General features: G+C 67.2%; 46 protein-coding genes and 1 tRNA gene (2 of these 47 cut by a window edge). 27 read left to right on the top strand and 20 right to left on the bottom strand.

What is annotated here, in order from left to right:
- Together IFT71_RS03640 and IFT71_RS03635 are read left to right on the top strand one after the other, a co-directional pair.
- On the top strand, positions 1-290 hold the end of the coding sequence (locus tag IFT71_RS03640) for a polysaccharide deacetylase family protein (RefSeq protein WP_192139132.1). 697 nt of this gene lie to the left of the window's left edge; 290 of the gene's 987 nt are visible here — the last part of the coding sequence; its start codon lies beyond the left edge, outside the window; its stop codon occupies positions 288-290.
- Positions 287-853, top strand: a complete 567-nt coding sequence (locus IFT71_RS03635; RefSeq protein ID WP_342212583.1) for a DNA-3-methyladenine glycosylase I — start codon at positions 287-289, stop codon at positions 851-853. The genes IFT71_RS03640 and IFT71_RS03635 overlap by 4 nt, the downstream gene beginning before the upstream one ends.
- Positions 854-873: 20 nt before the next feature.
- On the opposite strand, the gene IFT71_RS03630 is transcribed toward IFT71_RS03635, so the two are convergent.
- Positions 874-1,143 carry a hypothetical protein gene (locus tag IFT71_RS03630; protein WP_031439915.1) on the bottom strand — a complete coding sequence of 90 codons (270 nt, stop codon included), beginning with the start codon at positions 1,141-1,143 and terminating at the stop codon, positions 874-876.
- 131 nt (positions 1,144-1,274) lie between these two features.
- Here IFT71_RS03630 and IFT71_RS03625 point away from each other — a divergent pair, with 131 nt between their 5' ends.
- From IFT71_RS03625 to IFT71_RS03600, 6 genes are all read left to right on the top strand, one after another.
- Positions 1,275-3,491: a ribonuclease R family protein gene (locus IFT71_RS03625; RefSeq protein WP_192139131.1), complete on the top strand. Its 2,217-nt coding sequence runs from the start codon at positions 1,275-1,277 to the stop codon at positions 3,489-3,491.
- A 71-nt stretch (positions 3,492-3,562) separates the two neighbouring features.
- Complete coding sequence (gene lepA / locus IFT71_RS03620) at positions 3,563-5,386, top strand: translation elongation factor 4 (RefSeq protein WP_031439917.1); 1,824 nt, start codon at positions 3,563-3,565, stop codon at positions 5,384-5,386.
- A 109-nt stretch (positions 5,387-5,495) separates the two neighbouring features.
- Positions 5,496-8,894: a polysaccharide deacetylase family protein gene (locus IFT71_RS03615; protein WP_192139130.1), complete on the top strand. Its 3,399-nt coding sequence runs from the start codon at positions 5,496-5,498 to the stop codon at positions 8,892-8,894.
- A gap of 75 nt (positions 8,895-8,969) precedes the next feature.
- Entirely contained in the window at positions 8,970-9,731 is a 762-nt protein-coding gene (gene modA, locus IFT71_RS03610; protein ID WP_107934202.1) for a molybdate ABC transporter substrate-binding protein, read from the top strand.
- A complete protein-coding gene (gene modB, locus IFT71_RS03605) occupies positions 9,732-10,436 on the top strand; it encodes a molybdate ABC transporter permease subunit (protein WP_342212582.1) in 705 nt (234 codons plus the stop codon).
- Complete coding sequence (locus tag IFT71_RS03600; RefSeq protein ID WP_192139129.1) at positions 10,426-11,025, top strand: ATP-binding cassette domain-containing protein; 600 nt, start codon at positions 10,426-10,428, stop codon at positions 11,023-11,025. The genes modB and IFT71_RS03600 overlap by 11 nt, the downstream gene beginning before the upstream one ends.
- Positions 11,026-11,090: 65 nt before the next feature.
- Here IFT71_RS03600 and rpsI read toward each other — a convergent pair whose 3' ends face one another.
- The 3 genes from rpsI to IFT71_RS03585 form a co-directional block, all read right to left on the bottom strand.
- Complete coding sequence (rpsI, locus tag IFT71_RS03595) at positions 11,091-11,648, bottom strand: 30S ribosomal protein S9 (protein ID WP_043157976.1); 558 nt, start codon at positions 11,646-11,648, stop codon at positions 11,091-11,093.
- Positions 11,649-12,128 carry a 50S ribosomal protein L13 gene (gene rplM, locus IFT71_RS03590; protein ID WP_037530138.1) on the bottom strand — a complete coding sequence of 160 codons (480 nt, stop codon included), beginning with the start codon at positions 12,126-12,128 and terminating at the stop codon, positions 11,649-11,651. It abuts the gene before it with no gap.
- 115 nt (positions 12,129-12,243) lie between these two features.
- Positions 12,244-13,287, bottom strand: coding sequence for a COX15/CtaA family protein (locus IFT71_RS03585; protein WP_192139128.1), 1,044 nt, complete (start codon positions 13,285-13,287; stop codon positions 12,244-12,246).
- A 231-nt stretch (positions 13,288-13,518) separates the two neighbouring features.
- Between IFT71_RS03585 and IFT71_RS03580 the strand changes: the two genes are divergently transcribed.
- The 4 genes from IFT71_RS03580 to IFT71_RS03565 all read left to right on the top strand — a co-directional run bounded on the left by IFT71_RS03580 (position 13,519) and on the right by IFT71_RS03565 (position 16,681).
- Entirely contained in the window at positions 13,519-13,917 is a 399-nt protein-coding gene (locus tag IFT71_RS03580; protein ID WP_051916566.1) for a MerC domain-containing protein, read from the top strand.
- A gap of 73 nt (positions 13,918-13,990) precedes the next feature.
- Positions 13,991-14,464, top strand: a complete 474-nt coding sequence (locus IFT71_RS03575; protein WP_107933086.1) for a Fur family transcriptional regulator — start codon at positions 13,991-13,993, stop codon at positions 14,462-14,464.
- A 127-nt stretch (positions 14,465-14,591) separates the two neighbouring features.
- Positions 14,592-16,514, top strand: a complete 1,923-nt coding sequence (gene dxs / locus IFT71_RS03570; RefSeq protein ID WP_031439323.1) for a 1-deoxy-D-xylulose-5-phosphate synthase — start codon at positions 14,592-14,594, stop codon at positions 16,512-16,514.
- Positions 16,511-16,681 (top strand): hypothetical protein, encoded by a 171-nt coding sequence (locus IFT71_RS03565; RefSeq protein WP_192070449.1) that lies wholly within the window; start codon positions 16,511-16,513, stop codon positions 16,679-16,681. The genes dxs and IFT71_RS03565 overlap by 4 nt, the downstream gene beginning before the upstream one ends.
- A 30-nt stretch (positions 16,682-16,711) precedes the next feature.
- Here the strand turns inward: IFT71_RS03565 and IFT71_RS03560 are convergent, their stop codons facing one another.
- Complete coding sequence (locus IFT71_RS03560; protein WP_192139127.1) at positions 16,712-17,383, bottom strand: alpha/beta hydrolase; 672 nt, start codon at positions 17,381-17,383, stop codon at positions 16,712-16,714.
- Between the two features lie 187 nt (positions 17,384-17,570).
- Between IFT71_RS03560 and IFT71_RS03555 the strand changes: the two genes are divergently transcribed.
- The 5 genes from IFT71_RS03555 (at position 17,571) to proC (ending at position 20,754) form a co-directional block, all read left to right on the top strand.
- The gene (locus tag IFT71_RS03555) at positions 17,571-18,320 is read left to right on the top strand and encodes a TlyA family RNA methyltransferase (protein WP_192139126.1); all 750 of its coding nucleotides are present in this window, start codon (positions 17,571-17,573) and stop codon (positions 18,318-18,320) included.
- A 171-nt stretch (positions 18,321-18,491) separates the two neighbouring features.
- Positions 18,492-19,010: a TspO/MBR family protein gene (locus tag IFT71_RS03550; RefSeq protein WP_192139125.1), complete on the top strand. Its 519-nt coding sequence runs from the start codon at positions 18,492-18,494 to the stop codon at positions 19,008-19,010.
- Positions 19,011-19,048: 38 nt separating this feature from the next.
- Positions 19,049-19,303 (top strand): accessory factor UbiK family protein, encoded by a 255-nt coding sequence (locus IFT71_RS03545; protein ID WP_192139124.1) that lies wholly within the window; start codon positions 19,049-19,051, stop codon positions 19,301-19,303.
- 97 nt (positions 19,304-19,400) lie between these two features.
- Positions 19,401-19,907, top strand: coding sequence for a YbjN domain-containing protein (locus IFT71_RS03540; protein ID WP_031395656.1), 507 nt, complete (start codon positions 19,401-19,403; stop codon positions 19,905-19,907).
- Positions 19,908-19,938: 31 nt separating this feature from the next.
- On the top strand, positions 19,939-20,754 hold the full coding sequence (gene proC, locus IFT71_RS03535) for a pyrroline-5-carboxylate reductase (protein WP_192139123.1): 816 nt from the start codon (positions 19,939-19,941) through the stop codon (positions 20,752-20,754).
- Here proC and IFT71_RS03530 read toward each other — a convergent pair whose 3' ends face one another.
- Positions 20,755-21,243: a MarR family transcriptional regulator gene (locus tag IFT71_RS03530; RefSeq protein ID WP_031395654.1), complete on the bottom strand. Its 489-nt coding sequence runs from the start codon at positions 21,241-21,243 to the stop codon at positions 20,755-20,757.
- Positions 21,244-21,349: 106 nt separating this feature from the next.
- On the opposite strand from IFT71_RS03530, the gene IFT71_RS03525 reads away from it, so the two are divergent.
- The 3 genes from IFT71_RS03525 (at position 21,350) to IFT71_RS03515 (ending at position 23,051) form a co-directional block, all read left to right on the top strand.
- Positions 21,350-22,429 carry a branched-chain amino acid aminotransferase gene (locus tag IFT71_RS03525; protein ID WP_031395653.1) on the top strand — a complete coding sequence of 360 codons (1,080 nt, stop codon included), beginning with the start codon at positions 21,350-21,352 and terminating at the stop codon, positions 22,427-22,429.
- A 52-nt stretch (positions 22,430-22,481) separates the two neighbouring features.
- Positions 22,482-22,556 (top strand) — tRNA-Gln (locus IFT71_RS03520).
- 66 nt (positions 22,557-22,622) lie between these two features.
- Positions 22,623-23,051 (top strand): DUF1810 domain-containing protein, encoded by a 429-nt coding sequence (locus IFT71_RS03515; protein WP_192139122.1) that lies wholly within the window; start codon positions 22,623-22,625, stop codon positions 23,049-23,051.
- Positions 23,052-23,072: 21 nt separating this feature from the next.
- On the opposite strand, the gene IFT71_RS03510 is transcribed toward IFT71_RS03515, so the two are convergent.
- Entirely contained in the window at positions 23,073-23,735 is a 663-nt protein-coding gene (locus IFT71_RS03510; RefSeq protein ID WP_183935667.1) for a Fe2+-dependent dioxygenase, read from the bottom strand.
- 92 nt (positions 23,736-23,827) lie between these two features.
- Here IFT71_RS03510 and IFT71_RS03505 point away from each other — a divergent pair, with 92 nt between their 5' ends.
- A complete protein-coding gene (locus tag IFT71_RS03505) occupies positions 23,828-24,136 on the top strand; it encodes a hypothetical protein (RefSeq protein WP_146163685.1) in 309 nt (102 codons plus the stop codon).
- 109 nt (positions 24,137-24,245) lie between these two features.
- On the opposite strand, the gene IFT71_RS03500 is transcribed toward IFT71_RS03505, so the two are convergent.
- Together IFT71_RS03500 and IFT71_RS03495 are read right to left on the bottom strand one after the other, a co-directional pair.
- Positions 24,246-26,342 carry an alpha/beta hydrolase family protein gene (locus tag IFT71_RS03500; protein WP_192139121.1) on the bottom strand — a complete coding sequence of 699 codons (2,097 nt, stop codon included), beginning with the start codon at positions 26,340-26,342 and terminating at the stop codon, positions 24,246-24,248.
- 58 nt (positions 26,343-26,400) lie between these two features.
- The gene (locus IFT71_RS03495; protein ID WP_192139120.1) at positions 26,401-27,528 is read right to left on the bottom strand and encodes a lactonase family protein; all 1,128 of its coding nucleotides are present in this window, start codon (positions 27,526-27,528) and stop codon (positions 26,401-26,403) included.
- 117 nt (positions 27,529-27,645) lie between these two features.
- Between IFT71_RS03495 and IFT71_RS03490 the strand changes: the two genes are divergently transcribed.
- The 4 genes from IFT71_RS03490 to IFT71_RS03475 all read left to right on the top strand — a co-directional run bounded on the left by IFT71_RS03490 (position 27,646) and on the right by IFT71_RS03475 (position 32,583).
- The gene (locus tag IFT71_RS03490; protein ID WP_192139270.1) at positions 27,646-29,016 is read left to right on the top strand and encodes an ABC1 kinase family protein; all 1,371 of its coding nucleotides are present in this window, start codon (positions 27,646-27,648) and stop codon (positions 29,014-29,016) included.
- 156 nt (positions 29,017-29,172) lie between these two features.
- Positions 29,173-31,533 carry an FdhF/YdeP family oxidoreductase gene (locus IFT71_RS03485; protein WP_192139119.1) on the top strand — a complete coding sequence of 787 codons (2,361 nt, stop codon included), beginning with the start codon at positions 29,173-29,175 and terminating at the stop codon, positions 31,531-31,533.
- On the top strand, positions 31,530-32,324 hold the full coding sequence (locus IFT71_RS03480) for a formate/nitrite transporter family protein (protein ID WP_192139118.1): 795 nt from the start codon (positions 31,530-31,532) through the stop codon (positions 32,322-32,324). The genes IFT71_RS03485 and IFT71_RS03480 overlap by 4 nt, the downstream gene beginning before the upstream one ends.
- Positions 32,296-32,583: a hypothetical protein gene (locus IFT71_RS03475; RefSeq protein ID WP_192139117.1), complete on the top strand. Its 288-nt coding sequence runs from the start codon at positions 32,296-32,298 to the stop codon at positions 32,581-32,583. The genes IFT71_RS03480 and IFT71_RS03475 overlap by 29 nt, the downstream gene beginning before the upstream one ends.
- Positions 32,584-32,657: 74 nt before the next feature.
- Here IFT71_RS03475 and IFT71_RS03470 read toward each other — a convergent pair whose 3' ends face one another.
- The 8 genes from IFT71_RS03470 to IFT71_RS03435 form a co-directional block, all read right to left on the bottom strand.
- Entirely contained in the window at positions 32,658-34,724 is a 2,067-nt protein-coding gene (locus IFT71_RS03470) for a catalase (RefSeq protein WP_192139116.1), read from the bottom strand.
- A 104-nt stretch (positions 34,725-34,828) separates the two neighbouring features.
- The gene (locus tag IFT71_RS03465) at positions 34,829-35,092 is read right to left on the bottom strand and encodes a hypothetical protein (RefSeq protein ID WP_152555360.1); all 264 of its coding nucleotides are present in this window, start codon (positions 35,090-35,092) and stop codon (positions 34,829-34,831) included.
- 98 nt (positions 35,093-35,190) lie between these two features.
- On the bottom strand, positions 35,191-37,107 hold the full coding sequence (locus tag IFT71_RS03460; RefSeq protein ID WP_192139115.1) for an alpha-L-fucosidase: 1,917 nt from the start codon (positions 37,105-37,107) through the stop codon (positions 35,191-35,193).
- A gap of 18 nt (positions 37,108-37,125) precedes the next feature.
- Positions 37,126-39,423 carry a GH92 family glycosyl hydrolase gene (locus IFT71_RS03455; protein ID WP_192139114.1) on the bottom strand — a complete coding sequence of 766 codons (2,298 nt, stop codon included), beginning with the start codon at positions 39,421-39,423 and terminating at the stop codon, positions 37,126-37,128.
- Positions 39,420-40,841 carry a glycoside hydrolase family 125 protein gene (locus tag IFT71_RS03450; RefSeq protein WP_192139113.1) on the bottom strand — a complete coding sequence of 474 codons (1,422 nt, stop codon included), beginning with the start codon at positions 40,839-40,841 and terminating at the stop codon, positions 39,420-39,422. Before IFT71_RS03450 ends, IFT71_RS03455 begins: the two co-directional genes overlap by 4 nt.
- Positions 40,838-43,375, bottom strand: coding sequence for a glycoside hydrolase family 3 C-terminal domain-containing protein (locus IFT71_RS03445; RefSeq protein WP_192139112.1), 2,538 nt, complete (start codon positions 43,373-43,375; stop codon positions 40,838-40,840). The genes IFT71_RS03450 and IFT71_RS03445 overlap by 4 nt, the downstream gene beginning before the upstream one ends.
- Positions 43,372-45,957, bottom strand: a complete 2,586-nt coding sequence (locus IFT71_RS03440) for a beta-mannosidase (RefSeq protein ID WP_192139111.1) — start codon at positions 45,955-45,957, stop codon at positions 43,372-43,374. The genes IFT71_RS03445 and IFT71_RS03440 overlap by 4 nt, the downstream gene beginning before the upstream one ends.
- The gene (locus IFT71_RS03435; RefSeq protein WP_192139110.1) at positions 45,957-48,272 is read right to left on the bottom strand and encodes a beta-N-acetylhexosaminidase; all 2,316 of its coding nucleotides are present in this window, start codon (positions 48,270-48,272) and stop codon (positions 45,957-45,959) included. Before IFT71_RS03435 ends, IFT71_RS03440 begins: the two co-directional genes overlap by 1 nt.
- 285 nt (positions 48,273-48,557) lie before the next feature.
- Here IFT71_RS03435 and IFT71_RS03430 point away from each other — a divergent pair, with 285 nt between their 5' ends.
- Both IFT71_RS03430 and galA read left to right on the top strand, forming a co-directional pair.
- On the top strand, positions 48,558-49,295 hold the full coding sequence (locus tag IFT71_RS03430) for a GntR family transcriptional regulator (protein WP_031396151.1): 738 nt from the start codon (positions 48,558-48,560) through the stop codon (positions 49,293-49,295).
- 22 nt (positions 49,296-49,317) lie between these two features.
- The gene (gene galA, locus IFT71_RS03425; RefSeq protein WP_192139109.1) at positions 49,318-52,239 is read left to right on the top strand and encodes a beta-galactosidase GalA; all 2,922 of its coding nucleotides are present in this window, start codon (positions 49,318-49,320) and stop codon (positions 52,237-52,239) included.
- A gap of 55 nt (positions 52,240-52,294) precedes the next feature.
- Here galA and nagE read toward each other — a convergent pair whose 3' ends face one another.
- The 3 genes in view from nagE to nagA are tightly spaced (at most 43 nt apart) and all read right to left on the bottom strand, a layout consistent with a single transcriptional unit that may run on beyond the window.
- Entirely contained in the window at positions 52,295-54,028 is a 1,734-nt protein-coding gene (gene nagE, locus IFT71_RS03420) for an N-acetylglucosamine-specific PTS transporter subunit IIBC (RefSeq protein WP_192139108.1), read from the bottom strand.
- The gene (ptsP, locus tag IFT71_RS03415; protein ID WP_192139107.1) at positions 54,025-56,526 is read right to left on the bottom strand and encodes a phosphoenolpyruvate--protein phosphotransferase; all 2,502 of its coding nucleotides are present in this window, start codon (positions 56,524-56,526) and stop codon (positions 54,025-54,027) included. The genes nagE and ptsP overlap by 4 nt, the downstream gene beginning before the upstream one ends.
- A gap of 43 nt (positions 56,527-56,569) precedes the next feature.
- Positions 56,570-57,671 carry the 3' portion of an N-acetylglucosamine-6-phosphate deacetylase gene (gene nagA, locus IFT71_RS03410; protein WP_031439249.1) on the bottom strand. Its footprint extends 41 nt past the window's final position, so the window shows 1,102 of its 1,143 coding nt (coding positions 42-1,143); its start codon lies off the right edge, out of view; its stop codon occupies positions 56,570-56,572.

The raw sequence follows: 57,671 nt of genomic DNA, 5'->3' as shown, positions 1-57,671 counted from the left end.
CGCGCGGTGTCGCGTCGCGGCTGGGGCTGTTGTCGCGGGTTGCGTTGACGCCGGAGGACATGCCGATCGGCGCCGCGCTGGAGGCGGTGACGATCGCGGTGGGCGAGGGGGTCGAACTGCTCAACTTCGCGTTCCATTCGCCGTCGCTCGTCCCCGGCAATACGCCCTATGTCCGCGACGCCGCCGATCTGCGCACGTTCCATGACTGGTGGTCGGCAATGCTGACCCGGCTCGACCGGCTGGGTGTGCGCAATGCGTCGCTTGACGAAATCCTGGAGAATGCCCTGTGACGACGTCCCCTTCGCGCTGTGGCTGGGCGGGGCATGATCCGCTGATGTGCGCCTATCACGACACCGACTGGGGCGTTCCCGAACGCGACGGACGCGCGCTCTGGGAAAAGCTGATGCTCGACGGTTTCCAGGCGGGACTTGCCTGGATAACCGTGTTGCGCAAGCGCGAGGCGTTTCGCGCCGCCTTTGCCGGGTTCGACCCGGAACAGGTTGCGCGCTTCGACGAGGCGGACATCGCCCGGCTTATGGGAAACGCCGGCATCATCCGGTCGCGGGCCAAGATCGAGTCGACGATCGGCGGCGCGCGCGCGGTCCTCGCGATGCGCGAGGCGGGTCTGGATTTCGCGACCTATTGCTGGTCGTTTACCGATGGCGCGGTATTGCTCGGCGACGGTGCCAAGCTGGTGACGCAATCGCCGCTATCAGCCCAAATCGCGGCCGATCTCAAGAGTCGTGGGTTCAAGTTCGTCGGTCCGACGATCGTCTATGCCTGGATGCAGGCGGTCGGGATCGTCAATGATCACGAAAGCACGTGCTTCCGTCGCGCGGAGCTCGGCGGCTAGGACGCGACAGGTCGGCGTGGTCAGAACGCGCGACGGTGCTTTCCGCCATAGCGACGGCCGATATAGTCGCCGATATGCGCGACCTCGATCGCCGCTTCGCGCACCGCGCCGTTCTGGCAAGGCATCGGGTCGCTGGCCGGTTCGGCGGCGCGGCGCTGGACCGTGGCGCAAAGCTCCTCGATGTCGGCGCGCGACAGGATGTTCTTCTCGCGCAACAGGCAGATCAGGCTTTGCAGGATGACGAGGTTCTTGTCCTCAGGATCGGCTTCGAGCCGTAGCGGCGTCGTCACTGTCTCTCTCCTTATGTTTATCCGGAGATGATATGCTCATGAGGTTCAGGCGCAAGGATTGATTTTCGCCGTGTTGCAAAGGCTTGCCGGTAACGGGTGACGCATCGCCCTACGCACCCTATCTGGTGGGGATGTACAAACCGAAAGCCGGTCTTCCGACCCGCCAGCAGATCCTGGACTTCATCGCGTCGTCGGACGTCCCAGCGGGTAAACGCGAAATCGCCAAGGGCTTCGGCCTGAGTGCGCAGGACAAGATTGGACTGAAGGCGTTGCTGAAGGACATGGCGGACGAGGGGCTGATCGACAGCGCCCCCGGCCGTGCGTTCCACAAGATGGGCGGCGTGCCCAAGGTCACCGTGCTGCGGATCGCCGATGTCGACGATGCGGGCAATGTCTGGGCGGTCCCCGAGCGCTGGGAGGCCGAGGGCGTGCCACCGCCGCGGCTGCGCGTACGCGAACGCAAGCGCGGCGCGCTGGGGGTCGGCGAGCGGATCCTCGCGCGGACCGAGGAGGCCGGCAATGGCTGGACCGCGCATCCGATGAAGGTGCTCGCGCCCGCGTCCGAACAGGTGCTCGGCGTGCTGCGCGAGGAGGCGGGGCGGCTGTGGCTGACCGGCGTCGACAAGCGCGAGCGGCGTGAGTTCGCGGTTGCCGATGCCGGCGGCGCCGCGCCGGGCGATCTGGTGCTGGCCGAACTGGCGGGCAAGCCGCCGCGGATCGCCGCGCGGGTCGTCAACAAGCTGGGCGACCCGTTCGCCGCGCGCAGTTTCTCGCTGATCGCGATCCACAAGCACGGCATCCCCGACGTCTTCGCGGTCGAGGCGATCGACGAGGCCAAGCGCGTCGCACAACTCCCGCTCGGCGACGACCGCGAGGATCTGCGCCACCTGCCGATCGTCGCGATCGACCCGGAAGATGCGCGCGATCACGACGACGCGGTCTGGGCGCAGGCGGACGAGGATCCGGCCAATGCCGGCGGCTGGAAGGCGATCGTCGCGATCGCCGATGTCAGCTTCTACGTGCGGCCGAAGTCGGAGATCGACCGCGAGGCGCGACGTCGTGGCAATTCGGTCTATTTCCCCGACCGCGTCGTGCCGATGCTGCCCGAGATCCTGTCGGCGGACGTCTGTTCGCTGAAGGAAGGCGAGGATCGCGCCGCGCTCGCCTGTCACCTGGTGATCGGCAAGGACGGGTCGCTCAAGTCGTGGCGCTTCACCCGCGCGGTGGTGCGGATCGCGGCGAACCTCGCTTATGAGGAGGCGCAGGCGGCGATCGACGGTACGCTGGCGCTCGACATGACGGAGACGGTGCTGAAGCCCCTCTGGGGATGCTGGGCGTCGCTGGCGAAGGCCCGCGATGCGCGCGCGCCGCTCGACCTCGACCTGCCCGAGCGGCGGGTGGTGCTCGACGAGAAGGGGCGGATCATGTCGGTCGCACCGCGCGAGCGGCTCGATGCGCACCGGCTGATCGAGGACTACATGATCGCGGCCAACGTCGCCGCGGCCAAGGCGCTCGAGGGCAAGAAGGCGCCGGTCATGTACCGCGATCACGAGCCGCCTAGCCGCGAGAAGCTGGCAGCGCTGAAGGATTATCTCGGGACGTTCGGGGTGCCGTTCGCGCTGGGGCAGGTCATCCGGCCAGCGACGTTCAACCATGTGCTCGAGCGGATCGGCGACGCCGACTTCCGGCCGCAGGTGATGGAGCAGGTGCTGCGCACGCAGACCCAGGCCTATTACAGCCCCGCCAATCACGGGCATTTCGGGCTGGGGCTTGGCAGTTACGCGCATTTCACCTCGCCGATCCGCCGTTATGCCGATCTGATCGTGCATCGATCGCTGGTTGCGGCGTACGGCGTGGGGGCAGGCGGATTGCCCGCCGAAGATGCGGCCGGGATGGAGGCGATCGGCGAGACGATCAGCCGACTTGAACGCCGCGCGATGGAGGCCGAGCGCGATACGATCGACCGCTATGTCGCCTCGTTCCTCTCCGAACGCGTCGGCCAGATCATGGAAGTGCGGATCACCGGCGTCACCAATTTCGGATTCTTCGCGACCGTCGAGGGAATCGGCGGCGACGGGCTGATGCCGGTGCGCGACCTTGGCGGCGAATATTTCCGTTTCGACGAAGCGGCGCGGACGCTGGTCGGCGAGGACAGCGGCGACGTCTATGCGCAGGGGCAGATGCTCGACCTCAAGCTCGCCGAGGCGAACCCGGTATCGGGCGCGCTGCGCTTCGAAATGCCCGAGGGGAAGGGGGCTGCGGGACCGGCACGCGCGCGCAAGCCGGGCCGCGAGATCAAGCGGCGCGGGCGTCCGGCGAACATCCGGCACCAGGGAAAGCGACGCTGATTGTGATCCCCGTTGCCACGGATGATGCGGAAGCTTTGGCATAAGCCCGGCGAGGTGCTAACGGCGCGCGCATGACGACCGAATTGTCCCGCATCCGCAACTTCTCCATCATCGCGCATATCGACCATGGCAAGTCGACGCTCGCCGATCGACTGATCCAGCAAACCGGCGGCCTGACCGCGCGCGAAATGTCCGAGCAGGTGCTCGACAACATGGACATCGAGAAGGAACGCGGGATCACGATCAAGGCGCAGACCGTGCGCCTGGCTTACCGCGCGAAGGACGGCGAGGATTACGTCCTCAACCTGATGGACACGCCGGGGCATGTCGATTTCGCCTATGAGGTGAGCCGTAGCCTCGCCGCGTGCGAGGGCGCGCTGCTCGTGGTCGACGCGGCGCAGGGCGTCGAGGCGCAGACGCTCGCCAACGTCTATCAGTCGATCGAACATGATCACGAGATCGTGCCGGTCATCAACAAGATCGATCTTCCCGCCGCCGAACCCGAGAAGGTCCGCAAGGAAATCGAGGACGTGATCGGCATCGACGCGTCCGGCGCGGTGCTCGCATCGGCCAAGTCGGGCATCGGCATCGAGGACATCCTCGAGGCGATCGTCACGAAGATCCCGCCGCCCAAGGGCGATCCGGAGGCACCGCTGAAGGCCATGCTGGTCGACAGCTGGTACGATCCGTATCTCGGCGTCGTCATCCTCGTCCGCGTGATCGACGGCATCCTGAAAAAGGGCCAGCAGATCAAGTTCATGCAGACCGGCACGATGCATCTGGTCGACCGGGTCGGCTGTTTCCGCCCCAAGATCGAGCAGCTGACCGAACTCGGCACGGGTGAGATGGGCTTCATCACCGCGCAGATCAAAGAGGTCGCGCAGACGCGCGTCGGTGACACGATCACCGATGCGAAGCGGCCGGCGCTGGAAGCGCTGGCGGGCTTCAAGGAAGTCCAGCCGGTGGTGTTCTGCGGCATGTTCCCGGTCGATGCGGCCGAGTTCGAGAAGCTGCGCGAGTCGATCTCCAAGCTGCGCCTCAACGATGCGAGCTTCTCGTTCGAGATGGAGACGTCAGCGGCCTTGGGCTTCGGCTTCCGTTGCGGGTTCTTGGGCCTGCTCCATCTGGAGATCATCCAGGAGCGCCTGACGCGTGAGTATGACCTCGACCTCATCACCACCGCACCGTCGGTGGTCTACGAGATCGAGCTGACTCACCCCGATCCCGCGGGCACGACGCATATCGAGTTGCACAACCCCGCCGACATGCCCGAGCCCAACAAGATCGCGACGATCAGCGAGCCTTGGATCGAGGCCACGATCTACGTCCCCGACGAATATCTCGGCAGCGTGCTCAAGCTCTGCCAGGACCGCCGTGGCATCCAGAAGAACCTGACCTATGTCGGCGGCCGCGCACAGGCGACCTACGAGCTGCCGCTCAACGAAGTCGTGTTCGATTTCTACGACCGGCTGAAGTCGATGTCGAAGGGCTATGCGAGCTTCGACTATCACCAGATCGGCTATCGTGAGGGCGACCTCGTCAAGATGGGCATCCTGGTCAACGAGGAGCCGGTCGACGCGCTGAGCATGATCGTCCATCGCGGCACCGCCGAAGTGCGCGGTCGCGGCATGGTCGAGCGGCTGAAGGATCTGATCCCGCGTCACCTGTTCAAGATCCCGATCCAGGCAGCGATCGGCGGCAAGGTGATCGCACGCGAGACGATCAGCGCGATGCGCAAGGACGTGACCGCCAAATGCTATGGCGGCGATGCGAGCCGCAAGAAGAAGCTCCTGGAAAAGCAGAAGAAGGGCAAGCTGAAGATGCGCGAATATGGGTCGGTCAGCATCCCGCAAGAGGCATTCATCGCCGCGCTGCGGATGGGCGACGACTCCTGATCGGGTGTTCTCCTTCAGGCTGACGTGACGGATTTGTCATCGTCCCGATCGGTCGCGGGCATGAATGGTGGTGCATGGCGCGCGATCCTGGGGTCGGATAGCGTTGGTCATGGCACTGCATCCTGTTTTCTACGACGCAAGCGGTCGGCGTCGTCGCCGTTTCGCGCTGGGTGTCATCGCGTTCGTCGCGCTCGTCTTATTGTCGGTGGCGGTGTTCGCCGTGTCGATCGGCGCGGTCCCGGCGGCACCGTTGCTGCCGTTCGAGCCCGAGCATCCCGGTCTCCACCGTCTTCCGGCACCGCATAGCGGCGTGATCGGGCGGGCGCAGCGCAGCATCGATTATTACGGCAAGGCGCTGTTCGGTGACCCCACCGCGGGCGCCGGCAAAGCGGGTGCGAAGGGGGGCGTCGGACTGGCACCGCGCGCGATCAATCCGCGGCTGGCCATCGCCTTCCACGTGCCCTGGGACGAATCGAGCGTGGCGAGCCTTGCCCGGCATGTCGAACAACTCGACTGGGTCATTCCCGGCTGGGTGTCGGTGACCGGGCCCGACCACCGGATCACCGTGTTCCGCGATGTCGCGGGCCGCGCGGTGCTCAATCGCGCGATCCACCGCCCGGTGATCCTGCCGATGGTGCAGAACGCCAAGGACGGCGACTGGGACGGCGCGGGCAGCGCCGCGCTGTTTGCGGATGCGACCGCCCGGCGCGCCTTTCTCGATCGGCTGGTCCCGTTCCTGGTGGCGAACCATGCAGGCGGTGCCTTTTTCGATTTCGAGAGCCTGCCCGCGGGGGCGCAGGCGAACTACCGCCTCTTCCTTGCCGAGGCGAAAGCGCGGTTCGCGCCGCGCGGCTGGGTCGTCGCGATCGCGGCGCCGGTCGGGAACGCCGACTGGAACATGCGTGCCTATGCGCGCGTGACCGACAAGATCTTCCTGATGGCCTATGACGAGCACGAGACGAGCGGCCCGGCCGGGCCGATCGCATCGCAGCGGTGGTTCGCACGGTCGGTCGCGGATGCCGCGCGCGGTGTCGCCCCCTCCAAGCTGGTCGTCGCGTTCGGCTCCTATGCCTATGACTGGCATGACCGTGGCGGCGATGCGCTCGGCGTCGAGGAGGCATGGCAGGCCGCATCCGATTCAGGCACCGTCCCGACGTTCGACAAGGGCAGCGGCACCAGCAGCTTCGCCTATGCCGATGGCGGGACCCGGCATCAGGTATGGCTGCTCGATGCGGCGAGCGCGTATAACGAGCTGGCCTTTCTTCAAAAGGCGGGGGTGCAGAGTTTCGCGCTGTGGCGGCTTGGGTCGGAGGATCCGGCGCTCTGGTCGATCTTCGGGCGCAACCATCGCCGATTGCCCGACCTGCGTGCGATCAACACGACCCCGGCCGGGACGAATGTCGATATCGAGGGCAATGGCGAGATCCTAAAAATCGGGTCGACGCCGGTGTCCGGGCTGCGTGATACGGTCGCGGCTGCCGACGGGACGATCGCGGACGTCCGCTTCACGCGCATGCCCTCGCCCTACGTCGTCCAGCGTACGGGCTACAGCCCGCGGGCGCTTGCGCTCACCTTCGACGATGGGCCGGACGCCGACTGGACGCCGCAGATCCTCGACATCCTCCAGCGCAAGCACGTGCCGGCGACGTTCTTCGTGGTGGGCGAGAATGCGCTGACGCAGCGGAGCCTGCTCGAACGCATGGTGGCCGAAGGGCATGAGGTCGGCAGCCACACCTATACGCATCCCAATCTGGCGACGGTATCGGGGCGCCAGGTCGGGTTCGAGCTCAACACGACGCAGAGGCTGTTCCAGGCGTTCACCGGGCGATCGCTCCGCCTGTTCCGCGCGCCCTATTTCGGCGATGCCGAGCCGAGCACCGCGGATGAGATCAAGCCGGCACTCGAGGCGCAGCAGCGTGGCTATGTATCGGTCGGCCTGCACGTCGATCCCGACGACTGGAAGCGTCCGGGCACGGCGGCGATCATCGACCGCACGATCGCACAGGTCGTGGAAGGATCGCCCGAACGCAGCGCCAACATTATCCTGCTGCACGATGCGGGGGGCAACCGCGCGCAGACCGTCGCGGCGCTGCCGGTGATCATCGACCGGCTGCAGGCGATGGGCTATCATTTCGTGCCCGTCTCCGCGCTGGCTGGGCTGACGCGCGATGCGGCGATGCCGGTGATATCGTCGAGCGACCGGGTCGCGGCGGTCGCGGATCTTGCGCTGTTCAGCACGCTGGGTGGACTGGTAATCGGCCTGCGCTGGATCTTCGGGATCGCGATCACGATCGGCATCCTTCGCGCGCTCGCGCTGTCGGCGCTGGCGCTGATCCAGGCACGGCGCGAATTGCGGACGGTGTTCCCGGCGATCGATCCGGCTCGATTCGTCACGGTGATGATCCCGGCGTTCAATGAGGAACGCGTGATCGTCCGCGCGGTCGAGGGCGTGCTGGCCTCGACCGACGTCGTGGTCGAGGTGATTGTGATCGATGACGGGTCGAGCGATGGCACGAGCCAGGCCGTCGCCACCGCCTTTGCCGGCGACGCGCGGGTGCGGCTCATGACTCTGGCGAACGGCGGCAAGGCGCGGGCGCTGAACCGCGGGCTGGCCGCGGCGCGGGGCGATATCGTGATCGCGCTCGACGCCGATACGCAGTTCGAGCCGCTGACGATCGCGCGGCTGGCGCGGTGGTTCGACGACCCGGCGCTGGGGGCGGTTGCGGGCAATGCGAAGGTCGGCAACCGGGTCAATCTGATCACCCGCTGGCAAGCGCTCGAATATATCACCGCCCAGAACCTCGAACGGCGCGCGCTCGCGCGGCTGAACGCGATGACGGTCGTGCCGGGCGCGGTCGGCGCGTGGCGACTGGCGGCAATTCGCGCGGTCGGCGGCTATCCCGACGATACGCTGGCCGAGGATCAGGATCTGACGATCGCGATCCAGCGCGCAGGGTGGACGGTCCGGTATGACCAGTTCGCGATCGCGTGGACCGAAGCCCCCGAGACGCTGCGCGCGCTTGCCAAGCAGCGGTTCCGCTGGGCGTTCGGGACGCTCCAGTGCCTGTGGAAGCACCGGTCGGCGATCGGCCGCAGCCAGCCGCGCGGGCTTGGCTGGGTCGGGCTGCCCCAGGCGATCATTTTCCAGATCCTGCTGGCGGCGATCTCGCCGATCATCGACCTCGCGCTGCTCGTCAGTGTCGCGACGACCTACGTCGCGGTGTCGGCGCATGGCTGGGCACAGAGCAGCCATGATCTGCAGACCATGCTGACCTATTGGCTGGTCTTCACCGCGATCGACCTGCTCGCGGCGACGATCGCGTTCGCACTCGAGCGGCGCGAGCGGTGGAGGCTGCTCTGGCTGCTGATTCCGCAGCGGATCGGCTATCGCCAGGTCATGTACTATGTCGTGCTCAAGGCGCTCGCCCAGGCTTTGCGGGGGCCGATGGTCGGCTGGGGCAAGCTGGCCCGGACGGGGCGCGTGACGGCGCCCTCCGGGGCAGAATGAACCCGACGTCGGTTGTGGCGTTCAGCGGGCGGCATACTATAGCGCCGTGGTGATTGGCGGGCCCGAGGGGACATGATGAAGTATCCGGTATTGCTCGCCATGCTGGCCGTCGGCGGCGTCGCGACGGGCGCTGACGCTGCACAGCGCGCGGCACCGCTCGTGCTGGCAGCGGCGAGCCTGCAGGAATCGATGACCGCGGCCGCCGATGCGTGGGCGGCGAAGGGGCATGTGCGCCCGACGATCTCGTTCGCGGCCTCGTCGGCGCTGGCACGGCAGGTCGAGGCCGGCGCGACAGCGGACCTGTTCGTGTCCGCGGATGAGGACTGGATGAATGAGCTGGCGAAGCGCCGCCTGATTGTCCCTGCGTCGCGCGTGACGTTCCTGGGAAACCGGCTGGTCGTCGCGGCGGCGGCAGGGACGACGGTGCGGATCCCGTCACGCCCGCCTGCAGCGCTGGCGCGGGTGCTGACCGCGGGGCCACTCGCGATGGCGGATACGCCCGTCCCCGCGGGGCGGTACGGCCAGGAGGCGCTGGAGGCGCTCGGCGTGTGGAAACAGGTCGCGCCGCGCGTCGTGCGCGCCGAAAACGTCCGGGCGACGTTGGCGCTCGTCGAACGCGGCGCTGCACCTTTGGGGATCGTCTATGCGACCGATGCCAAGGCATCGACGCGCGTCAGGATTGCGGGCGTGTTTCCCGCATCGACGCATCCGGCGATCACCTATCCGATCGCCCGGCTGACGACGTCGCGCAATCCGGAGGCCGAGGCGTTCCGCCGTTTCCTGACGTCACGTCAGGGCAAGGCGATCTTCGTGCGTTACGGCTTTTCGGCGCGCTGAGTGGCGGATGGGTTCGTCCTGACACCGGCGGAATGGGGGATCGTCGGTCTGTCGCTGAGGGTCGGCGCCGTCGCCATGCTGATCACATTGCCGATCGCGTTCGGCTTCGCCTGGCTGCTGGCGCGCGTGCGGTTTCCCGGGCGGATCCTCGTCGATGCGGTGATCCACTTGCCGCTCGTCGTGCCGCCGGTCGTGACGGGGTGGCTGCTGCTGCTCGCCTTTGCGCCGAACGGGCCGGTCGGGGCGTGGCTGCAGTCGTGGTTCGGGGTCAGTGTGCTGTTTCGCTGGACCGGGGCGGCGATCGCGGCGGGGGTCATGGCGCTGCCGCTGATGGTGCGCGCGATGCGGCTGTCGATCGAGGCGGTCGATGCACGGCTTGAAAGTGCGGCGCGGACGCTGGGCGCGGGGCCGTGGCGGGTGTTCTGGACGGTCACGCTGCCGCTGAGCGTACCGGGCGTGTTCGCGGGCGCGGTGCTGGGCTTTGCGCGATCGATCGGCGAGTTCGGGGCGACGATCACCTTCGTCTCCAACGTGCCGGGCGAGACGCAGACGCTGCCGCTGGCAATCTATTCGGCACTTCAGCAGCCGGGCGCGGAGATGCTGGTATGGCGGCTCTCGGCGATTTCCGTCGCGCTGTCGCTGATCGCACTGGTCGCGTCCGAACTCCTGACGCGGCGCGCGGGCAGGGGGCTGCATGTCCTTTGAGATCGACGTCCGCAAGCGTCTGGGCGATGCCGAGGTCGCGCTGACGCTGGCGGCGGGGGACGGCGCGACCGTGCTGTTCGGACCGTCCGGTGTCGGCAAGACCAGCATCCTGAAGATGGTCGCCGGGCTGCTTACGCCCGACCAAGGCCGGATCGTCGTCGATGGCGTCACGCTGTTCGGGGAGGGTGTCAACCTGCCACCGGAACACCGCCGTGCGGGCTATGTATTTCAGGAGGCGCGGCTTTTCCCACATCTGAAGGTGCGCGCTAACCTGCTTTACGGCGCCGGCCGCGACACGTCGGGGTTCGAGGAGCGGATCGGCTTCCTGGGGATCGCGCATCTGCTCGACCGCTGGCCGCGGTCGCTATCGGGGGGCGAAGCGCAGCGCGTGGCGATCGGACGTGCGTTGCTCAGCAACCCGCGCTTCCTGCTGCTCGACGAGCCGCTGGCGTCGCTCGACCGACCGCGCCGCGAGGAGATCGTCCGTGCGATCGAGCATCTGCGCGACGCGATGCGCCTGCCGATCCTGATGGTGACCCACGACCCCGACGAGGCCGCACGGATCGGCACCCACGTCGTACGGATGTAGCGCAGGCATGAAAAAGGCGGCCCGGGAAAACCCGGACCGCCCTTTTTCGTAGCTCGGTAAAGCGTTTAGCGCTTCGAGAACTGGAAGCTACGACGGGCCTTCGCCTTGCCGTACTTCTTTCGCTCGACGACGCGGCTGTCGCGCGTCAGGAAGCCTGCTGCCTTGACCGATGCACGCAGCACCGGCTCGAAGCGGGTCAGCGCCTGGCTGATGCCATGCTTGACCGCGCCGGCCTGGCCCGAAAGGCCACCGCCCTTGACGGTGCAGACGACGTCATACTGACCTTCGCGCTCGGTGATGCCGAACACCTGGTTGATGACGAGACGCAGCGTCGGACGTGCGAAATACACTTCCTGGTCACGACCGTTGATCGTGATCTTGCCGGTGCCGGGCTTGACCCAGACGCGGGCAACGGCGTCCTTGCGACGGCCGGTCGCATAGGCGCGACCCTGCTTGTCGAGGATCTGCTCGCGGAGCGGCATCGGCTCACGGACCGGCTCGTTCGAGACGGGCGCTGCGATGTCGCCTTCGCTGGTCGGCAGCGACTGTGCGGCCGGAGCAGCCGGTGCGGGCTGGTTGGTCAGGCTCGCGAGATCGGCGAGCGACTGGCGGTTGTCGGTCATTTACGCACCCACCTTGTTCTTGCGATTCATGCTGGCGATGTCGAGAACCTCGGGGTTCTGCGCCTCATGCGGATGCTCGGTACCCTTGAAGATACGCAGGTTGCGCATCTGCTCACGGCCGAGCGGGCCGCGCGGGATCATGCGCTCAACGGCCTTTTCGAGAACGCGCTCCGGGAAGCGGCCGTCGAGAACCTTGGCGGCAGTGATGCCCTTGATGCCGCCGGCATAACCGGTGTGCTTGTAATAGACCTTCTTCGCGGCCTTGTTGCCGGTGAAGCGGATCTTGTCGGCGTTGATCACGACGACGTTGTCACCGCAATCGACATGCGGGGTGAACGACGTCTTGTGCTTGCCGCGCAGGACATTGGCGATGATCGACGCTGCGCGACCGACCACCAGATCCTCGGCATCGACGATATGCCATTTCTTCTCCACCTCGTGCGGCTTGGCCGACTTGGTGGTCTTCATGAGCGCCTTCATGGGGCTGAGACCTTTGCTGAAACGATATGCACCGCCACGACGGACGGCGCTAACGAGGCGGCAATGGCGAAAAGAGGTGTTTAAGTCAAGCTTTCCGCCGGTTTCATGGCGGGTATTATGATACCTTGGACGGATTGCCGAGGCGATGCGCGGCAAATACCGTGGCGATCAGCAACAGCGCCGCGTTGGCCTGATGTGCGACGGCGACATGGATGGCGACGCCGGTCATGAGCGTTGCGATCCCCAGAAAGACCTGCAGCGTGACGAGCCCGACCACCCAGAAGCCGGCGCGCGAGCCGTGCTGCGTCGCGCGAACGGCGAGCCAAACGAGCCCGGCAGCGGTGGCGAAGGCGAGCCACCGATGGATGAACTGCACGACAATCGGGTTGTCGACCGCGTTGATCCAGCCGGGTGACAGCATCGGGACGCCGCCCGGGAACAGGCTGTCGCCCATCAGCGGCCAACTCGCAAAGGCATAGCCAGCGTCGAGCCCTGCGGTGAACGCGCCATAGACAAGCTGGACGAACAGCAACGCGAACGCGGTGACCGCGATCGGCACGAGGCGGGCCGGGGCCGCAAGCTTCGAGCGGTGGAGTGCGAGCAGGTCCAGCGCCGTCCAGACGATGCCGGCAAGCGTGACGAGCGCGGTCATCAGATGGACCGCCAGACGAATATGGCTGACGTCGGTGCGGACGGACAGCCCGGACTTCACCATCCACCAGCCAACCGCGCCCTGGAGCGCGCCAAGCGCCAGCAGCGCGCCGAGTCGCCAGCCATAGCCGACCGGGATCGCCCGGCGCAGCGCGAACCACAGGAGCGGGATCGCGAACGCCGCGCCGATCGTCCGTGCCAGCGCGCGGTGGAGATATTCCCAGAAGAAGATCGCCTTGAACCCGTCGAGGGTCATGCCACTGTTGAGCTGGCTATATTCGGGGATCTGTTTGTAGTTCGCGAATTCCGCCTGCCACTGCGCAAGCGTCAGTGGCGGGATGATGCCGGTGATCGGCTTCCATTCGGTAATCGAGAGGCCAGAATTTGTCAGGCGCGTTATGCCGCCCACGACGACGATGCCGATGATCATCGCCGCGACGAGAAGAAGCCAGGTCGCGACCGCTCGCGGGCGCGCTGTGGACAGGAAGGCGGCACTGGGCTGGAGCATAGCACGGCTCTACGCCTGTCTGACTGGGGCGTCGAGTATCAGGGGTTATCGGCTGCCGGGTTTCTGGCGGGCCGGGAGACGCGCGCGGTGCGTTGGGAAAGAGCGGGTGCCGCGGGATCAGGCAAGGCGCCTAGAGAGCTTTCATTTGCCAAAAAAAACCGAGCGGCTGGTGGGCGTTCGATCGAATGTGATGTTGTATCCTTTCCTTTGATGGACTATCTGAGCCGAACGATGTCGACGACCGCCCACCACCATACCCATGCGCATCCGTCCTGGATCGCAGGCCTGGATCGCTATGCGATCGGGCTTTCGGGTCTGTGCATGGTGCACTGTCTGGCAACGTCGGTGCTGGTTGCGCTGATGTCGACCGCGGGCGGCGTGCTGCTCGATCCCATCTTCCACGAAGTCGGACTGACGATCGCAATCCTATTCGGTGCGGTCGCACTGGGGCGCGGGATCCTTCATCATGGCTATGCGATGCCGGCCGCGATGGGTGCGTTCGGGCTCGGGATCATGGCGGGGGCAATGACCCTCCCGCATGATTCGGGGAGCGGTGAGACGCTCTGGACGATCATCGGCGTCGCGTTGCTCGCGTTCGGGCACGATCTGAACCGTCGCGCCGACAGTTGAGCCGGGCCGCACGATCGCCCCGGGACGGTCGCTGCTTGTCGCGGCTCCTGCGGCACCCTAGATTCACGGCATAATGGCAACGCATTCGCATTCGCATCATGAGCCGCAAGGCGCCGACCTCAACGTTGCCGCACAGGCGACGCTGGAAAAATCGGGCGAGCAGTGGACGACGATGCGCGCCAGCGTATTCTCCGCGCTGGCTGGCTTCGACAAGCCGGCCTCGGCCTATGACATCGCGGAGGCCGTGTCGAAGGCGGAAGGGCGGCGCGTCGCTGCCAACAGCGTCTACCGGATCCTCGACCTGTTCGTGGGCGCCAATCTCGCGCGACGGGTCGAAAGTGCGAATGCGTATGTCGCCAATGCTCATCCCGATTGCCTTCACGACTGCATCTTCCTGGTATGTGATTCGTGCGGGCAGACGACGCATATCGACAATGACGTGATCACCCGCGGCGTCCGCAACGCGGCGGTTTCGGCCGGTTTCGTCCCTGTCCGCCCGGTCATCGAAGTCCGCGGCCGGTGTGCCGCATGCGAGGCGCAGCGCTGATCGAGGACGGCTGCCAGCGCCATGACGGGGTGACCAATCTGGCGTCGCTGCGTAGAAATATCCGCGGATGGCGGGGTTTCGTTCGGTAACAATCGACACCAAACCTGTGCTGCGATAAGCCGGTGGGATGGCAGATACTCCTGTAACCCCGTTGCTCGACACGGTTTCGACCCCTGATGACCTGCGCAAGCTGAAACCCGACCAGCTTCGCCAGCTTGCCGATGAACTGCGGACCGAGACGATCTCGGCCGTCGGCACGACCGGGGGCCACCTCGGATCGGGGCTCGGCGTGGTCGAACTGACGACCGCGATTCACTATGTGTTCGATACGCCGCGCGATCGTCTTGTCTGGGACGTCGGCCATCAATGCTATCCGCACAAGATCCTGACCGGCCGTCGCGACCGGATCCGGACGTTGCGCCAGGGTGGCGGCCTCAGCGGATTCACTAAGCGGAGCGAAAGCGAATACGACCCGTTCGGGGCTGCGCATTCCTCGACGTCGATCTCGGCCGCGCTCGGCTTCGCGGTCGCCAACAAGATTGCGGGCACGCCGGGCAAGGGCATTGCCGTTATCGGCGACGGCGCGATGTCGGCGGGCATGGCCTATGAGGCGATGAACAATGCCGAGCAGGCGGGCAACCGCCTCGTCGTGATCCTGAACGACAATGACATGTCGATCGCGCCGCCGGTCGGCGGCCTGTCGGCCTATCTCAGCCGGATCGTGTCGAGCCGCGAATTCCTGGGCATTCGCGAGCTTGCCAAGAAGCTCGCGCGCCGCCTGCCGCGGCCGTTCCACAACGCCGCGCGGAAGACCGACGAGTTCGCCCGCGGCATGACGATGGGCGGTACGCTGTTCGAGGAACTCGGCTTTTACTATGTCGGGCCGATCGACGGGCATAATCTCGAGCATCTGATCCCCGTGCTCGAGAATGTGCGAGACGCGGAAGAGGGCCCGATCCTCGTCCATGTCGTGACGAAGAAGGGCAAGGGCTACGCGCCCGCCGAGGCCGCGGCCGACAAATATCACGGCGTGCAGAAGTTCGACGTGATCTCGGGCGTGCAGACCAAGGCCCCGCCGGGACCGCCGCAATATCAGAACGTGTTCGGTGCGCAGCTCGTCGCCGAAGCCGCCAAGGACGACCGGATCTGCGCCATCACCGCGGCGATGCCGTCGGGCACCGGGCTTGATGCGTTCGCCAAGGCCTATCCCGATCGCTTCTTCGATGTCGGCATCGCCGAACAGCACGGCGTGACCTTCGCGGCGGGGCTTGCCGCGCAGGGCATGCGGCCGTTCTGCGCGATCTATTCGACGTTCCTGCAGCGCGCCTATGATCAGGTCGTCCACGACGTCGCGATCCAGAACCTGCCGGTGCGCTTCGCGATCGACCGCGCCGGACTGGTCGGGGCGGACGGGGCGACGCACGCCGGATCGTTCGACGTGACCTATCTCGCGACGCTGCCGAACTTCGTCGTGATGGCGGCGGCGGACGAAGCCGAGCTGGTCCATATGACGCACACCGCGGCGCAGTATGACACCGGCCCGATCGCGGTGCGCTACCCGCGCGGCAACGGCACGGGCGTCGCCTTGCCTGCCACGCCCGAACTGCTCGAGATCGGCAAGGGCCGGATCGTTCGTGAGGGCAAGGCCGTGGCGATCCTGTCGCTCGGCACGCGGCTCGAGGAAGCGTTGAAGGCCGCCGATGTGCTCGAGGCCAAGGGGCTGTCGACCACCGTCGCCGATCTGCGATTCGCCAAGCCGCTCGACGTCGAGATGATCCGCAAGCTGCTCACCACGCACGAGGTTGCGGTCACGATCGAGGAGGGCGCGGTCGGCGGTTTCGGCGCGCATGTGCTGACGCTGGCCAGCGACGAGGGGCTGATCGATGGCGGGCTGAAGCTGCGCACGCTGCGTCTTCCGGATCTCTTCCAGGATCAGGACAAGCCCGACGCGCAATATGCCGAGGCCGGGCTCGATTCGGCGGCGCTGGTGGAAACCGTGCTCAAGGCGCTGCGCCATAATTCGGGCGGGGTTGCCGAAGCGCGCGCATGAGCGGGCCGACCAAGGCCATCGTGATCATCGCGCTCGCGGTGATCGTGATGGTGTCGCTGAACATCGCCATGTGGCGGCGGATGCGCGCCGGTCTGGCCGCGGCACGCGCCGCGGACGAGCAGGATCAGCAGTCGCAGATGCCGGCAGACGACACACTGCGCGGCTGATCCGGAACGACTGCCCGACTCGCGCCCTGCCTATCTGCCCAGATAGTGGGATTGCGCCGCGTCGGTTGCGCTGACGGCGAGGATCGATCGCGCCTGGCTCGGCGGCAGCGCTTGCCCGTGACCGTCGCCACTCGCGGCGATCACCCGCTCGAGCAGATCCTGTCCTTCGCGCCACCAGCCGATACCGCTCGCCGCGTTGAGATGCCCCTGCGGGCCGGCATCGACGAAATGGCTGCCCCAGTCGGCGGCCATGCTGTGCGCGCGGTCGGGCGTGACCCAGGGATCGTCGCTGCTCGCGACGACGATCGAGGGGAAGGGCAGGGCGCCGCGCGGGGTCGGTGAAAAGCCCTTGAGCTCGGCCTGGGCCGCACCGCGGTCGACATCGGCGGGCGCGACGAGCAATGCCCCCGCGACGGGCCAGCCATAGGGTTGTGGGCTCAGCTCGGCCCACCACGCCACCGCAAGGCAGCCAAGACTGTGCGCGGCTAGGATGACGGGGGCCTGTGCGCGCCGGATCGCCTCGTCGAGCCGCGTGACCCAGGCGTTGCGATGCGGCGTGTTCCACATCCCCAGTTCGACCCGGACGGTATCCGGCCGGGCATCTTCCCACAGGGTCTGCCAGTGTGACGGGCCGGATCCGCCGAGCCCGGGGACCGTCAGGATTGTCGGTTGAACGCTATCATATGGTGCAAAAGAACCCACGACGCCTCTCCTTCTCCAGACCCCCGGAGCCCGGGGGTGGGATCGTGATCGATCGACGCTCTAGGGGACGTCGGCCGATCACGATCCCTGTCCGCAAGATAATCCTACTAGTTCGGTGGGCAATAGACATTGCGGCAAAAGGAAGGCAGCTTGCGATGATCGGACGCCGGGGCGATAGGCTGGGCGTATGGCAAAGCAACGCGCGGATCAGATGCTGGTCGACAGGGGACTGGTCGAATCGCGGACGCGCGCGCAGGCGCTGATCATGGCGGGGCTGGTCTTTGCCGGCACGCGCAAGGTCGACAAGCCGGGCCAGACGTTGGCGGACGACGTCGTCCTTGACGTGCGGGGTCGCGATCACCCCTGGGTATCGCGCGGCGGGATCAAGCTCGCGCACGGGCTCACACATTTCGGCTGGGCGGTCGCGGATGCGGTGGCGATCGACGTGGGGTCGTCGACCGGCGGGTTTACCGACGTGCTGCTCAGCAATGGGGTCGCCCGCGTTTATGCCGTCGACAGCGGGACCAACCAGCTTGCATGGAAACTCCGCCAGGACCCGCGCGTGATCGTCCATGAACAGACCAGCGCGCGCATCCTGACCGACGCGCATATCCCCGAGCCGGTCGACCTGATAGTCTGCGATGCAAGCTTTATCGGGCTGGCCAAGGTGCTCGAGCGCCCAATCGGGTTCGCACGTCCCGGAGCGCGGCTGCTCGCGCTCGTCAAGCCGCAGTTCGAGGCAGGCCGCGAAGAGGTCGGAAAGGGCGGCGTGATCCGCGATCCAGCCGTCCATGCGCGCGTCTGCGGCGAGGTCGCGGCCTGGCTCGAGGCACAGGGCTGGCAGGTCGAGGGCGTCGTCGAGAGCCCGATCACCGGTCCCGAGGGCAATATCGAGTTCCTGATCGCCGCGCATGCGATCGCCGCGCCACGCGACTGAGAGTCCGGATGCTGCCCGCGCTGGACCCGGATCGGCCATCGCAGAATGACACACTTCCCGATCGGTCCATGCATGTTGCGGTTTACGGCAGGGCGTTCCCGCGGCAGGACTAAGCCGATCAGTCTTGAAAGGACGTATGTGGGAGGCATCGCTTCGAAGGGCCAGCTGAGGATGTCGTTCCTGCGCTGGGCGATCGTGACCGTTCCGTTGATCGTCCTGCTGGGCTTTCTGGCCGGGCGCGCGGTCCCGGTGGGGAGCGAAAGTGCCTGGTACACCAGCCTGGTGAAGCCCGCGCTCACTCCGCCAGGCTGGGTGTTTCCGGTCGCCTGGTCGACGCTCTACGTGCTCCTCGGCCTGGCTCTCGCAATGATCCTCAATGCGCGCGGCGCGCTGGGGCGGGGGCGCGCGATCGCCTTGTTTGTCGCGCAGTTCGTGTTGAATCTTGCCTGGACGCCATTGTTCTTCGGCGCGCACCGAATCGGTGCGTCGGTACTTGTCATTGTCGCGATGCTGCTGCTCTCGATCGCGGCAACGATCTTGTTCGCGCGCATCCGGCGCGGGGCGGCGTGGCTGATGGTGCCCTATATGGTGTGGATCAGCTTTGCGGGAATGCTCACATACGGTATAGGCCGGCTCAACCCCGATGCCGAAACCCTTGTGCCGACGACGCGCACCTCCCAGATGTTGTGACGGGGCGCGCGGCGCAAGTTACTAGCAGGATGATGACAATGCAGTCCGAAAACCGGATGTTCGACGATTTCGTGAAGGTCCTCAACGGCGCCGCTGGAACCTTTGCCGGTGTCGGCCGCGAAGCGCAGTCTGGGGTTCGCGAGCGTGCTCGTGAATGGCTCGGCGGCCTCGATTTCGTAAGCCGTGAGGAGTTCGATGCGGTGAAATCGATGGCGGCCGCCGCGCGCGACGAAAATGAGGCGCTGAAGGCCCGGCTCGACGCTCTCGAAGCAAAAATGCAGGTCGGCGTCTGACTTTTCCACAGATTTCTGGGCATTCGGATCGAACGGGGTTGTCGGAGCATTTTTGCCCCGGCACCCTTTGTCGCGTGACAGGGAGTGCCAGGACGTAATGATGCTCGACCACGCCGACCATGACCAAGACGACGCTGCTCCCATCGACATGCTCGAAGCCTATTATGCTGCGCATGGATGGGAACATGAACGTCACGATGACGAGATCGTCGCGACCGTAAAGGGCAGCTGGACGACCTACGAGCTGCGCGCCTTGTGGCGCGAGGACGACAGCGTGCTGCAGTTCCTGGCGTTTCCGGACATCAAGGTGCCCGACGAACGGCGTCAGGCGGTCTACGAGACGATCGGGCTCGCCAACGAGCAGCTCTGGATCGGCCATTTCGAACTCTGGTCGACGAGCGGGATCCTGCTGTTCCGCCACGCGGCGATGGTCGATGGCGGCGAGGATGGGACGATGTCGCTTTCGGCCGCCGAACTGCTTGTCGAATCGGCGATCGAGGAATGCGAGCGTTTCTATCCAGTGTTCCAGTTCGTCCTGTGGGGCGGGAAGACGCCGGCGGACGCGCTTGCCTCGGCGCTGATCGAAACCCAGGGCGAGGCGTGATCGCGCGCGTTTCCCCGGGCGCGGCGTGCCGATGACCGGGCGGATCCTGATGATCGGCTGTGGCAATATGGGCGGGGCGATGCTGGCCCGCTGGCTTGCCGACGGCCTTTCCCCCGACAGCGTGACCGTCGTCAGCCCCAGTATGCGCGTGATGCCACCCGGTGTGCACGTCGTCGCCGCTTTGCCCGACCCCGACGACTTTTCCGCTGAAACAGTCATGCTCGCGCTGAAGCCGCAGCAGCTCGGCGCGCTGAAGACGCCCGTATTCGCGCGCTATGCGCCAAAGCTGCTGATTTCGATCCTCGCGGGGGTCGAGATTGCCGCACTCGACCGTCTCACTGAGGCGCAGGCGGTGGTTCGGGCGATGCCCAACCTGCCGGTTGCGATCGGGCAAGGCGTGGTTGCGCTGCACGGCGCGACGGATGACGGCGCGGCGCGTGCGACCGCGGAGGCGTTGATGACCCCGCTCGGCCTGGTCGAGTGGATCGCCGCAGAGGCGCAGTTCGATGCCGTCACCGCGCTGGCGGGATGCGGGCCGGGTTTCGTGTTCCGCTTTGCCGACGCGCTGGCCAAGGCGGGGCAGGCGCTCGGCCTGCCGGCGGATCAGGCGGCTCGGCTTGCGATCGCGACGCTTGACGGGGCCGCGCGGATGGCCGGCGCCGCGGACGTTTCGCCGGCGGTGCTCGCGGACCGGGTCGCGAGCCCGGGTGGATCGACACGCGAAGGGCTAAACGTGCTCGACGACGGCGATGCACTGGTCTCCCTGATGTCCCGCACGCTGACGGCGTCGGCACGGCGGAATGCGGAGATGGCGGCAAACGCCCGCGGCGACCTCGCGCCGCTTTAGTCAGCCGCGCAGCTTTATCACCTGCTCGCGTTCCTCTTCCGGAATCAGGCCTTCGAGCACCGCCCAATAGCCCGCAACCGCGCCGTGGCCGGCGTGATTATAGGCTGCGGACATCTTCTGTCGCGCAGCTTCGAACAGGTCGCTCTCCATCTTGCTGCCGACTGGCGTCAAGCGCAGCAGCCGCTGACGCCGGTCACGATCGCCGGGACGAACCTCGATAAAGCCGCGATCGCTGAGTTCGTTCAACACGCGACCGAGCGACTGTTTGGTGATCGCCAGCAGCGACAGCAGTTCGCTGACCGTCATGTCCGGTTTGCGGGCGATGAAATACAGGGCGCGGTGGTGCGCGCGCCCCAGCCCCTGCTCCGCGAGCCCCGCATCGATCGACCGGACCAGATGGCTCTGACCGAAGTACAGGAGTTCCATGCCGCGACGCAGTTCGGGCTCGCGAAGAAACAGGGGTGAAGCGGGTGATGCTGAGGCAGCCATGTTGACCGGTTTAGTCTTCGGTCCTAGGCGACGGCAAGCCGTGGAAAGAGAGAAAAATTCAATGCATCCTCCGTTGTCGCAGGCCTCATCGTCGCCAGACGCGAGCATGACATTTTCGTTCGAACCGTGTGGCGACCCGGTCGCTGCGAACGAGCGTGCGCAGCGCCTGATCGATCCCGGCTTCGGCCGGGTCTTCACCGACCATATGGCGATGATCCGCTTCAGTGACGCGAAGGGCTGGCATGATGCCAGGATCACCACGCGCGCGCCGATCATGATGGATCCCGCATCGTCGGTTCTGCACTATGCGCAGGAAATCTTCGAGGGGATGAAGGCCTATCGACTCGCCGATGGCGGCACCGCGCTCTTCCGGCCCGAAGCCAATGCGCGGCGTTTCCAGGATTCGGCCCGCCGGATGGCGATGCCCGAGCTTCCCGAGTCGCTGTTCCTCGAATCGGTCGAGCGGCTGGTCCGGACGGATCAGGACTGGATTCCCGACAGCGACGGCGGCGCGCTGTATCTGCGGCCGTTCATGTTCGCGAGCGAGGTGTTCCTGGGGGTCAAGCCGAGCGCCGAATATCTCTACATGGTGCTCGCCTCGTCGGTCGGTGCCTATTTCAAGGGCGGTGCCTCCGCGGTCTCGATCTGGGTCAGCCAGCATTATACGCGTGCGGCACAGGGCGGCACGGGCGCGGCGAAGTGCGGCGGAAATTATGCCGCCAGCCTGCTTGCGCAGAAGGAAGCGATCAGCCAGGGCTGTGACCAGGTCGTCTTCCTCGATGCGGTCGAGCGCCGCTGGGTCGAGGAACTCGGCGGCATGAACGTCTTCTTCGTGTTTGCGGACGGCAGCCTTTCGACCCCCGCGCTCACGGGCACGATCCTGCCCGGCATCACCCGCGATTCGATCCTGACGCTCGCGCGGGCGCAGGGGATAACCGTGCGCGAGGAGCCCTATGCGATCGACCAGTGGCGCGCCGACGCGGCGAGCGGCAAGCTTGTCGAGGCGTTCGCCTGCGGCACGGCCGCAGTCGTGACCCCGATCGGGACCGTCGCGTCGCCCGAGGGCCGCTTCACGATCGGCGGCGGCGAGCCGGGCGCGATGACGCTGCGGATCCGCGATTCGCTCGTCGCGATCCAGCGCGGTCTGGCGCCGGATGCCAATGGGTGGGTCCATCGACTCGATTAAGACGCGATAGGGCTTTTCTCGTCGGGGCGCGCCGCTATAAGGCCGCCTCTGCTGGGGCGTCGCCAAGTGGTAAGGCAGCGGCTTTTGATGCCGCCATGCGCAGGTTCGAACCCTGCCGCCCCAGCCAGTCCTTCCTGCGTCTATCGGGTCTGCCATATGTGGGGAGCCGAGGATTGAGTGAAAGCGGGCGGTGATGACCCATCCTTATGATCTCGAACGGTTCGTCACTGCGCAGGCGGCAGTCTACGAGTCCGCGTTTGCCGAGATACGCGGCGGCGCCAAGCGTAGTCACTGGATGTGGTTCATCTTTCCGCAGATTGCCGGGCTCGGACGAAGCCCGATGGCGCAGCATTATGCGATCGTGTCACTCGAGGAAGCGCGGGCCTATCTTGCGCATCCGGTGCTCGGGGCGCGTCTGCGGCAGTGCGTGGAAGCGCTCGACGCGCTGACGGGGGTGACCGCCCGGGCCGTTTTCGGTGAGGTCGATGCGATGAAGCTGCGATCGTCGCTGACGCTGTTTCGCGAGGCGGGGAATGATCCGCTGTTCGGTGCCGCGCTTGATCGCTGGTTTGTCGGGACGAGCGACACGGCCACGCTTGCTCTCATCGACAGACCAAGCTGACGACGATCCGCGTCGCGCCGTTCAGTCCTCGGCCCAGCGCCTGAGCAGGTTGGATTGCGTCTTGGCGAGCAGGTCGAGTTCGGGCGTCTTGCCCAGCCGCTCGAACAGCGCGTGGCGGGCGGTTTCGAGATCGAACAGCAGTTCCCGTGCATCCGCGTCCCGAACGAGGCTCCGGACCCAAGTCACCGCGGCAAGCCGCTCGCCCGACACGACTGGCGCCACGCGGTGCAGCGAGGTCGTCGGATAGCAGACCGCCGAGCCCGCAGGCAGCTTGACGTCCTGTTCGCCGGCGGCGGATTCGATCACCAGCTCGCCGCCGTCATAATCCTCAGGCTCGCTGAGGAAGACCGTCACCGACACATCGGTCCGCATCCCGCCCATGATCGCATCGTCGACATGACTGCCATAGGCCATGCCCGCATCATAGCGGCTGAAGAGCGGCGGGCGGACGACATGCGGCCGCGTCGCCATGCGGAACAGGGCATTGTCGAGCAACCGGTCGACGACGAGGTCCTGCATCTCGGCGAGCAACGGGTCGCCGCGGTCGACCTGTTCGTTGCGTTTGACCGTTCGTGCCTCGCGCCCCGCCGTCCGTCGGCCGTCGACATAGCGGGTCTTGCGCATATTATCTCGCAGCCACTGGAGATTGTCCGCATCCAGGACGTTGGCAATCATGATCATCATGGGAAATCTCGCAAATCCGGCATGGAGCCGGGTGATGCGCCCCTAACAGGTCAGTGCCTTCCCGGCCAACGCGTCGGGACCGAGGAGATAGTATGCGTACGAAATTGTGGATGGGCGTCGGCGCCTTTGTGATCGCGCAATCGGGCCAAGCCGTCATCGGCGACGCGGCCGCCAAGCCAATGCCGTCGCCAGCTCAGCAGGTCGGTGAGGGTGAAGGCGAGGGTGAAGGTGAAGGACGGCGGGTCGTCCGGTCGGGCAAGGCTCGGCATGCGGTGACATCGCCGCGGCGCGCGCGCGCGGTGCAGCAGCAGCGTGGCCAGCGCGGCGAAGGCGAATATGAGGGCGGCGAGAACGAGCGCGGCGAGGGTGGCGAAAACGAGGGTGGCGAGGGCGAACGCTGATCCGGCTACGCCCCTTGGCGTGACCAGCACCGCCGCGCGGATCGGCATGATCCGTGCGGCAGTAACGAGACGGCACCATGGGCATGCCCCGGCGGTGACGAACGGACGGTCAGTCGGGGCGTGATCCGCTCGGCTTGCCGCGATACCGATCGAACCACGCGATGATCGCGGAGGCCTTTGCCGCGGATTGCGACGGCCGTGCGGTGAAGCCGCCATGGCTCGCACCCGGCACCTTGACGAGCGCGGTCGGTACGCCGCGGATCTGCAACGCGGCGTAATATTGCTCGGATTCCGAAACGGGCGTGCGGTAATCGTCGCTGCCCACCACGACCAGGGTCGGTGTCTTGACGTTGCCGACCAGACTGAGCGGCGAGCGGTTCCAGTAGCTCATCGGATCCTCCCATGGCAGCTTGGTGAACCAGTAGCGCGACGTGAACAGCGTATTGTCCATCGTCAGCGCCTCGCTCGCCCAGTTGATCACGGGCTTCTGGGTCGCCGCGGCCTTGAACCGGTCGGTCTTGCCGACGATCCAGGCGGTCAGGACGCCGCCGCCCGATCCGCCGGTGACGAACAGATTGTTGGGATCCGCGGTCCCGTCCGCGATCGCCGCATCGACCGCGGCGATCAGGTCGCCATAATCGTCGGACGGATATTTCTTGTCGATCAGATTGGCGAATTCGGCACCGTAGGAGGTCGAGCCGCGCGGATTGGTCCACAGCACCGCATAGCCTGCCGCGGCATAGAGCTGCATGTCGGTGGCGAACCCAGGGCCATAGGCGCTGTTGGGCCCACCATGGATTTCCAGGATCAGCGGTACGCGCTGGCCGGGCGTACGATTGGCGGGCGTTGCGAGCCACGCGTCGATCGCGCGGCCATCGGGCGCGGTCACCGCGATCTTGCGGATTGGCGCGAGCGTCTTGGCGCCGGTCATCACCGCGTTGAGCTGCGTCAGCCGCCGTGACTTGCCACCGCTCGACACCCAGACATCGGCGGGGGCGCTGCCGTCGCCGCCGGTATAGGCGATCGTACCGCCTCTCGCGACCGAGAACTCGCCCCCGGTATAGGGCCGGTCGAGCCCGCCGCCCGCGACATTGTCGACCAGCGGCGTCGTCCGGCCGTCGAGGCCGATGCGCGCAATCCGGCGCTGGCCGTGATCGTCATAGCTCGCATAGAGGCTGCGCCCGTCGGCGGCCCATATCGCATCCTCGATCCCGCGATCGAGCGCGGCGGTCAGCGACCGGGGACTGCCGGCGTTGCGGTCGCCGAGGTAGAGCTGGGTGTTCTCGTAACTGCGCCGCTTGTCGTCGAAGCCGAGCCACGCGATCCGCGTGCCGTCGGGGGAGATCCGCGGCTGCGCATCGGGGCCGTTGCGGGTCGTCAGCGTCCGCATCGCGCCGCTCGTCGTGTCGACCGCGATGAGGTCTGAATTCATCACCTGCCGCTCGGCATCGGGCCCACGGATCGCGGCGAACACGATCGCGCGGCCGTCGGGCGTCCAAGACAAGGGGCCGCCGTCATCGAACGCGCCGAAGGTCAGCTGTTGCGGCGCGCCGCCGTCCGCCGCGACGACAAACAGATGATCGCGGCCGGGCTTCACATAGCCGGGGCCATCGTTGCGATAATTGACGCGGTCGATCACCGTCAGCGGCTCGGCCCATTTCGCGCCCTCGGGCTTGGGCGGTGCCTTGCCGAGCGTCGTCGCCTCGCCCGCGACGGTCGCGACATAGGCGAGCCGGGTGCCGTCGGGCGACCAGGCGAGCGCCTGCGGATCGCCGGGAAAGCCCGTCACCCGCGCGCTCGTGCCGGTCGCGATCCAGCGGACGAACAGTTGCGACTGCTCGCCGTCGCGCGCGGCATAGGCGACGCGCGTGCCGTCGGGGGACCAGCGCGGGTCGGACCCTTGCGCGGCGAACGGCGACTGGCGACCGGTCGCGACGTCGATCAACCACAGCGACGACTGGACGCGGTCGGTCATGACATCGGCGGTGCGGCGGACATAGACGATCGTCCGTCCGTCAGGGCTGATCTGCGGGTCCGCTGCGATCAACAGGCCGAACAGGTCGGCGCCGGTGAAGCGCCGCGTCGGGGCGTCGGCCGGGGCCGCGATCGGCTGCTGCTGCGCGACGGCGGGGGCAGCCGACAGCAGGGCGAGGGCGAGGGTGAGGCGCAAGCACGGCTCCTTTGACGATGATCGAGGTGCGATCATGCCCGATCCCCCGGCCCGTGCAAGGGCAGGGCCGGGGGCGTTACCAGCCGGGCGACCGTCAGCTGGTCGGCGCGAGAAACACCGCCCCGGGGACGCGCAGGGTCTGATCGGTCGGCGCGAGACGGCCGTCCTTGCCAAGCGCCATGACCGCGATCGTGCCCGACCGCTCATTAGCGACGAGCATCTGCCGCTGATCCTCGAGCAGCAGGAAGATGCGCGGCCAGTGTCCGCCGGCGGCGATGTGCTGGACGAGGGTCGGCACTCCGTCGCGATCGAGTGCGAACACCGCGATGCTGTCAGCGCCGCGGTTCGAGACGTAGAGGTGCCGGCCAGTGCGATCGATCGCGATGTGCGCGGCCTGGGATGACCCGACATGGTCGCCGGGCAGGGTGGACAGCTGCGTGCGGGTGGTGAAGCGCCCGTCCGGCTGTGCATCGAGCATGGTCACGGTGTTGGCGAGTTCGGCAACGACATAGGCGCGCGGCAGGCGGGGATGCCAGACGAGGTGGCGCGGTCCCGTTCCAGGCGGTGCGCGCCAGGCCGGGACCGGTGCGGCAAGGCTTCGCTTCGCCGGATCGAACCGATAGGCGAAGATCGTGTCGGCGCCGAGGTCGACCGAATGCAGCCAGTGCCGATCGGGGCTGAACCCGACCCAGTGCGCATGCGGCCCCTCCTGACGGCTCTTGTCTGGACCGGTCCCCTCATGGCGGAAGATCGTCGGTTCGCCCGGCGCACCGGTCGCGGGATCGATGCGGTAGAAGCCGACGCTGCCGCTCGAATAATTGGCGATGGCCAGGCAGCCGGACGCGTCGTCGAACGCGGCATGGCAGGGATCGGCGCCACCCGATGGCATCGTGCCGCGCGCTTTCCAGCCGGGCGCAAAGCCGGTTACCGATCCTTTCGCCTGCTCGCGCAGGACATACCAAAGCCCGGTGCGGGGTGCCCGCACCGCAAACGACGCGTCCTCGATCCCGGCGACCGGCGGCTCGACCTGCCAGCGATTGCGCGCGCGGTCATGCGACAGCGTGTACAGGCCCTTGCCGCCCTCGCGCGCATAGGTGCCGACCAGCACGCGGGCGTCGCGCGGCGATGGCGGCGCGGCGCGCAGACCGGTGGCGAGCGTCGCGGTCGCCATGCCGCAGAGCAATGATCGGCGGGTGATGGTATTGAAAACAGGTGGCGTCATGGATGGCGGTCCGATGGTTGATCCTCCACCCCAGCTTACCATCTAAGAAGCGGTCTCGCGCAAGGGGCTCTCCAGACCGAGGATAGACCGACGAGCGAAGATCCTGTCATGCCCGGTATGGAGCCGGGCACTCAACAAAATCCACACGCTGATAACGAGTCCGGCTTCGACGCGGGATCGCAACCGCGTGGCGGGCGGTCGATCCCGCGGGGCCGGCTGTCGCGGCTGGGCGTGTTCGGGCGGCTTGCCGGCGGCGTGGCGGGCGGGGTGGTCGCCGAGGGGGCCCGGCGGCTCGCGAGCGGCGAGCGTCCGCGCATGTCGGACCTGCTGCTGACCCCCGCCAATGCGGTGCGGGTCGCGGACCAGCTGTCGCATCTGCGCGGTGCGGCGATGAAGCTCGGCCAGATGGTGTCGATGGACGCGGGCGACATGCTGCCGCCCGAACTGGCGACGATCCTCGCCCGGCTGCGCAACGATGCGCACCACATGCCACCCGCGCAGCTCGACCGCGTGCTGGCGGCCGAATGGGGGAAGGACTGGCGCCGCCGCTTCGCGCATTTCCAGGCGCATCCGGTCGCGGCCGCATCGATCGGCCAGGTGCACCGGGCACGGCTCCCCGACGGACGCGTGCTGGCGATCAAGGTGCAATATCCGGGCGTGAAGGACAGCATCGACGCGGATGTCGACAATGTCGCGACGCTGCTGCGCGTGTCGGGGCTGTTGCCCAAGGAGCTCGACATCACGCGGCTGCTCGGTGACGCGAAACAGCAATTGCACGACGAGGCGGATTATGTCCGCGAGGGCGAGATGCTGGAACGCTATCGCGCGCTGGTGGGCGACGATGCGGGGCTGCTGGTTCCACAACTCGAGCCGACATTGTCGACGCCGCGCGTGCTGGCGATGGAGTATATCGACTGTACGCCGATCGAGAGTCTCGAGACCGCACCCCAGGATGTAAGCGATACGGCCATGGAGCGGCTGATCAGGCTCACGCTGCACGAACTGCTCGACTGGCGGCTGATGCAGACCGATCCCAATTTCGCGAATTATCGCTGGCAGGCCGAGACGGGACGGATCGTCCTGCTCGACTTCGGTGCCGCGCGTGCGGTGCCGCAGGCCGTAGCGGACGGGTATCGCCGGCTGCTGGCCGCTGGGCTCGCCGGACAGCGCGACGCGGTTCGCGACGCCGCCGTTCAGGCGGGCTTTCTGGGCGAGGCCGCGGTCGTGGGGCATCAGCCACAGATCGACCGCATGATCGACGTGATCCTGGCAGAGATGAACCGGACGGGGCCTTTCGACTTCGGCGATCGCAGCTTCGTCTCGGTATTGCGGGACGAGGGCGCGGCGATCGCCCGCGACCGGTCGACCTGGCATATTCCGTCGGCCGACATGCTGTTCGTGCAACGCAAGATAAGCGGTACCGCGCTGCTCGCGGCACGGCTGAAGGCGCGCGTGGACGTGCGGGCGATGGTCGAACCTTATTGTTAGTCAAATGAAAGCCGTACTGACCTATAAAGGCGATCACCGGCTGCGATTTTCCTGTTTTGCCGCTTATGCTGCGGCGCGGTATCGCGACTCCAAACGTTAAGGCTGCATGGACCCGGGCAATTTCCGCGGTGACACGCCCGATTTGGAGATTTGAGTATGCGTAACAAGCGTCCCGACGGGATTGTCGACTATACTGGCCCGGCCGGTGGCTGGGGTGCGCTCAAGGCGGTCGCGACGTCGCTGAAGGCCCAGCAGATCGTGGTGCGCGGCGGGCAGACGCTGTTGAAATCCAACCAGCCCGACGGGTTCGACTGTCCGAGCTGCGCCTGGCCCGACCCCAAGCATACCTCATCGTTCGAGTTCTGCGAAAATGGTGCGAAGGCGGTGGCATGGGAATCCACGGCGAAGCTGATCGGCGCCGACTTCTTCGCCAAGCACAGCGTCTCAGAGATCTGGAAGCAGAGTGATCACTGGATCGAGGATCAGGGTCGCGTCACCGAACCGCTGCGCTACAACGCTGCGACCGACCATTATGAGGTCGTGACCTGGGCGGAGGCGATGTCGGCGATCGGTGCGGGGCTTGCCGCGGTGCCGGATCCGAACCAGGCCGAATTTTATACGTCCGGCCGCTGCTCTAACGAGGCGGCGTTCCTCTATCAGCTGTTCGTGCGGCTGTACGGGACCAACAACTTCCCCGACTGTTCGAACATGTGCCACGAGGCGACGTCGGTCGGCCTCCCCAAGTCGATCGGGATCGGCAAGGGTACGGTCAGTCTCGAGGATTTTGACCATGCCGACCTGATCCTGTCGATCGGCCATAATCCGGGGACCAACCACCCGCGCATGATGGCGACGCTGCGCGAGGTGTCGCGCCGCGGTGGCAAGATCATCGTGTTCAACCCGCTCAAGGAGCGTTCGCTCGAACGCTTCGAATCGCCGCAGTCGGTGGTCGAGATGGCGACGATGTCGGCCACCCAGATCGCCAGCTCCTATCTGCAGGTGAAGGTCGGGGGCGACGCCGCGGCGTTGAAGGGTATCGCCAAGGCACTCGTGGCGCTCGACGAGGCGGCGCGCGTGAGCGGCGGCGAACCCACGCTCGACCATGCGTTCATCGCCGAACATACCGACGGGCTCGATCCCTATATCGCCGATCTCGCGCGGACCGACTGGGCCGATATCGAACAGGCCAGTGGTTTGCGCCGGGCGGATCTCGAGGACGTCGCGCGGATCTATGCGTCGTCCAAGGCGACGATCGCCTGTTACGGCATGGGGATCACCCAGCACCGCACCGGTACCAGCAACGTCCAGCAGCTTGCGAACCTGTTGCTGCTGCGCGGCAATATGGGCCGCCCCGGCGCCGGGATCTGTCCTCTGCGCGGGCATAGCAACGTGCAGGGCGACCGGACGGTCGGCATCACCGAACGCCCGATGCCGCTGTTGCTCGATCAGATGAAGAAGGTCTTCAACTTCGAGCCGCCGCGCGAGCATGGTCATTCGGTGGTCGAAAGCATCGCCGCGATGCGCGACGGCAAGGCCAAGGCGATCGTCTGCCTGGGTGGCAACCTCGCCATCGCGTCGTCCGATCCGCAGGCGTGCGCCGAAGGGTTCCGCAATCTCGATCTGGCGGTGCACATCACCACCAAGCTCAACCGCACGATGCTGTTGATGGCGAAGGACACCTATATCCTGCCATGCCTGGGGCGGACCGAGCTCGACACGCAGGCCGGTGGCCCACAGTCAGTCACCGTCGAGGATTCGATGTCGATGGTCCACGCCTCGCGCGGCTTCCTGATGCCGCCGGGCGAGAATGTGAAGTCGGAGATCTGGATCGTCGGCGAGATCGCCAAGGCGACGCTCAAGGGCAAGGGCGATATCGACTGGGATGCCTTTGTCGGCAATTACGACCTGATCCGCGACAAGATCGAGGCGGTGTTCCCCGATTTCGCCGATTACAACGCGCGCATCCGCAAGCCCGGCGGGTTCCATCTGCCCAATTCCGCCGCGATGCGGATCTGGAAGACGAGCAGCGGCAAGGCGAACTTCATCGTCGCCGAGGGGATCGAGGAGGACGAGACCGCGAACGCGCCGGACGTGCTTCGGCTGACGACATTGCGTGCGCACGATCAGTATAACACGACCGTCTACAGCCTCGACGACCGGTATCGCGGGGTCTTTGGCCGTCGCGACATCCTGTTCATGAACGAGCGTGACATGGCGCGGCTCGGCTATGCGGAGGGCGATGTCGTCGATGTCGCCACCGCGTTGCAATATGCGCATCCCGACCGCGTCGTGCAGAAGCTGACCCTGGTCCGCTATGCGCTGCCCGACGGGTGCATCGCGTCCTATTATCCCGAGACGCAGCCGCTGATCGCGCTCGAGGATCATGATCCGCAGAGCTTCACCCCGTCCTACAAGTCGGTTCCGGTCACGGTGCGGCGGGCCGGCGGGGATGTCGGTGCGGAGCGCGGCGTGGCGCGCGCTGGGGTCGTCGGCCAGAGCCAGGCCGCTATGGCATGAGCGCGGGATACGCGCCGACGATCGACACCTATGCGACGCTCGCGGCGGCCAAGGCCGCGGCGTGGCGTCGCTCGCCGGTTGGCTTCTTTGCGGGCGCGATCCTGGCGGGAACCTATATCGGGATCGCGATGATCCTGGCGATCAGCGCGGCGGCGGGGCTTCCTCCCGGCGTCCGGCCACTGGTGATGGGCGCGACGTTCGGGATCGGCCTGATCCTGACGGTATTCGCCGGCGCCGAGCTGTTCACCGGCTATGTCATGTATCTCGGCTTCGGCCTGGCGAAGCGGACCATCAGCTATGGTGAGGCGATCACGCTGGCGACTGTCGTCTGGCTCGGCAATCTTGTTGGCGGCGTCCTGTTATCGGCAATCTTCGCAATCGGCGGGGGCGGGGCCGTGTTCGCCAATGCCGACACGATGTTCAACGCCTATGTCCAGCACAAGGTCGAGGCGGACGGTATCGCGTTGTTCGCGCGGGCGATCCTGTGCAACTGGCTCGTCTGTCTCGCGATCTGGACGGCGGCGCGGATGAAGGGGGATGCAGCCAAGTGCATCGCGATGGCCTGGATCCTGCTGGCGTTCGTTGCTGCTGGTTTCGAGCATTCGGTCGCCAACATGACCGCGCTCACGCTCGGCCTCATGGCGCCGCATCCGGTGATCGATCTGGCGGGCACGGTGCACAATCTCGTCGTTGTGACGGCGGGAAACACCGTCGGCGGGCTGGTCTTCGTCGTCTTCGGGTACGTGCTTGCGGCCCGGACGGATGCCGCGGCAGCGCCCGCGGCGGACTGACGCGCACTTGGCCAAGAAGCATTATCTCACCGCGACGCTGCCCGATGGCTATGTGAAGACGATCGGGCCCACGGCGACGGCGTTCACGCACTACTGGCGGATCGTCGCGGTGCTCGCCAACGGCAAGACCGAAGTGTTCTGGGGGCACAGCAAGTCATTGGCCGAGGCGAAGAAGAAGCGCGTCGTGGCCGAGGAGGCGTCGATCCAGCGCGGTTGGCGATCGCACGCGTTCGAGATCGTCGAGCTCGTTCGCTCCTAGACCGTCCACGATTACTGCTGGGCCAGACCGAANTGAGACCACGCGCGAACGGCGTGGTCTCATTCTACCGCCGATCAGGCGAGCGTGCGGACGCCGGGTTCACGATCCCAATAGCGCTTTGCACCTGCGGTCGCGATGTCGGCCAGCCCCACCACACCCGCATCGGGCTCTACGCCGGCCTTGTCGAGAAGCGGCTTGGCCGCATCGCTGGCACCGATCGCCTTCAGATGACCGAACGCATCCATGACCCACTGGACCGCCGCGCCTTCTTTCAGGAGCATCTTGCACCCGTCGGCCGACAGGACGACCGCCACCGCGTCGAAGATCTGCGACGGGCTGCCCGCAAGCTGGCCCTGTGCCTTCTTCATGCTGCCATCGGCGAGCTTCGCGCCACCGACCTTAGGCGCGACCAGCACCGGCTTGCCGCCTGCACCCTCGACCGCCGCGACGACCGCGTCGATCTCCGCGCCATCCGACCCGTCGGCGATCAGGATCCCGACCTGACGGCCCTCGAGCGTCTCCTTCATGTTCTTCTGGATCGACAGTGCCGGGCTCGGTGGCATGTCGACCGGCGCACGGAACGCCGGATTGGCAGCCGGCAGGGGGATGCCAAGACCATCGGCAACGCGCGTCGCCAGTTCCTCGTTCACGTTGCGCAGGTTGCCAACGGTACGCTCCTGAACATGCGCGAGACCGACCTTCGACAGCTCGAAGGTGAACGCCGACGCGATATGCGCCTTCTCATTGTCGGTCGCCGACACCCAGAACAGCCGCGCCTGGCTGTAATGGTCACCGAACAGTTCGGCGCGCATCCGCAGCTTCTCGCCCTGCTCGTCCGCACCGGTCGGGTTGGTGGTCGTCACGAAGCCGTTCGGCGATTCGCGCGGACCACCGTCTTCGCCAACAACCGACAGGCTGTTCGGCTCGTAATTCGCACGACCCTTGGGCACCTTGGTCTGCATCATGCCGTCACGCTGGAAATTGCCAGCGGGGCTGCGCGGTGCGTTGACCGGGATCTGGTGGAAGTTGGTCGTGCCGAGGCGCGACTTCTGCGTGTCGAGATAGCTGAACAACCGGCCCTGAAGCAGCGGATCGTTCGAGAAATCGATGCCGGGGACAATGTTGGTCGGCAGGAACGCGACCTGCTCGGTCTCGGCAAAGAAGTTGTCGACATTGCGGTCGAGCACCATCCGACCGATGATGCGGACCGGAACGTCCTCCTCGGGGATCAGCTTGGTCGAATCGAGCACGTCATAGGGCTGCGCCTCGGCGAATGCCTTGTCGAACACCTGGATGCCGAGCTCCCATTCGGGGAAGTCGCCGGTGTCGATCGCTTCCCACAGGTCGCGACGATGATAGTCGTTGTCCGCGGCCTGGAGCTTGAGCGTCTCGTCCCAGATCGTCGACTGGAGACCAAGCTTCGGCTTCCAGTGGAACTTGACGAAGCTCGACTTGCCTTCCTCGTTCACGAGCTGGAACGTGTGAACGCCGAAGCCTTCCATCATCCGCAGCGAACGCGGCAGGGTGCGGTCGGACATCGCCCACATCTGCATGTGCGTCGATTCCGGGGTCAGTGACGCCCAGTCCCAGAAGGTGTCGTGCGCCGAACCGGCCTGCGGATAGGCACGGTCGGCCTCCATCTTCACCGAATGGATCAGGTCCGGGAACTTGATCGCGTCCTGGATGAAGAACACCGGAATGTTGTTGCCGACGAGATCCCAATTGCCCTCGGTCGTGTAGAACTTGACCGCGAAACCGCGCACGTCGCGCGGGGTGTCAACCGAACCGGCGCCGCCAGCGACTGTCGAGAAGCGCGTGAAGAGCTCGGTCTTCGTGCCCTTCTTGAACACTGCTGCCTTGGTCAGGTCGGAAATGTCGTCGGTAGCTTCGAAAAAGCCGTGCGCACCCGATCCGCGTGCGTGAACGATCCGCTCGGGGATCCGCTCATGATCGAAGTGGAAGATCTTCTCGCGCAGCACGAAATCCTCGAGCAGCGTGGGACCACGCGCGCCGGATTTCAGGCTGTTCTGGTTGTCGGACACGGGCACGCCGTGGTTGGTGGTCAGGACGGGGACGTCGCCGCCTGCCTGCTGATGCGTCTCACCACCGTTGCCGGGGTTGCGCTGTTCGGTGTCGCTCATTGCGGATCCTTGCTGTCGAGGACGAAGTTCGGGGGCTCAACGTGCGATCCACCAGACCGGGTCCATGCAGGCGGCAAGGAATCGGCCTGCTTCATGTTAGGGGATCAGGTCGTGGGCGACGGATGTTGCCCGGACCACGCCGAACCGAGTCCGTTTCCAGCAGGTGCCCGGAATCGCCGGAGTTTTTTCGCCGACCGCCAGAGCAGAAGCAGGCCGATCGCGAACAGGAACAGCGCACCGAACAGGAAGGCGAGATAGAATCCTGGTGCGAGCCAGGCGGATCGTATCACCGGCCCGGCCGCTGCAACGTCCGCGGCGGCCCCCGCCATGCTGGTCATCGGCGTTGCACTGGTTTCGATCGCTGTCATGGCGTGTCCCCGGCCGGACCGGCACCGTCGCGGCACCGGATCCGACCTGAGGTATGCCCGCGATTTATTTCACGCGTGGGACAGACCGTATCATAGCGTCACCCGCTGCGCGGCCGGAACGCGCCGATTCCGGCGATTGCGAGGCGGCGGGCAGGAATTGCTGTTTCGGCAAAGCTGAGGCGGAGCAGACGGGCCGTGACCGGCGCCGCAAACGCAATGCGCTGAGTCGCGAGCGCATAGGCGATGTTGGGCAGTTCGCCCTTGCCGGCCTCTTGCCAGTTGGTGCCGTCGGTGCTCGTCTCGATCCGGTAGCCCTTTGGCGGTGCGGTGTCTGCCATCACCGCGCGCGACGGCGTCAGGCTGAACCCGGCAAGCGTCTCGGTCGCGCCGAGGTTGATCGTCACCGAGGCGGGGGCGCCGGGTTTGGGGGCGGGCAGCGCCCAGCTCGTCGCGGTATCGTTGTCGAGCAGTGCCTGTGCGCCGGGGGCGGAGGCGGCGGCGATCGACCAGCGCGTCGTGGCGACGATGCTAGGGTCGGATGCGACGACGGTCGCGACCGCGGCTGGCGCGATCTGGCGGAAGAGCGCGATCTCGCGGATCGCGGGGCAGGCGGGGGCCTCGAGGATTCGCAGACGCAGGCGGCGGGCCGTGACCGGTGCGGGCAGGCGGATGATACGCTGCGCGCCGATGCAGGCGTGCTGCGCCAGCTCGCGCCACCGGCCGTCCACTTCGGCATCGACCGCAAACCGCGTCACGCGCAGCCCGAGCGGGAGATATTCGCGCAGGCGGATGAGGTCGAAGGTTCGGCCGGGGGGAAGGTCGAGCACGAGGCTGGGTGTCGTGATCCCGTCGGCGGTCGACCAATAGCTGTTGGCGCGACCGTCGAGGACGTTTGCCGGCGAAAAGCCTGCGCCGCGACTGTGGCTGGCGGTCGCGACCGCACCCTGAGCGAGGTCGCGCGCGAAGGTGGCGGCCTGCGCGGTGCCGAACGACTTCAGCACGGCGACGTCGATATCGGCGAGGCGGCCGCGCCGGTCGGGCGGCAGGTTGAGGTTGAGGTTGGTGCCGCGACCGACCGACTCGTCGTACAGCTTTACCAGCCGCGCGGGCGTCTTGACCTTCGCATCCTCGTCCGCGTGATAGAACCAGCCCGGGCGGATCGAGACGTCGGTCTCGGCCGGCCACCAGAGCGGCGCGCCGCGCACGCCCGAATTGCCCTCGCTCTGCACATAGGGATGGTTCGGCATGGTCGGCCAGCAGGGATCGCCGGCGACGCCGTCCTCATTGCCGACCCAGCGCACGTCGGCGCCCAAAGGATCGAAGGTGCAAGCCATCGGCTGATGCTGATGGACCAGCGCGACGATCGACGGCCAGTTGTAGTATTTCGGCGCATCGATCTTCCGCGTGTCGCGCGCGCCGCCATAATAGCCGTCGCCGCCATTGGCGCCGTCGAACCAGAATTCGAACAGGGTGCCATAGCGCGTGCAGAGCTCGACCACCTGCTTGCGGAAATAGTCGACATAGGCCGGGCGGCCATAGTCCGCGTGATTGCGATCCCAGGGCGAGAGGTACAGCCCGAAATCGAGCCCGGCCCGCCTGGTCGCGCGCTCCATCTCGCCGACGACATCGCCCTTACCGTTCTTGTACGGGCTGTTGCGGATGCAATGCTCGGTCAGCATCGTCGGCCACAGGCAGAAGCCGTCATGATGCTTGGCGGTCAGGATGATGCCGCGCATGCCGCCTGCCCTTGCCGCCGCGACGATCTGGTCGGGGTCAAAATCAGTCGGATCGAAGAGCTTGGGATCCTCGTCGCCATAGCCCCATTCGCGATCGGTGAAGGTGTTGATTGAGAAATGGACAAAGGCATATTGCTCGCGCGCATGCCAGGCGAGCTGGCGCTTCGACGGCGTCGCACCCCATGGCTTGGGGGCGGCCGCGCGGGTCGCCGCGAGCGCGGGCGTCGCGGTTGCGGCGAGGCCCGAGGCGAGCAGGAGGCGGCGGGAAACTTCGGTCATCATCGTCTCCATGGGAATTCAGGTGGCGGGGCGGCCGAACGAGGGGGGGCGGTCAGCGAGCTTCGCGCCGAACGCCGGATCGGGGGTGGCGGACATGGTGAAGCGCAACGTACCGCCGGCGACGAGGTCCGCATGCGAGATCCAGCTCTTCGTCCAGGGCTTGCCGTTCCAGGTGACCGCGGTGACATAGGGCGTATCGATGCGGTTGCCCGGCGCCTCGATCACGACCTTGCGCTTACCCCCGACCTTGAGTTCGGCGCGGGTGAAGAGCGGCGAGCCGAACACATAGACCGCCGCGACCGGATCGACCGGATAGAGGCCGAGCGCTGACATCACGAACCATGCGCTCATCTGGCCGCAATCGTCATTGCCGATGATCCCGTCGGGCGTGCGCTTGTACATCGTCGTCAGGATCTTGCGGACCAGCGCCTGCGTCTTCCAGGGCTGGCCGACATAGGCGTAGAGATAGGGCACGTGCTGATCGGGTTCGTTGCCGTGCGCATATTGGCCGATCAGCCCCGATATGTCGGGCGGTGCGTCCCTGGGCAGGGTCGAGGGCGCGGCGAAGAGCGCGTCGAGGCGTGCGGCGAACTTCGCGTCGCCACCGAAATGCGCGATCTGGCCGTAGAGATCATGCTGGTTGAGGAAGGTCGTCTGCCAGCCATTGGCTTCGGTGAAGTCGTGGTAGCGCTTGATATGGCCGAGCTGGATCGGGTCATAGGGCGTCAGCCAGCTGCCATCGGCAAGCTTGGGCCGCGCCAGGCCGATCGTCGGATCGAGGACGTTGCGATAGTTCCGGCTGCGCTCGCGCAGGCGGGCCGCGTCATCGGTCGCGCCGGCCCTGGCCGCGAGGGCGGCCATCGCCCAGTCGTCATAGGCATATTCCTGGGTCCGGCTGACCGACTCGTCGACCTGATCGGCGGGCAGATAGCCACGCGCGATATAGGTGCCCCGCGCGCGGCTGTTGACGAGGTCGGGCGCCTTGGCGTCGAAAGCACGCGTGCGGATCGCGGGCCAGGCGGCGGCATAGTCTGCGTCGATGCCCTTGGCCGCGGCCTCCGCCATGATCGCGACCGAATGCCAGCCGATCATCGTGCCGGTCTCGACCCCCTGGAGCGGCCAGCAGGGCGGGCCATAGGCGCTTTGCTGCGTCTGGCGAACCAGGTCGCGGACGAGCGACCGCGCGCGATCGGGCGCGACCAGGGTCAGCAGCGGGTGGAGCGTCCGGTAGGTGTCCCAGGTCGAATAGGTGCTGTAGGCCTGTTCGCCCTTGGGCACGCTGTGGACCAGCCGGTCGAGCCCGACATAGCGGTCGTCGACATCCGAAAAGAGCGTCGGCGCGAGCATCGCATGATAGAGCGCGGTGGCCATGACGACGCGCTGGTCGTCGCTGCCACCGTCGATCTTCACGGTCTTGAGCGCGTCGGCCCAGTCGCCGATCGCCTGACGCCGCGCGGCATCGAAGTCGCGCGACGCCGAGGCGGCGAGGTTGGTCCGTGCGCCCGCCATGTCGACCGCGGAGACCGCGGTCCGCACGACGATCGGGGCGGATCCCGCATCGTCGTAGTGCAGCACCGCGCGCACGCGGTCGGCGGTCGCGATCGCGCCGTTGACGACCTGGTCGCCCGCATGGAGCGTGATCCGGTCTGGCTTGCGCGAGACCTGCATCGCGAAGTGGATGCGGCGCCCCTTGGCCCAGCGGAAGGTGCGGCGGCTGCCGATCAGGATGCCGTCCGATTCGAGCTCGATCCGGCTGTCGTCGATCAGCGGGCCTTCGCCCGGGCGGCTGTCGCGGTAATTGCCGAGGTCGATCAGGAGATGCCCGGGGCCGGCGGGAAAGCGGTGCCGCTGCCAGCCGACCCGCGCTTCGGCGGTGAGTTCGGAGCGGACGCCGTTGCCGAGCGTGCAGGCATAATAGCCGGGCTCGGCACTTTCCTGCGCATAGGTCTGTCGATAGCCTTCGCCAGGCTTGTCGGGTGCACCGGGGCGCAGCTTGACCGGGCCGCGCGCCGGCACGACGAGCACGTCCATCATGTCGGCGATGCCGGTGCCCGACAGATGCGTGTGCGAAAAGCCCATGATCGACGGGTCACCGCGATGATAGCCCGAGCAGTTCGCCCAGTTCTCCGTATCCGTGTCGGGACTGACCTGGACCATGCCGAACGGCACGGTCGCGCCGGGATAGGTATGACCGTCACCGCCGGTCCCGATCCACAGATCGGGCACCGCGCGCGACCGGCCGGCAAAGGCCGGCATCGCGCCGGTCAGCGCCAGCGCACCGGTCGAGCCAAGCAACGCACGTCGCGTGAGCCTCATAACGGCGCCGCCAGCAGCGCGGGGCGGGTATCGGCAAGATGGACGAGCAGTTCCCCGAACAGACCGTTCGTCCAGGCGAACCAGCTGCGCGTGAACTTGGCGGGATCGTCCTTGTCGAACGCCTCGTGCATGAAGCCGGTGTCGGCATCGGTATCGCGCAGCATCCTGAGGCAGCTGCGGACAGTCGCGTCGTCGGCGCCGGCAAGCGCGCGGATGATCAGCGACATCGGCCAGATCTGGCCGAGCCCGACATGCGGGCCGCCGATCCCCTCCGCCTTGGTGCCCTTGAAGAAATAGGGATTGGCGTCGCTCCAGGCCGCGTCCGAGGTGCGGCGCCAGAGCGGGTCGGTGGCGGGAACGCAGCCCATATAGGCAAGCGCGGACAGCGACGGCACGTTGGCGTCGTCCATGAAGACCGCGTTGCCGAACCCGTCGACCTCATAGGCCCAGACCTCGCGGCCGTCGCGCAGCCGCATCTTGCCATGCGCGTTGAGCGCGGTCTCGACCTCGGCCGCGAGCGCGGTGGCATCGGCGGCGAGCGCGGTATCGTTGCGCGCCTCCTTCGCGACGACGGCCAGTTCGCGCAGCGTCGTCACCGCGAAGTGATTGGCCGGGATCAGATAGGGATAGAGGCAGGCATCGTCGGACGGACGAAAACCGCACTGGATCAGGCCGTTCGGCTTGGCGGGATTGCCCCAGCCCTCGAGCGCCATCGTCTCGGTATTGCGGTTCGAGGCGCGCAGGAAGCTATAGGGTCCGCGGCCGTCCTTGCGCTGCTGCTCGCGGTAGGTGCGCAGGCTGGCGCGTGCTGCCTCCGCCCAGGTCGCGTCGAACGGGGTCGCGTCGCGCGTGGCCTGCCAATAGCCATAAGCGAGACGCATCGGGTAGCAGAGCGAGTCGATCTCCCATTTACGCTCGGCGACACCCGGTTTCATCTCGGTCTGGTCGTGCAACGCCCAGCTCAGCTCGGTCTTGCCGGCGGGATCCTCGAGAAACGCATTGGCATAGGGATCGAGCAGAATCGATCGCGACTGGCGGGCGATCAGCCCGCGGAACACCGTGCGCAGCGCGGGATCGTTGCGGACGAGGTGAAGATAGGGGCGGAGCTGCGCCGAGCTGTCGCGCAGCCACAGGCACGGAATGTCACCGGTGATGACGAACGCGTCGGGGGCACCGCCGATGGTCGACATCCGCACGGTCGTGTCGAGCGTGTTGGGATAGCAGTTGCCGAACATCCAGCGCAGCTTCGGATCGGCGATCCGGGCCGAGACGCGGGCGATCTCGCGTTCCACCGCCCGGCTCTTGAACAGACGGTCGGCGACGGCGGGGCGCTTGGAGGGCAGGTTCGGGCGGGCGGCAAAAGCAGGGGTGCCGACGAGCGCGAGCCCGCCGGCGATCAACGAACGGCGATCGATCATTTGGGCAGCCCCACCGCTGCGCCTGTGATCGTCAGGTCGGTCCATTGTCCCTCGCCGTCGCCGGGCTGGCCGCCGCCGACATAGAGGCGATAGGCGCCGGGCTGGATCGTGCGCGTGCCGTCCCGCGCGACGCTGCTCATCGAGCGGGGATCGAGCGCGAACGAGACGGTGCGCGACTGGCCGGGCTTGAGGGCGACGCGGTCGAAGCCGACGAGCTGGCGCTGGAGCACCGCGGTGGTCGGACCGCCACCAGTTGTCGCGGTCGGGACGAGATAAGCCTGAACCACCTCCTCGCCCGCACGCGCGCCGGTGTTCGAGACCTTCGCCGCGATCGTGAGCGGCTGGCCGGCCGCGACGGTGAGGCCGGGTTTTGCCGCGGCATAGCCGAAGCTGGTATAGCTCAGCCCGTGGCCGAAGCCCCAGAGCGGCTTGCCGGTGAAATAGCGATAGGTGCGCTCCTTCATCGTATAGTCGATGAAGGCGGGCAGATCGCTGGCGGACTTGTAGACGGTGACGGGAAGGCGACCCGAGGGGTTGTTGAGCCCCGCCAGCGTCTCGGCGATCGCGGTGCCGCCGGCCTGGCCCGGATACCAGGCGGTCAGGATCGCGTCGGCGAGCGACGGATCGACCGCCACCGCGCTGCCGCTGGTCAGGACGAGGATGACGGGTTTGCCGGTCGCGCGCAGTGCTTTCAGCAGTGCCTGTTGCGCGAGCGGAAGCCCGATGTCGGTGCGGTCGCCGCCGACGAAGCCGGGGACACTGACCGACAGCGCCTCGCCCTCGAGATCGGGCGACAGGCCCATCACCGCGACGACGACGTCCGACGCGTTTGCGGCGGCGACGGCAGCGGCGAGCATCGGCGCGGCGGGCGGCGTCCAGAGCAGGCGGATGCCCTCGTCGTCGCTGCGGTGATCGAGTTCGAGGCGGAAGGCGGCGGGCTTGCCGTCGCTCGAGACCGGGATCTCGACGCGGCCCTTCTTGATCTCGCCGGCGGTGAGCTGGCGGTCGCCGATCCAGAGGCGTGCGACGTCATGGACCGAACAGTCTTTCCAGCACGCCGGGACGTCGATCACCAGCGTATAGTCACCCGCGGCGGGCGGAGTGAAGACGCCCGACCAGCGGACGCCGAAGCTGCGGCCAAGCCCGGGCGCCGGACTGACGCGGTTGAGGTCCGCATCGACGCGGCGTTCGGTACGCGTCAGCACCGGCGTTCCGCTGGTCGTCCCGGTACCTGCGAAATATTCGGCTTTCAGTCCCTGCGGAAAGACGGTCTCGGGCACCACCACCGGCGCGCCGTCGGCGAGCACCGAACCCTGGGCATAGCGGACATTGGCGGCGCCGAACTGCTTGCGGATGCCGTCGAGCGGGGTGATCGGGGCGACCGCGGTGCCGTGGTAATTGCCCTGGAGCACGCCGATATCGTCGGCATTGGTGCCGATCACCGCGATCCGGCTGCCCGATTTGAGCGGCAGGCGGCTGGCATCGTTCTTGAGCAGCACGATCGACTTGCGCGCCGCCTCGAGCGCGAGCGCACGGTGCGCGGGGGTGTCGACCTGATCGGTGCCGATCTTGCTCCACGGGCTGTCGCCGCCGAACGCGATGCCCAGTGCACGGCGGGCGCGGAAGGCGCGCGTCAGCGCGGTGTCGACCTCAGCCTCGCTCACCAGGCCCTGGCGAACTGCGGCGGGGAGGCCGGCATAGGCGGTGCCGCAATTGAGGTCGGTGCCGCCCCTGATCGCCGCTGCCGCGGCGCCGGGCGTGTCGAGCCGATAGTGGTGATAGGTGCTGATATTGCCGACCGCGTCGCAATCCGAGACGGTGAAGCCGGTAAAGCCCCAGTCGCGCCGCAGCCGGTCGACCATCAGCGGCGACGATGCGCAGGCGGGCACGCCGTGGATCGAGTTGTACGCGCACATCAGCGAGAGCGCCTTGCCTTCGGTCACCGCCTGGCGGAAGGCGGGCAGGTAGGTTGCCTCAAGATCCTGCGGGCTGGGGTCGACGTCGAAACTGTCGCGCCCGGCCTCGGGGCCGCTGTGCACCGCGAAATGCTTTGGCGTGGCGACGACCTTGGGGTGGAGCGGGTCGGGGCCCTGGAGGCCGCCGATGAACGCGACGCCGAGCCGCCCGGTCAGATACGGGTCCTCGCCATAGGTTTCCTGCCCGCGCCCCCAGCGCGGATCGCGGAAGATGTTGATGTTGGGCGACCAGATCGTCAGCCCTTCATAGATGCGGCGATCGGCATTGGCGGGCTTCGCATTGAAGCGCGCGCGTGCCTCGGTCGCGACGACGTCGCCGATCTTGCGGACGAGCACCGGATCCCAGGTCGCGGCCATGCCGATCGCCTGCGGGAACACGGTCGCATGACCGTTGCGCGCGAGACCGTGCAGTCCCTCGTTCCACCAGTCATAGGCGGGAAGCCCGAGCTTCGAATCGGCGGGCGCGGTGCTTTGCAGCTGCGCGGCCTTTTCTTCCATCGACATGGTGGCGACCGCGGTGGCGACGGGATCGGCGGAGGCGAGCAGGAGCCAGATCATCGGGCAAGGGTCCTCAAGGTGAGCGCTTTGCGCAGTGTGGCAGGCGACGCGTCCGACGCAACGGCGACGGTCCGCGTCTCGCCCGGCAGAAGATCGAACCCGTCATCGGCGGGCTGCGCCGCCACGTCCCCGAAATCGAGCATGACCGCGCGGGCGAAGCGGCTGGCAGTGATCGTCGCGGTCGAGCCCGACCAGGTGACGCTCAGGCCCGGATCGGGATAGGCCATGTCCTTGGGCAGCGCGCGTTCGATGATCGCACGGCTGGCGACCGCGTCACCGACGATCAGCTCGGCGACCGCATAGCTGGCCCCCGGCGCGGCACTGCCGAACAGCGTCGCGTCGGGGAGCGTCGCGGCGAGCGTCGACGAGAGCGGCGGCAGCGTCGCGGGCGTGGTGGTGTCGTTCAGCACGGCGCCCGCCATGTCCATCGCGCGCACCCGCCAGCGCGCGGTGATCGGCGTGGTCGCGTCGGAGATCAGCGAGATCCGCGTCGCGCCGTCCTTGTGCTCCGCGGCGATCGCCTGGGGGGCGAAGAAGCGCCGCGCGGCATAGTTCAGCAGCTTCCACTGGCCGTCATGATCGATGCTCGCCCAGCTGATCGAGGGCCAGACGTCGTTCAGCTGCCAGTAGAGCGATCCCATCGTCACCGGGCGGCACGCACGGTGATGCAATGCGGCGATGCGGATCGCCTCGGCCTGGTTGACCTGCGTCAGATAGACGAGATCGGCGAAATCCTTCGCCGGGCGCAGGCGATCGCGCAGATACATCAGCAGGCGCTCATTGCCCTCGCCGGCGAGGAATTTCTGATGCGCCTTCATCACCGGGCTGTCGGCGGCAAGCGGTCCCTTGCCCGCGAAGGCGCGGATCGTCGCGAGGTCCGGCATCGCCTGGAAGCCATATTCGGACATGAAGCGCGGGCAGCTGTCGAGATAGCGCTCGACCGGTTTGGAGCCTGACCAGACATCCCAAAAATGGCGATCGCCGTTCTTGTCGGTGTCGGTCGGGCCCTCATAATCGGTCGAGGGGGAGCCGGGCCAATAGGGGGTGCCGGGCGAATATTTCGTCACCGCCTGGCGCAGCACGCGGTCGAACAGCACCGCCATGCCCGCACCGATCCGCTCCTGCTCATCCGCGCCGACCGCCTTCTTGAACGCCTTGCGATCGGACCAGTTCTCCCAGCCCGACAGCACTTCGTTGCCGCCGGCCCAGATCACGACCGAGGGATGCGAGCCGATCCGGGCGACCTGCTGCTCGGCCTCGATCCGGACATTCTCGCGGAATGCGGCGTCGGGCGGCGTGACGCTGCCGCCGAACATGAAGTCCTGCCACACCATCAGCCCCATGCGGTCGGCCATGTCGTAAAAGGCGTCGTCGAGATAATAGCCGCCGCCCCAGACGCGGATCATGTTCATGTTGGCGTCCGCCGCGCCCTTCAGGATCGTCTGCATATAGGCGGGGGTGACGCGCGACGGGAACATGTCGAACGGGATGAGGTTCGCGCCCTTGGCGAAGATCGGCGTGCCGTTGACCTTGAAGCCGAAGCTGCCATCCTTGCGGATCAGTTCGACCGTGCGCAGGCCGATCCGCCGCGTGACACTGTCCTCGGCGGTCGCTTGCGCGCCCGCGAGCGAGGCGGTGACGGTGTAGAGCGGTTGCGCGCCATAGCCGATCGGCTGCCAACGCTGCGGCGCGGCGATCGTCAGCGGGAGCGAGACGCTGTTGCTGCCGGCGGCGAGCGTGACGCTGCGGTCGACCGTGACGGTCTTGCCGTCGGGGCCCGTGACCACGGCGTGGACGGTGGTGCGACCGGGCGTGTCGGCGACGATGTCGAGCTTCGCCGCGATCCGCGCCTCGGCGTCGCTCAGATCCTCCTGCTCGACCCGGAACGTCTCGATCCGCGCCTCGTCCCAGATCTCGAGACGGACCGGACGCCAGATGCCGATATTGACGATCCGGGGACCCCAGTCCCAACTGTAATGATATTTGGGTTTGCGGATATAGGGCGAGGTCTGCTTGCCCTTGGGCTCGTCGCCGAACGCGCTGTCATATTCGCCGGGAAGCGGATGCTTCTCGGCGAGCACCATCGGCTGGAGTGTGCGGATCGGCGAGGCGATCGTCACCAGCACTTCGTTGCGGCCAGCCTTCAACGCCGATTTCGCGTCCACCCGCCAGCGACGGTGCGCGTTGTCGGTCTTCTGCAGCGCCGTGCCGTTGACGGTGACGGTCGCAAAGGTGTCGAGACCATCGAATACGAGGTCGAGATGGTCGCGCGCCAGCATCGCGGGCGTGACGTCGAGCACGCGGCGGAACTGCCACCGGGTCAGCCCAGCCCACTGGATCGCGCCCTCGTTCATGCCCTTATAGGGATCGGGGACGCGGCGCGCGGCGATCAGGTCCTGCTGGACCGATCCCGGCACGGTGGCCGCGAGCCATTTCGCCTCGCGTTTGTGCGCGGCGACCGCGCTCGTGTCGGTCGGATCGATCCGCACCTGCCAGTCGCGGTCGAGCGTGACCACCGTCTTCGGGGCCGAGATCGCGGGCGAGGCGAGCGCGAGGAGAGGGAGTAGGAACCAGCGACGCATCAGCGTGTCTCCGTGAGTTGCATCCGCTCGACCGCATAATAGGGATCGGACGTGGGGGAGGTGAATTGCAGGCAGATGTCGCGGTCGCCGGTCAGCGCGGGCAGGCGGCCCTTGACGCTGAACCGGGTGGCGGCGGTTGCCGGATCGGGGAGCGGGAAGGTGCCGGCCACGACCGGCTTGGCACCCGCCACGGTGCAGCCGACGAGCACGATCAGCTCGCCGTGCGGGGTGACGTTATAATGCCGGCGCAGCTTCGTGTCTTCATGCGCCAGCGCATAATGACGCGGCAGGCGGGCGATATCGATCGTGAAGCCCTTTGCGGCATCCATCGGCGCGGCGGGATAGGCAGTGCACAGGTCGAACAGGTCGATATTGTACACCGGAGCGTTCGCCTGCGCCTCGGGCGTCAACGGCACGCGGAGTGCGAGCGATCCCTTTGGACAGGCGACCATGTCGGAGGCAGTGCGCGTCAGCAGCGCCTGGCGGCCGGTATCGAACAGGCGTGGCTCGGCGATCTGCTGACCGGCGGCGTCGAACGCGGCGGCGCGGATCTTGACCCCGGGTTTGATCGACAGCGGTGCCGTATAGGCGGGCGACCGCGGGCCGGGGGCCTTGCCGTCGAGCGTGTAGCGGATCGTGCCATAGGGCGCCTGCGTCGCCAGCGAGACCTTGGCGTTTTTGGTGCGCAACGCATCGCCGCGTGTGCCGGCGAGCGTATAGCCGACTGCGAACGCGCTGTCCGCGACCTGCATGCCGGAGGTGCGCCAGCGGCCGATCTGCGGCTGGACCCGCTCGAGAAAGCTGCCGAAGTCGCGCTTGTCCTTGCCCGACCAGGTGATCTCGGCGAGCGCGGCGGCGCGTGGGAAGATCAGATGCTGCATCTGATAGGGCGTGACGATGTACTCGCTCCACAGATTGCCCTGTGCACCGAGCACGTGATGCGCCTTGTCGGCGGGGATCCCCGCGGGCATCGGCTCGTATTTATAGACGGTCTCGAGCGACTGGATATCGATCCGCCCTGGCGGTTCGTCGCTGTGATCGCTTTGCAGGCTGTTGAGGTAGAGCGTCGGTGCAGGCGACAGGACGACGTCGTGGTTCTGGTTCGCGGCCTCGACCGCGCCCTTTTCGCCACGCCACGACATCACCGATGCGGAGGCGGGGAGGCCACCTTCGAGAATTTCGTCCCAGCCGATCAGGCGGCGGCCCTTGCTGGCAAGATATTCGCCGAACTGGTCGATCATCCAGCTCTGCAGTCCGTTCTCGTCCTTGATCCCGAGCTTTACCATCTGCGCCTGGACTTCGGGACTGCGTTCCCACTGATCCTTGACCGCCTCGTCGCCGCCGAGATGGACATAGGTGCCGGGGAAGACCGCCATGATCTCGTCGAGCACCGTCTTGACGAAGGCGATGCCCTTTGGCCCGGGGTTGAAGAGATAGGGGTTCACGCCCCAGTCGCTGCTGACCTTCGGCGTGTCGCCGAGCACGCCGAGGTCCGGATACGCGGCGACGAGCGCCTGCGCGTGGCCGGGCAGGTCGATCTCGGGGACGACGACGATGCCGCGCTCGGTCGCATAGGCGACGAGCTTGCGCAGCTCGTCCTGCGTGTAGAAGCCGCCGACCTGCGTGCCAGGCGCCTCGCCGGTCGAGGGGGACGTCCGGACGCTGCCGATCGCGGTCAGCCGGGGATAGGCCTTGACCTCGAACCGCCAGCCCTGATCGTCGGTGAGGTGGAGATGGAGCGTGTTGAGCTTCACCGACGCCATCTGGTCGACGATCGCATAGAGCGAGGGCAGCGACTGGAAATGCCGCGCGGTATCGATCATCAGCCCGCGCCAGCCGAAGCGGGGGGCATCGTCGATCGTGACCGCTTGAATCCGGACGGGCTGGCCGAACGCGCGATCGGGGCTGATCAGCTGCGCCAGCGTCATCGCGCCATAGACGAGCCCGGCATCGCCCGACGCCGCGATCCGCACGCCGGACGCATCGACCGTCAGGCGATAGGCTTCCGCACCCTTGATCGTCGCGTCGCGATCGATGCGGATCACGCCGCGCGCGCCGGTTGCCAGCGTCAGGCCGCGTTCGGTCTTCACATGGGCGAGGAGCAGACGGGCGGCGGCGGTGGTGCCGGCATCGCCGGGATCGGCGGACACCGTGCTGCCCGCCGTGATCGTCACGGCGCCGGTCCCGCGCGTCATCGCTGCGGGTTGCGGGACCAGCGGCAGGCGGTCCTGCGCATCGGCCACGCCGGTGGTGCCGAGCATCATGCCGGTCGCGATAAGCGCGCATCCGAAACGGGGGGGTGCGTTTGACCGCATGATTTCTGCTCCCGGTAACCGGCTCCTCACGGCCGCTGGTCGGGGAATGTAACCAATATAGGTCCAGACACAAGCCGTTGATTGGGCGGCGTCCCGAAAGCAGGTCCCGAGCCTTCGCAAAGTTTGCCAGTGTTTCAGCCGATCTGGCAGCATCGACCCATTTTGGACGGAAATACCAATATAATCCTTGGCGTCGGTCTGGTTGCCGCGCGGCTGTGCTTTGGCTATCCTCCCGCGCCAGGACAGGGTGTGGCGCGCTTCGGGCTGCCAGTCAAAGGGGGGTACATGGCGTTTTCCGATGATATCGGACGCTTTCGCAAGGGCAATCCGTCGCCGCTCTATCTTCAGTTGCAGGATCTGATCCGCAACGCGATCGGCGAGAAGCTGCTCGTCCAGGGCAATGCGATCCCGGCCGAACGCGATCTGGCGATCGAATATGACGTCTCGCGCATCACCGTGCGCAAGGCGATCGGCGGGCTCGTCGAGGAAGGGCTGCTGACCCGGCGTCGGGGTGCGGGCACGTTCGTCGCCGGTCGCGTCGAGAAGAGCTTCTCGAAACTGTCGTCGTTCAGCGAGGACATGGCGGCACGCGGCCGGACATCGAGCAGCACCTGGATCTCGCGATCGGCCGGCCAGGTGAACCCCGAAGAGGCGATGGCGCTCGGCCTCTCGCCGGGGGCGCCGGTGTTCCGCTTCAACCGCATCCGCTATGCCGACGAGGAGGCGATGGCGCTCGAATTCTCAACCATCGCGGGCTATTGCCTGACCTCGGTCGATGGCGTGACGGACTCGCTCTATGCCGCGCTCGAAGCGGCGGGGAGCCGACCGGTGCGAGCGCTGCAGCGGCTGCGGGCGGTGCCGTTCGGGGGCGAGCATGCGCGGATGCTGGGGGTCGATGCCGGTCATGCCGGGCTACTGATCGAACGCCGCGGCTTCCTGCGCGACGGACGCGCGGCCGAATTCACGCGATCCTATTACCGCGGCGACGCCTATGACTTCGTCGCCGAACTGGCCGACATCTGATCCGTCACACCGAAAGAATGCCATGAACCGACGCCAGCTCCTCATCGGCACGGCGGGCGCCGGTGTCGGCGTCGTCGTCCGCCCGACCGACGCCTTTGCCGCTGCCGGGGCTGGCCCAGGTCGGCAGGCGGGTGAGGCTGGCGCGTTGCCGATGCCCGCGCCGTCGCGGACCCTGCCGCCCGCGATGCATGTTCAGGACCCGTCCTGCACCCGGATCGAACGCGGCTGGGTGTTTCATGAAGGCGATGTCGCGACGCCCGCGCCCGAGGGGCATAATGCGACCTATCTGAGCGTGAAGGCGGGCAATGCGCTTGGCGCCGCGGCCATGGCGTTCGACGATTCGGACTGGGCGCCGGTCCGGTTGCCGCACGACTGGGCGTCCGCGCAGCCGTTCGAGCGCGATGCGAATATCTCGCAGGGCTATCGCCGGCGCGGGATCGGCTGGTACCGGCGAACGCTGCGGCTGGAGGCGGACGATCGCGGCAAGACGATCGCGCTGCGGTTCGACGGGATCGCGAGCAACGCGACGATCTGGGTCAATGGCAGCGTCGTCGCGCACAACTGGTCCGCCTATAACAGCGTCGAGATCGACCTGACCCCGTTCGCGCGGTTCGGCGACGACCTGAACATGATCGTCGTGCGGGTCGACGCCACCGCGATGGAGGGCTGGTGGTATGAAGGCGCCGGCCTGTACCGCCACGTCTGGCTGATCCGGCGCGCGCCGGTCGCGATCGTCACCGACGGCGTGCACTGCGATCCGCGACGCGACAGGACGGGGGGCTGGCATGTGCCGGTCGCGGTAACGATCGGCAGCATCGCCCGCGCTGCGACCGGCGTGACGATCGAGACGATCCTGCTCGACCCGGACGGCAAGCCGGTGTCGACGGCGCGCGCGGCGGCGACCGTCGTGCCGCTCGATCCGGTGGTGGTGACGCTGACGATGCCGGTGACGGCGCCCCGCTTGTGGTCGATCGAGACCCCGACGCTTTACACCGTTCTGACGCGCGTGATGCGCGACGGCAGCGTCATCGACGAGCGGCGGACACGCGTGGGGTTCCGGACGATCCGCTTCGATGCGGACCGGGGCTTCTTCCTGAACGCGCGGCCGGTGAAGCTGAAGGGCGTGTGTCTGCATCAGGATCATGCGGGCGTCGGCACCGCGATCCCCGACGCGCTGGTCCGCTGGCGGCTCGAACGGCTCAAGGCGATGGGGTGCAACGCGATCCGCTGTTCGCACAATGCCCCGGCGGCGGAACAGCTCGACCTGTGCGACGAGATGGGGTTCGTCGTGATGGACGAGAACCGCCAGTTCAATCCCGCGCCCGACTATATGGCGCAACTCGAATGGATGGTGCGGCGCGATCGCAACCATCCAAGCGTGATCCTGTGGTCGGTGTTCAATGAGGAGCCGATGCAGGGGACGGAGGCCGGCGTCGAGATGCTCCGGCGGATGGTCCATGCGACGCATGCGCTCGACGACAGCCGGCCGGTAACCGCGGCGATGAACGGCGCCTTCTTCGATCCCGTCAACGTCTCGAGCGAAATCGATGTGACGGGGTTCAATTACTATCAGGGCGATTATGATCGCTTCCACCAGCTCAACCCGACCAAGCCGATCACGAGTTCGGAGGATACGAGCGCCTATGAGACGCGTGGGGCCTTTGCCAGCGATCCGGCGCGGCATGTCCAGTCGTCCTATGACGTCGAGGCGGCGAGCTGGGGGGATACGCATCGCGGCACCTGGAAGAAGATCGCTGAGCGGCCGTTCGTCGCGGGCGGCTTCGTGTGGACGGGGTTCGACTATCATGGCGAGCCGACCCCGCATGAATGGCCGACGATCTCGAGCTTTTTCGGGATTCTCGATCTGTGCGGTTTTCCCAAGACCGCGTTCGACATCCACCGCGCGCACTGGGTCGATGCCGCGCCGGTGGTGAGCATCACCCCGCACTGGACCTGGCCCGGGCGGGACGGACAGCCGGTCACGCTGCTGGTGATGAGCAATGCCGAACGCGTCGAGGTCCGGCTGAACGGCCGGGTCGTCGGCGAGGCGGCGGTCGATCGGATCATGGGGAATGAATTCGTCGTGCCCTATGCCCCCGGGCGGATCGAGGTGATCGCGCGGCGCGGTGGTTCGCCGGTGGCGCGCGCGGCGCACGAGACCGCCGGGCCGCCGGTCGCGCTACGGCTGACGCCGGCGCGGACGGTGATGTCGGGTGATGGCGAGGATGTGCAGCCGGTGACGATCGATGCGGTCGATGCGGCAGGACGCCACGTGCCGACCGCCAACCTGCCGACGCGGTTCGCGGTCGAGGGGGCGGCTATCATCGGGATCGGGAATGGCGATCCGAACAGCCATGAGAGCGAGAAGGGCAATGCCCGGTCGCTGTTCAACGGCCTCGCGCAGGTCATCGTCCAGGCGGGCGAGGGGCGGGGGCGGATCGTGATGACCGCGACCGCGCCGGGCCTGAAGCCGGCGCAGCTGACGATCGATCGCGCGGGTCTCGCACCGCCTGCGCAGGTCGCCGTGACGCCCGCGACGATGGCGATCCGCGAGTGGCGGCGTTCGCCGGCCATGGCGACGCGACCCGATCCGGCGCTGGCACCGGTCGATGGCGACAATAACAGCTGGGCGTTCGTGCGCAGCGGGACGCCGGTCGACCCGGATCGCGCTGGCCGCTGGCGCATTTACCGCACGACCGTCACGCCGTGGCGGCGGGTTGCGCAGGAGGGGGGCGTGATCCGCTTTGTGGCAATCGCCGGGCGTGCTGAGCTATGGGTCGACGGCACGCGGGTCGCTGTCAAGGACGCCGCATCGGTCGGACCGTTCGAGGCGGCGGTGCCGCCGGGCGGCGGCGTGCGGACGATCGCGGTGCTGGTCGAGGCGGCGCCGGGCGGCGCGTCCGGGCTCGTCGGCGGCGTGACGCTGGAGCCGCGCGCACGATAACAAGGACCGTGCCGCCCGTCCCCCGGCCGATGCCGTAGGACGGGCGGAGTGGGCCTCAGGCTGTCGTGCGGATCAGCGTCGCGAGCGTCGCGTCGGTCCCGAGCAGGTGCAACTGACCGGCAGCGGGGCGTGCGGTGGCGCGGAGCCCGAGACGTGCGAGGCGCGGTTCGTCGATCGCGGCAGCGTCGGCCAGTTCGACCCGCACCCGACCGGGGTGGCGGCTCGCGGTGACGACATTGCCCTCGCCCCCGAGTGCGGCAAAGGCCGCGTCCGACAGCCGCACCGCGGTGGTGTCTGGCACGGGTGCGGCAGTCGCAGCGGGCGCAGCGCTGGCGATCACCGCCGGACCGCCCAAGGCCAGCGCATCGCGGATCTCGACCGCGACCACATCCGCGATCGGGCCGAGCACGACCTGCAGCGCGGCGTTCGATGGGCGCAGGATACCGCGCGCGCCGAGCGCCTTGAGAGCCGCGTCGTCGACCGCGGACTGATCGACGACGATCAGACGCAGTCGCGTCGTGCAGGCGCTGACGGTGGTCAGGTTCGCACCGCCGCCAAGCGCCTGTGCGAATGCCGCGCCACGACCGCCCGCTACCGGTGCGGCAGCCGCGACGCTCGCCTCTGCTTCCCGGCCCGGGGTGGCGAGGTCGAACTTGCGGATGAAGAAGCGGAACAGCCCGTAATAGAGCGCGAAATAGACCGCACCGACGGGCAGCAGCAGCAGCGGCCGCGTCGCCTTGCCATAGTTGAGGACATAATCGAGCAGCCCCGCGGAGAAGCCGAAGCCGAGCTTCACGCCCAGCGCGTCCATCAACGCCATCGACAGCCCGGTCAGCACCGCATGGACCGCATAGAGAAGCGGTGCGAGGAACATGAAGCTGAACTCGATCGGCTCGGTCACGCCGGTCAGTGCGGAGGTCAGCGCGAGGCTGAACAACATGCCGCCGACCGCCTTGCGGCGCTCGGGTAGTGCTGCGTGATACATGGCGAGACAGGCGGCGGGGAGGCCGAACATCATGACCGGGAAGAACCCCGCCATGAACGCGCCGGCATCCGGATCGCCCGCGAAGAAGCGCCGCAGATCGCCGGTCGTGCCGTGATAATCGCCCGCGACGAACCAGACGATGTTATTGACCAGATGATGCAGGCCGGTGACGAGCAGCAGCCGGTTGAACAGGCCGAACAGGAACAGGCCGATCGCACCGCTGCCGCTGACCGCCAGGCTGAGCTGATCGACGCCCGCGTTCAGGATACCGAAGCCCGCGCCGAAGATCACCGCGAAAACCAGCCCGGCAACGCCGCTGACGATCGGAACGAACCGACGCCCGCCGAAAAAGGCGAGATATTCCGGCAATTTGATCGCCGAGAACCGGTTGTAGAGCAGCCCGCCGGCAAGCCCGGACAGGATCCCGATCGGCACGTCGAGCCGCGCGATCGCCTTGGCCTTCCAGGCTGCGGCGACAATCTCGAGCGTCGGGGTCGCTATCCCCGCGACGACGTCGGCGGGGACGGATAGGAACACCTTGCCCGCTTCGGTCGCGACCAGGAAGCACACGACACCCGCAAGACAGGCCGCCCCATTGCCGTCACGCGCGAAGCCGGTCGCAACACCGATCGCGAACAACAGCCCGAGATGCGAGAAGATCGCGTCCCCGGCTGCGCTCAGGAACGCGATGTCGAGCAGATCGGGCTGGCCGAGCCGCAGCAACAGGCCGGCGATCGGCAGCACCGCGATCGGCAGCATGAGCGCGCGGCCGAGCGGCTGCAGGGCTTCGAGTATCGACTTCATGCGGCAAACTCCCGGGCGAGCGTTCGGACTTGGGCGGCGGAGGTGCAGGCGAGACACGCGGTCGCGTGCGCGCGGCAGGCCTCCATGCCGAGCGTGTCGACCAGCGCCTTGATCTCCGGAATGATCGCTGGCGCGCAGGAGAGTTCGGTGACGCCGAGGCCGATCAGGATCGGCACGGCAAGCGGTTCGGAGGCCAGCCCCCCGCAGACGCCGGTCCAGCGTCCATGGACCGCGCCACCCTTGCAGGTCTGCGCAATGAGGCGAAGGACGGCGGGGTGAAGCCCGTCGATACCCGGCGCGACCGCCGGATTTCCGCGGTCCATCGCCAGCGTATATTGGGTCAGATCATTGGTGCCGACCGACAGGAAGTCGGCTTCGCTGGCGATCAGGTCCGCGGTCACCGCCGCGGCGGGAGTCTCGATCATGACGCCGACCGGGACGCGATCGGGCAGGTCGAGCTCGGCGGCGATCCGGTCGACAGCCGCGCGGACCGCGCGCAGCTCGTCGAGGCTGGCGATCATCGGCACCATGATCCGGCACTGACCGGTGGGACGGACCGACAGGATCGCGCGAACCTGATCCTCGAGCATCTGCGGATAGGCGAGCCCGACGCGGATGCCGCGCAGGCCCAGCGCGGGATTCTCCTCGGCATCCATCGGCAGATAGGGCGCGGGCTTGTCGCCGCCGATATCGAGCAGCCGGACGATCAACGGGCGACCGTCGAGCGCGTCGGCGATCGCCTGATAGTCGGCGGTCTGTTCGGCGACGCTTGGTGAGGATTCGCGTTCGAGGAACAGGAATTCGGTGCGGAGGAGGCCGGAGCCCTCCGCCCCGTTGTCGCGCGCGAGACGGGCATCGCCGATCGATCCGAGATTGGCAAAGGCCTCGATCCGCGTCCCGTCGGCCATGCGGCAGAGCTCGCCGGCGCGCGCGAGCATGTCGGCGCGGCGCATCTCGGCCTGGGCGAGGCGGACCTGCGCGGCGACGAGCGTGTCCGCGTCGGGATCGACGCGCATGAGCCCTTCGCTCGCCTCGAGGATGACGGGCGTGCCGTCTGCCAGCGGGGTAAGCGCGGGGCCGACCGCGACCAGAGCGGGCAGGCCGATCGTCGCGGCGAGGATGGCGACATGCGACGTCGGCCCACCGCGCGCGACGCACAGGCCGATGACCGTCGCGCGGTCGAGCGCGAGAATGTCGGATGGCAGCAGGTCGTCGGCGAGCAGGATCGTCTCAGGCGGAAAGACCGGGACGGTCGTCTCGACGCCTTCGAGGACCGCCAGCAGCTGGCGTTCGAGGTCGAGCATATCGTCCGCGCGCTCGGCAAGCCGTGCATCGGTGCCGGCCCGCAACGCGTCGGCAAGCGGCCGGATCGTGGCGCGCCAGGCGTGGCCCGCGCTCCTGCCTGCGGCGATCTGCGCCTGCGTCCCGTCGCGGAGCACGGGATCGTCGAGCATCGCCGCATGCGCCTCGACGATCGCCTTCTGCGCGCCCGCGCTATGGCGGGTCTGCTCGGCAAGCCGCGCGGCGAGCGTCGTGATGGCGCTAGCGAACCGCTCATTCTCGACGGCGATGCCCTGGCCCTGTTCGGGGACCGCGATCTCGGCATGGCGGAACCAGCGCGCCTTGCCGACCGCGAGGCCCGGCGCGGCGGTCACGCCGAGCAGTGCGCCGTCGATCGCCGCACGCGCCGGGCTGGCTGCTGCCGGGGCCGGGGCGGGTGCGGGAGTGGTCTCGTCCATGCCGCTGAGGATCAGCGCCGCGATCGCGTTGAGCGCGTCGGCGGCGTCGGGGCCCCTCGCACCCAGCGTGATCGGGTCATTGTACCGCACGCCGAGCGCGAGCAGCCCGATCGGGCTGAGGATGCTGGACGTGTTCGCGTCGCGCGTGACCGTGACGTCGGCGGTATAGCGTTTCGCGAGCGCCCCGAGCCGCGCGGCGGGGCGCGCGTGGATCCCGTGCGCAAGTGGCACGGTGATCGTCCGCGTCAGGATGTCGCCCGCGTCCGCGCCACCTGCGACTGCGTCGGGCCGGATGTCGGCAATCGGTTCGATCGTCATCAGCAGGTCGCCGAGCGCGACCTGCCGGTCTGTCGTGCACTGCGTGATGGCGAACCGGTCGGGGTTTACGACGATGATCGGCGTGACGACGGCGCGTGCCTCGCGGACGAGCAGGTCGAGATCGAAGCGGATCAGCGGCGCGCCCGTGACGACCCTGTCGCCGACCGCGACGCAGGGCGAGAAACCGCGACCGCCCAGCGCGACGGTATCAAGCCCGATATGGATCAGGATCTCCGCGCCTTCCGCGGTACGCAGCGTGATCGCATGGCCGCTGTCGAGCAGCGTCAGCACGGTCGCGTCACAGGGCGCGTAGAGCCCGTCGCCGGTCGGATCGATCGCGACGCCGTCCCCCAGCATGCGGTCGGCGAAGACCGCGTCGGGGACCTGATCGATGGGCAGCGCCCAACCCTGCATCGGCGCGCTCAGGAGGATGGGAGCCATGGGATCGTCCTTGGTGCCGTAAGGGGGGTAAAGTGGGGCGCGGTCAGGCGGACGGAACGCCGCCGAACCAGGTGCCCAGGGGGTGGAGATCGTGCGTCAGCCGCACCCAGTCGGCACGCTGCCCGGGCGCAAGCGCCCCGCGCGTGTCCGACAGGCCGAGAAACGCAGCCGGATAGGTCGATGCCATCGCGGCGGCGACTTCGGGCGCAAGGTCGAGCCGCGCGACCGCATTGCGAACAGCACCGGTCATGTCGAGATCCGATCCCGCCAGCGTGCCGTCCGCGCCGACGCAGCGGCCATCCTCGACATGGATCGGCCGCCCCTGGATCGTGAAGGACTTGTCCGCCGCGCCGACACAGGGCATCGCGTCCGAGACGAGCATGAACCGGTCATGCGGGCGGCTTCGCAATGCGATCCGCAACGCGGCGTCATCGACGTGAAAGCCGTCGACGATGATCCCGCAATAGACCGACTGGTCGTCGAGCGCTGCGCCGACCACGCCGGGCGCGCGGTGGATCAGCGGCGACATCGCATTGAACAGATGGGTGACGCCGGTGATGCCCGCAGCGATGCCCGCGGCGGCGGTTGCATAGCTCGCATCGCTGTGACCGATGCTGACCAGCACCCCGGCGGCGGTGAGCGCGGCGACCTGATCGGCGGTGACGCGTTCGGGCGCGAGCGTCAGCATGACGCGGCCGCGGCGGGGACGCGTCATCAATTCCATCAGATCGTCGTCGAGATCCTGGAAGCGCGACGCATCATGGATGCCCTTGCGGGCCGCACTGATGACCGGGCCCTCGACATGAATGCCGACCACGCCCGGCACGCCGGCGTCGATCGCGGCGTCGACCGCATCGAGCGCACGCGCGATCACGTCGGGCGTGTCGCTGATCAGCGTGACCATGAAGGCAGTCGTGCCGTAGCGGGCATGCGCCGCACCGATGGCGGCGATCCCCTCGACCGTGGTGGCATCGTTGAACAGCACGCCGCCGCCGCCATTGACCTGCGTGTCGACGAAGCCGGGCATGATCCAGCCCCCGTCGAGGTCGATCGTCTCCACGGCCGTGCCCGTAGCGGGCGCTGCGTCGAGGCTGACGATCCGGCCGTCTTCGACGACCATCGTCGCGTCGGTGAGGACAGCGGCC

The organism is Sphingomonas sp. CFBP 13733 (assembly GCF_014841795.1).
Lineage (GTDB): Bacteria > Pseudomonadota > Alphaproteobacteria > Sphingomonadales > Sphingomonadaceae > Sphingomonas > Sphingomonas aerolata.
This window is presented reverse-complemented; position numbering and strand designations above follow the sequence as displayed.

What these genes read in the sequence shown, in the direction of transcription:
- IFT71_RS03450 (WP_192139113.1), bottom strand. Translation starts at nt 40,841, where the DNA reads ATGATCGATCGCCGTTCGTTGATCGCCGGCGGGCTCGCGCTCGTCGGC.
- IFT71_RS03490 (WP_192139270.1), top strand. Translation starts at nt 27,646, where the DNA reads ATGGAGCCGGGCACTCAACAAAATCCACACGCTGATAACGAGTCCGGC.
- IFT71_RS03615 (WP_192139130.1), top strand. Translation starts at nt 5,496, where the DNA reads ATGGCACTGCATCCTGTTTTCTACGACGCAAGCGGTCGGCGTCGTCGC.
- IFT71_RS03530 (WP_031395654.1), bottom strand. Translation starts at nt 21,243, where the DNA reads ATGGCTGCCTCAGCATCACCCGCTTCACCCCTGTTTCTTCGCGAGCCC.
- IFT71_RS03495 (WP_192139120.1), bottom strand. Translation starts at nt 27,528, where the DNA reads ATGACGCCACCTGTTTTCAATACCATCACCCGCCGATCATTGCTCTGC.
- IFT71_RS03600 (WP_192139129.1), top strand. Translation starts at nt 10,426, where the DNA reads ATGTCCTTTGAGATCGACGTCCGCAAGCGTCTGGGCGATGCCGAGGTC.
- IFT71_RS03485 (WP_192139119.1), top strand. Translation starts at nt 29,173, where the DNA reads ATGCGTAACAAGCGTCCCGACGGGATTGTCGACTATACTGGCCCGGCC.
- IFT71_RS03625 (WP_192139131.1), top strand. Translation starts at nt 1,275, where the DNA reads ATGTACAAACCGAAAGCCGGTCTTCCGACCCGCCAGCAGATCCTGGAC.
- IFT71_RS03455 (WP_192139114.1), bottom strand. Translation starts at nt 39,423, where the DNA reads ATGAGGCTCACGCGACGTGCGTTGCTTGGCTCGACCGGTGCGCTGGCG.
- IFT71_RS03565 (WP_192070449.1), top strand. Translation starts at nt 16,511, where the DNA reads ATGAGCGGGCCGACCAAGGCCATCGTGATCATCGCGCTCGCGGTGATC.
- IFT71_RS03585 (WP_192139128.1), bottom strand. Translation starts at nt 13,287, where the DNA reads ATGCTCCAGCCCAGTGCCGCCTTCCTGTCCACAGCGCGCCCGCGAGCG.
- IFT71_RS03430 (WP_031396151.1), top strand. Translation starts at nt 48,558, where the DNA reads ATGGCGTTTTCCGATGATATCGGACGCTTTCGCAAGGGCAATCCGTCG.
- rplM (WP_037530138.1), bottom strand. Translation starts at nt 12,128, where the DNA reads ATGAAGGCGCTCATGAAGACCACCAAGTCGGCCAAGCCGCACGAGGTG.
- IFT71_RS03440 (WP_192139111.1), bottom strand. Translation starts at nt 45,957, where the DNA reads ATGCGTCGCTGGTTCCTACTCCCTCTCCTCGCGCTCGCCTCGCCCGCG.
- ptsP (WP_192139107.1), bottom strand. Translation starts at nt 56,526, where the DNA reads ATGGCTCCCATCCTCCTGAGCGCGCCGATGCAGGGTTGGGCGCTGCCC.
- IFT71_RS03460 (WP_192139115.1), bottom strand. Translation starts at nt 37,107, where the DNA reads ATGACCGAAGTTTCCCGCCGCCTCCTGCTCGCCTCGGGCCTCGCCGCA.
- IFT71_RS03545 (WP_192139124.1), top strand. Translation starts at nt 19,049, where the DNA reads ATGCAGTCCGAAAACCGGATGTTCGACGATTTCGTGAAGGTCCTCAAC.
- IFT71_RS03540 (WP_031395656.1), top strand. Translation starts at nt 19,401, where the DNA reads ATGATGCTCGACCACGCCGACCATGACCAAGACGACGCTGCTCCCATC.
- IFT71_RS03525 (WP_031395653.1), top strand. Translation starts at nt 21,350, where the DNA reads ATGACATTTTCGTTCGAACCGTGTGGCGACCCGGTCGCTGCGAACGAG.
- dxs (WP_031439323.1), top strand. Translation starts at nt 14,592, where the DNA reads ATGGCAGATACTCCTGTAACCCCGTTGCTCGACACGGTTTCGACCCCT.
- IFT71_RS03435 (WP_192139110.1), bottom strand. Translation starts at nt 48,272, where the DNA reads ATGCGGTCAAACGCACCCCCCCGTTTCGGATGCGCGCTTATCGCGACC.
- IFT71_RS03510 (WP_183935667.1), bottom strand. Translation starts at nt 23,735, where the DNA reads ATGATGATCATGATTGCCAACGTCCTGGATGCGGACAATCTCCAGTGG.
- IFT71_RS03445 (WP_192139112.1), bottom strand. Translation starts at nt 43,375, where the DNA reads ATGATCTGGCTCCTGCTCGCCTCCGCCGATCCCGTCGCCACCGCGGTC.
- IFT71_RS03550 (WP_192139125.1), top strand. Translation starts at nt 18,492, where the DNA reads ATGTCGTTCCTGCGCTGGGCGATCGTGACCGTTCCGTTGATCGTCCTG.
- IFT71_RS03575 (WP_107933086.1), top strand. Translation starts at nt 13,991, where the DNA reads ATGGCAACGCATTCGCATTCGCATCATGAGCCGCAAGGCGCCGACCTC.
- lepA (WP_031439917.1), top strand. Translation starts at nt 3,563, where the DNA reads ATGACGACCGAATTGTCCCGCATCCGCAACTTCTCCATCATCGCGCAT.
- IFT71_RS03500 (WP_192139121.1), bottom strand. Translation starts at nt 26,342, where the DNA reads ATGATCGCACCTCGATCATCGTCAAAGGAGCCGTGCTTGCGCCTCACC.
- IFT71_RS03465 (WP_152555360.1), bottom strand. Translation starts at nt 35,092, where the DNA reads ATGACAGCGATCGAAACCAGTGCAACGCCGATGACCAGCATGGCGGGG.
- proC (WP_192139123.1), top strand. Translation starts at nt 19,939, where the DNA reads ATGACCGGGCGGATCCTGATGATCGGCTGTGGCAATATGGGCGGGGCG.
- IFT71_RS03475 (WP_192139117.1), top strand. Translation starts at nt 32,296, where the DNA reads ATGCCGCGGCAGCGCCCGCGGCGGACTGACGCGCACTTGGCCAAGAAG.
- nagE (WP_192139108.1), bottom strand. Translation starts at nt 54,028, where the DNA reads ATGAAGTCGATACTCGAAGCCCTGCAGCCGCTCGGCCGCGCGCTCATG.
- IFT71_RS03480 (WP_192139118.1), top strand. Translation starts at nt 31,530, where the DNA reads ATGAGCGCGGGATACGCGCCGACGATCGACACCTATGCGACGCTCGCG.
- galA (WP_192139109.1), top strand. Translation starts at nt 49,318, where the DNA reads ATGAACCGACGCCAGCTCCTCATCGGCACGGCGGGCGCCGGTGTCGGC.
- modA (WP_107934202.1), top strand. Translation starts at nt 8,970, where the DNA reads ATGAAGTATCCGGTATTGCTCGCCATGCTGGCCGTCGGCGGCGTCGCG.
- IFT71_RS03470 (WP_192139116.1), bottom strand. Translation starts at nt 34,724, where the DNA reads ATGAGCGACACCGAACAGCGCAACCCCGGCAACGGTGGTGAGACGCAT.
- IFT71_RS03515 (WP_192139122.1), top strand. Translation starts at nt 22,623, where the DNA reads ATGACCCATCCTTATGATCTCGAACGGTTCGTCACTGCGCAGGCGGCA.
- IFT71_RS03505 (WP_146163685.1), top strand. Translation starts at nt 23,828, where the DNA reads ATGCGTACGAAATTGTGGATGGGCGTCGGCGCCTTTGTGATCGCGCAA.
- IFT71_RS03580 (WP_051916566.1), top strand. Translation starts at nt 13,519, where the DNA reads ATGTCGACGACCGCCCACCACCATACCCATGCGCATCCGTCCTGGATC.
- rpsI (WP_043157976.1), bottom strand. Translation starts at nt 11,648, where the DNA reads ATGACCGACAACCGCCAGTCGCTCGCCGATCTCGCGAGCCTGACCAAC.
- IFT71_RS03555 (WP_192139126.1), top strand. Translation starts at nt 17,571, where the DNA reads ATGGCAAAGCAACGCGCGGATCAGATGCTGGTCGACAGGGGACTGGTC.